Here is a 57,134-nt window from a genome sequence, read left to right on the forward strand (position 1 = left end):
ATCTCGAGGTCGTCGAGCATCCCCTCGTCGCCGTGGTCGTAGCTCTCGTTGCCGACGCTCCAGGCGATCACTGAGGGGTGGTTGCGGTCGCGGCGGATCATCGCCGCGAGATCCTCACGCCACCACTCGTCGAAGAATTGCTCCGTCTTCTCGTGACGCCACTTGTCGAAGGCCTCGTCGATGACCAGAAAGCCCATCCGGTCACAGAGAGCCAGGAGTTCGGGCTGGGGCGGGTTGTGGGCGGTCCGGATGGCGTTGACGCCCATCTCGGCGAGCGTCTCCAGACGACGCTCGAGCGCGCGCTCGGGCACGGCGGCCCCGAGTGCGCCCGCACTGTGATGGAGGTTGACGCCTTTCAGGGTCAACGAGTCGCCGTTGAGCAACACCCCCTCGTCGGCCGAGAACGTGACCGTCCGGATGCCAAACGGCGTCACGTAGTCGTCGACCGGTTCGCCCGTCGCCGCCCCCGTCTCGTCCGGGTCGCGCCGGTGGACGACGCTCCGGACGTGATAGCGCTCGGGCGTCGCCGGCGACCACAGTTCGGGATCCGTGACGACGAGTTCCTGGTCGAAAGTCCCTTTCTCGCCGGCGTCGAGTCGCCGCTCGGTCGCGGTCTCGGCGACGACTTCGCCCGATGGATCGTAGACCGCCGTCGAGAGCGTGCACACGGCCGCCTCCTCGGCGTCGTTGGCTACCTCGGTGTGGACGTCAACCCTGGCACGACGGCCCGTCACGGCCGGCGTGCGGACGTCTGTGCCCCACGGAACCACGTGGAGCGGCGACGTCTCGATCAGGTGGACGTGTCGGTAGATGCCCGAGCCGGAATACCACCGGCAGTTCGGCAGGTCGGTATTGTCGACCCGGACGGCGAGCGTTTCGCCGCCCTCGGCCTGGCTGACGTCGTCGTTGAAACTCGTATAGCCGTTGGGCCGGTTGCCGACGTGGTCGCCGCCGAGGTAGACGTCGCTGTCGCGATAGACGCCGTCGAAACGGAGGTACACCTTCCCCCCGTCGACGTCGGTCGGGAGCGAGCGACGGTACCACCCGACGCCACCAGGCAAGAACGCCCCTGCACTCCCGGCCGGGTGCTCCGGGTCGAACGGCCCCTCGATGCTCCAGTCGTGTGGAATCTCGACCGATTGCCACCCGTCGTCGTCGAACTCGGGGTCGGCCGCTCCGTCGGCCTCGCCCTGGTGAAATCGCCAGCCCTCCTCGAGGCGGCGGGTCCGTCGGTACTGCTCGGTCGGTCCCGGAAAACCGCTCATACCATTCGGCGTACGAAAACGACCGAGTTAAGCGTGGTGGCTGTCCGGCAGACGAAACGCTGTCAAATCGTTGGTCCGCGACGAGAAAACGAAACTGTCGGCAGAACTGTCAGATCGAACTCGACGCCTGTCGTTTCTGCCAGGCGGCGATGAGTCGGAGGACGATGTCGAAAAACAGCCCGAGGAGGATAAACGAAAACCCCCAGACGCCGAACATCCCGGCGAAAACGTTGTTCACTCCCTGCAGGACCGTCGCTCCGATTACCATCATCAGCGCGCCGAAGATGGCGACTGTGAGCGCGATGTGGCTGGCCATCCAGTACCAGACGGCCAGCAATACCATCTGAACGCCGCTTGCGTCCTCTCTGGCCGAATTGACTGCGCGAATCTCCACCATAATTAATAGAATGCGGAATCGGCTATTTGAATCTTGTGGAGTCTCGCTCACCCCAGAGATCACCCGTGGGCGAGCGGATCGCGCGGCCCCGAATTCTGCTTGTGAGTCCTACATTCCGGCCCCGTCGTCTCCGGCCGTCGAGAGGTCGCCGGCGGAGACGACGTCGTCGATCCGGAGGATCGTCCGTGCCGCCTCGATCGCGGCGTCGATCGCCGTTTCCTTCACGCGCCGGGGTTCGACGATGCCGTCGCCGGCAGCGTCGATGAGGTCGCCAGTCTCGGCGTCGATGCCGACCGTCCGCTCGCCGTCGTGATGGCGCGCACGGAGGTCGACGAGTGCGTCGATCGGCGAGTGGCCGGCGTTCTCCGCGAGCGTCCGCGGCGAGACGTCCATGGCCTCGGCGAAGGCCTCGACGGCGAGTTGCTCGCGCCCGCCGATCCCGTCGGCGGCGTCCTCGAGTGCCAGAGCGAGTTCGGTCTCGACGGCCCCTGCGCCAGGCAGGATCTCGTTGTCCTCGATGGCCGCCGCGAGCACGTCGAGACTGTCCTCGAGTGCCCGTTCGACCTCGTCGACGACGTGTTCGGTCCCGCCACGTAGGACGATCGTCCCAGCGACGCGTTCGACGCCGGTGAAGGCAGTGATTCGTTCGGCACGGGCCGACCCACGCCACAGCGGCATCCGGATCCGCTCGCAGTCGACGCTCCCGACCTGTCCCAGATCGTCGGTCGTGGCGGCTTCGAGGTCCGACACACGATTCGCGCCGGTCGCCTCGGCGAGTCGCCGCCGGTCCTCGTCGTCGACCCGTCGCAGTGCCATGACGTCAGCTTCGGCGAGCAATTCCTGGGCCGGATCGTCGATCCCGCCTTCGGTGACTAGGACGTCCGCCCCGGCCTCGAGAACGGCCTCGACGTCCTCCTGGATGGCCGCCTGCTCCTGGTCGAGGTACTCGGTGACCTCCTCGAAGTCCGAGACCCTGGTCTCGGTCGACGTTTCGAGTTCCGGCACCTCGATTTCTCCCTCGTAGACGAGGACGTCGGCGTCCTCGAAGTCCGTCGGCATCGCGTCGTGGGCCGGATTCTTGTCTATCGTGACGCCCTCGACCAGCCGGGAGTCGGCGAGGTTCCCGCCCGGGAACGACGTGATCGACACCGCGTCCCGCTCGACTGTCCCGTCGTCCCGGACTGCCGTTTGGATCGCGTCGACGACCAGTGTCGTCAGGTGTTCTTTCTCCGATTCGGACCCCTTGCCGGTCATCGCTGTCGACGCGATTGCCTCGAGGGTTTCGACGTCGTCGACGTCGAGATCGATCGCGCTCGCGTCGAGGATGTCCGGGACATGCTCGCCCGCCTGCTCGAACCCGGCGGCGATCGTCGTCGGGTGTACGTCACGCTCGAGTAAGTCCTCGGCTGCCTCGAGCAACGCACCCGTGAAGATCACGGCCGAAGTTGTGCCGTCGCCGACCTCCTGTTCCTGGCTCTGGGCGACCTCGACGACCATGTTGGCTGCCGGATGCTCGACCTCCATCTCGTCTAAGATGGTGACGCCGTCGTTCGTGACGACGGTGTCGCCCGTCGAGTCGACGAGCATCTTGTCCATCCCTCTCGGGCCAAGCGTCGTCCGGACGGCCTCACCCATCGCCTGGGCGGCCGTCAGGTTCATCGAACGTGCGTCCCGGCCGTCGATCCGCTGGGACTCCTCGGAAAGCACCGATAGCGTCCGGTCGCCAGCCTGTTGTGCCATATCGTCTAGGAGGCCACTCGACGGCTATAAATCTGTTTTTTCGTCCACAAAACACGGGACAAAAAACGACCGGGGCGGCCTTCAGTCGTCCGCCGTTCGTTTCTCTTCGAGGCTCGAGGAGAAGCCGAGTTCCTCGCGGTCGGTGAGTTCCTCGCTCTGCCAGTACTCGTGGTTGTCTAGTGCCCGGAAACACTTCGCTTTGGTTCCGTCGGCGTCGTAGACGTCCGGTTCCTCGTGTTTGCACACTTCACGAGCGTGCTCACACCGGGTGTGGAACTTACAGCCCTCCGGCGGGTCGGCCGGGTCGGGAATGTCGATCCGCCGGACCGGTGGCTGCATGTGCATGGTCTCGCTGGCGACGTCCGGGTCGGCCGGCGGCGTCGACCACCGCAACACTTTGGTGTAGGGGTGGGTCGGATCAGAGATGAGTTCGTCGGGATCGCCGATCTCGACGATGTCGCCGAGGTACATCACGGCGATGCGGCCGTCGGACTTCTTGGTGAGATAGCGCGCGTTCGCCAGGTCGTGGGAGACGAACACGAAGGAGGTCCCGAACATGTCCTGGAGTTCGAGCAGCAGGTCCATCATCTCGACGCGCAAGGAGACGTCCAGGGCCGAGACCGCCTCGTCGGCCAGCACCAGGTCGGGGTTGGTCAACAGCGCCCGCCCGAGGACGACCCGCTGTTGTTCGCCACCGGAGAGCTGATGCGGGAACCGTTCTGCGTAGTCCTCGACGGGTGTCATCCCGACGTACTCGAGGTAGTGATAGATCGTCTCGAGTCGCTCGTCGGGACCGAGTTCCTTGCGCCACTTCTTGAGTGGGTCGGCCAGCGACGCGCGGACCCGCCGCGAGGAGTTGAGCGCACTTCCCGGGTCCTGGTGGATGATCTGGAGCGCCTGCTGGATCCGGTCTTTGGAAATTTTCACGTCGCTCGACCGATCCTTCGCGTCCCAGATGTCCTGCCCGTAGTACTTGATCGACCCGCCGGTCGGTCGCTGGAGCCCGACGGCAGCTTTCCCGAGCGTGGTCTTCCCACAGCCGCTCTCGCCGACGAGCGCGACGATGTCGTCTTCCTCGATCTCGAGGGAGATGCCGTCGACGGCCCGAACGACTTCATCCGAGAGCGCTTTCTCGATGATGCCACCGGGTTTGAAGTGTACCTCGACGTCTTCCAGTGCGAGTAGTGGTTCGTCGGATTCTGTTTCACTCATATTACATGTCCTCCTCGAGGACGCCTGAATGAAGCGTATACGTGATCGTCTCGCGTGCCTCTTCCGGATAGAAGCACGCAGCCATCTGCTCGTCTTCGACGTCCATCAGCTCGGGATCCTCGACTGTACACTGCTCGTCGGCGATCGGACACCGCGGGTGATACCGACACCCCGACGGGATACTCACCGGGTCGGGTGCCGACCCCTCGATCGGCTGCATCTCCTCGACGACCGAGTCGATGCTCGGCAGCGATCTGAGCAGTGCCCTGGTGTAGGGGTGAGACGCGTTCTTGAGGATCTTATACGCCGTCCCGACCTCGACGAACTCGAAGGCGTACAGCACGGCGAGTCGGTCGGCCAGCCCGGCCACCAGCGGCAAGTCGTGGGTAATAAACAGGATCGTCAGGTCGAACTCCTCTTGCAGTTCTCGGAGCATCGCGATGATCGAGCGCTGCATCAACATGTCGAGGGCTGCCGTTGGCTCGTCCATCACCAGCATCTCCGGTTCGAGGACGAGACTGAGTGCGATCAGCGCCCGCTGTTTCATCCCGCCCGAGAGTTCGTGTGGGTACGAGCCAAGCACCCGATCCGCATCGAGGTGCAACGCGTCGAAGAGATCCCGGGCGTGGGTCATCCGCTCGTCTAGGTCGGCGTTGTGCGCGCGGATGGTCTCCTTGAAGTGGGCCCCGATCTTCATCGTGGGGTTGAACGAACTCATCGCACCCTGGAAGACCATCGCGGCTTCCTCCCATCGGTACCGGCGCTTCTGTTCTTTGTTCAGGTCGAGGATCCGGACCGCGCCGTCGGCGTCAGTCGTGATCCCCTGGGGGAGGTTCGCGGGGTTCTCCGGGTAGTAGGTGATCTCGCCGGTCAACAGCCCCGGCTCCTCGACGACGTCGAGCAGCGACGCGGCGAACATCGACTTCCCGGAACCGGACTCGCCGACGATGCCGATGATCTCGTTGCGGCGGATGTCGAGGCTGGCGTGATCCAGCACCGTCGACTGTCCGCGGTCGAGGTCGAAGCGTACCGTCGCGTCCTCGACTTCGAGGATGATATCCTCGGCCGATGCTTGCCGTCCGTACTGCGTCGATCCTTCGGTTGCCATACTTAGCACCTCCAACTCGCGTTTCTCGTCTCCGGTACGTCCTGGGCCGACTCGAACGGTGTCGTGGTAGTCACTCACATCACCTCACCGCTCGCCTGCGGCTCGCTCTCCTCGTCGGGGGTGGTCTGTGCGTGGCGAGCACGCAGCCGCGGGTTGAACACCCGGTCGAGTCCCTGGGCGAACAACACGAGTACGAACGTCAGTCCCGAGAGGAACAGTGCCGGGAAGAACAGCCAGTGGCCGGCGTGGCCGAGCTGGGAAATCGCGTTGCCGGTGGTGTAGGCGTTGTTCATCATCACGCCCCAGTTGAGCGTCGAGAACGGCAACACGCCCAGGAAATACAGCGCGACCGACGCCTTGATGACCTGCGTGGCCGCACCGGCCATGTTGACCAGGATGTACGGCGCGAGTTTCGGCACCAGATCCTGTCTGATCAGCGTCGCCGAGGACAGCCCCAGTGACCGCCCCGCTTCGATGTAGTCTTCTTCCCGGAGGGTCAACACCTGCGACCGCAGTGCACGCGCAAGCCCCGGCCACGTGTCGATCGCGAGGACGATCCCGACGGCCCAGGGACTTTTCATGTAATCCGCGAAGATCCCCGACAGCACGATGATCAGCGGCAGTCCCGGTAGGACGGCCTGAATGTCGGTCAGCGTCATCATGACCCGATCGACCAGGCCGCCCTTGTACCCGCCGACGAAACCGACGAGGACGCCGAGGCCGACTGTCGTGAGCGCGCCGGCCGAGGCCATCTTGAGCATCGCTGGCGTGGCGTGGACGATCTGTTCGAAGATCGAGCGGCCGAGGTTGTCAGTCCCGAAGGGGACACCCCACTCGATGAACGCGCCGAGGTACCGCGGTCCCTCGTTGAGTTCTGGTTCCTCGACTATCACGACGCCGCCAGTCCCCATGAAGATGTAAAACAGCAACCCGAGCCCACCGACGCGGGTCCGCCAGTCGCTCCATCCGATCCGGAGCGGGGCGAGGATATACCGGTCGACGAACCGCGTGAGTCGTTCACGCGTCGATACCTGGGCCGCTTCGACGTCTTCGCCGGTTCCGAAGATCATCTCCTCGGCCGTGCCACCGTCCGTTCGCAGTTCAGAGTCTGTATCAGTCATGTTAGAAGCTCTCCCGTGTTGCCCCGGTTCCAGCGCGCGGGTCGATCAGTCCGTAGGTCAGGTCGGCGAACAGGATCCCGAGGATCGTGATGAAGGTGAAAAACAGGAACGCCCCCATCATCAGTGGGTAGTCCTGGTTGGTCAGGGCCTCGAACGTGTAGTACCCGAGCCCGATGTACTGGAAGATCTGTTCGGTGATGACGTTCGAACTGAACAGTCGCGCGATCCCCAGCATCATGCCGGTGTAGATCGGCAGGATCGCGTTCCGCGTGAGATACCGCGAGAGGATCCGGTTGACGCTGATCCCCCGGATCTTCGCCGACCGGATGAAGTCCGACCCCATGATCCGGACCGCGTTCCCCCGCATGTTGAGCGATCCGGACGCGAACCCGACCACGAAACTAGAGAGGATTGGCATCGCCCCGTGTTGTAACAACCCTACCATGAACTTGATGTTGAACCCCGGCGTCGCGTCCGACGGGTAGCGCCCACCAGTCGGGAGCAGTTCCCACTGGTAGCCGAGGAACACGAGCATGACGACGGCGATGACGTAGTACGGAATGGAGTTCATCGTCAGCACGTAGGCGACCAGCCCCGAGTCGATCCTGGTCCCCTCGTACCACGCCATAACAGCCCCGATGACAATGGTCGCCGTGTACCCGAGCAGGAGGCCGTAGACGCTGATGAACACAGACCACGGCATCGCCCGAAAGAGGATGTCGAAGACGTCCGTGTTGTAATAGATGGATTGCCCGAAGTCCTGATGGAGGACGATATCGGAGATGTACCCAATGAAGCCCTCGATAACCCCCGAGTCGGGATTGATCCCCGTCATCTGTTCCGCCTGCCGGGCAATCTTCTGTGGGTCCGGCGGCTGCCCCTGTCCCGTTCGCTGTTGAACCAGTGACGCGATAATCGAGTCCAGTGGACTCCCGGGCATTATCCGGTACAGCGCGTACGTCACAAATGTTCCGGCGATCAACGTGATAACCGCCTGTGCGATACGATTGATGTAGTAACCCATACTATGGACGTATATGGTGAATTCGTCCTATTATATTTTCCGTCATCGAATCCCTTTTACTGTGTCCAATTCGTACCAAATATTAAACCACTCTGAGTTATATGACGTACGTTTCCTGGCGGAGATCCTCGATGCGACGATACGAGCGACACCGTTTTTCGGGTGGCCGTCCCAACTCGGTAGTGATGACCGATGATCCACGCGAGCGGGCGACAGCGTTGCTACGGGAGGCCCGTGCGGATCCGGACCCTGACGACGCCCCGGCGTTCGACGAACTGCTCTCGGCCGACGACCCGACGCTCCGTCGCAACGGCCTCGACGGGCTAGCGATCCTCGGGGGTCGGGATCCGTCGTTGCTCACCGATCGCGTGGACCGGTTCGCGGAACTCTTATCGGACCCTGACCGCGAAGTGCGGGCCGGCGCGAGTGCGCTCTACGCGAACTCGCTGTCGGGGGACGCGGTGCTCGAAGCAGCCGACGCCCTCGCCGAGTGTCTCACTGATTCGTACTCGATCGTGCGGTGGAACGCGCTGGAGGGACTCCTCGCGGCCGCCCGGACCGATCCCGCCGCGTGTACGGACTTCGTCGACGATGTCCTGGCGTTTCTCGATGCCGACGCCGACCACGTCCGTGCTCACGCCGTCCAGTTTCTCGCGGTCGTCTCGACTGCCCATCCCGAGGCCGTCCTGCCGGCGACCGACCGTCTCCTCGATGTCTTGCTTTCGAGCGAGGACATCGACGTTCCGATCGACGCGACGGTCCGTCGGCGGGCACCCGACTCGGGTTCTCGCGTCGACGACATGGCCGACGAAGGCCGCAAACGCATCCGTGACACTCGACAGGCTGCCGGCCACGCGATCTACGAGGTCGCGAGGGGTGACCCGGACGCCGTCCGACCAACCGTCGACGACCTCCTTGAGTTGCTCGATGACCCGGACCCGCAGATTCGCGTCGTGGCCCTCGATGTCCTCGTCGCGCTTGCGGAGGACGATCCCGAACCGCTCACCGAGTACACCGAGCAGATCGCCACTTGCCTCGACGACGACGCCGCGATGGTCCGGGCCAGCGCGTCTCAGGCCCTTACAGCAGTCAGTCCCGCAGCCCCGGACGACGTCGCTGGGGCCGCCTTCGAATCCGTCGACCGGATCGCGCCACTACTCGAAGACGACGACCCGGCTGTCCGGGCGAGCGCCGCGTCGCTGCTCGCACTCGCGGCAGAGCGCGATCCCGATGCCGTCGCCGGTCTCTGGGACCGACTCGAGGGCCTCCGATCGGACGACGCCGCGTTCGTCCGGGAGGCCGCCGCCGACGCACTCGACCAGCGCTGATCGATCTTCTCGCGGTGGTCCGGTGTTCGTGGCTGGTGGGCGCTGTCTGTCTGCTGTACGCGATTCGAGTATCGCCGTGGCTCGGGGGTCGAACTTAGAGGAACTGAGACGAAAAAACCGCGTTCGAAATCAGCCGATTACCGTCGGCCGCGACGACCTGTCGTTCAGGCGCGTGCGTCTACGAGCGGTGATCCGCGGGCGGGTCGGGGTAGCTCTCGTCGTACTTGAGCTGGGGCATGCCGGCGATGACGCTGTAGTTGCGCGAGCCGTATTCCTTGGTCGAGCCCCAGATTTCGTGGTCCGCCGGCGGGAAGTTGAAGTCCTTGACGTTGCCGTAGACGCCGTTGTAGTACGAGTGGAACACGAAGTTCGGGAGGTAGTAGTTGAAGTACCTCGCCGGGACTCGTGCGCGCTCGCGGACCTGATCGATACTGACCCCCGGCTCACGAAGGCCCTCGGTGACGTCCAGCATGTCGTAGGTCTCCGCACCGCCCGGGATGCTGTCGGGCACCTTGTAGGCACCCTCCGGGGCCTCGATCGAGCCGACTTCCGAGGGGAGCGGGACGTTCTCGACCGGCCGCCCCAGACCGTCGACCTCGTCGTCGTCTCCCAGCTCGAAGTACGGGGACGTGTTTGGACTGCCCGAGAGCATCGGGTTCGACCACCACGCGCCGTTGTCGTTGTAGGCGCCAGTGATCGTCTGGAAGTTCGCCCACTGCAGCCCGATGTCGTAGTCGTAGTCCGGCGGCTCGAGTCGCGAGGTGTAGGTGTCCCAGGCGTTGCCGTCCAGCGTCACGCCAAGACCGAAGTCCTCTAAGTTCGCCATCACGGTCTGGACGCCGCCGATCCAGGCGGCCTCGCCGGAGTTGAACGTCAGATCCCAGTCCGGGCTGTCGCCGTCCGGACCGACCCACGAACCGCCCTGCTTCTCGTAGCCCGCCTTGCGCATCCATTCGGCGGCGAGTTCCTGGTCGGCCTCGATCGGGTAGGTGTACATCTGATCGAGGAAGTCCTGGGAGAAGTTCCCTTCGGCGACGGACTCGAGTACGCCGATGTGGTGGGGGTTGGCTTCCGAGACTTCGGGCCCCCAGCCGTTGGCCCCGACCTGGTTCCAGTCGATCGCGGCGACTGCTGCACGCCGGACCCACAGGCGACCGAGGTGTTTGTTGTTGAAGTTGAAGATCAGGTTGTCCCCACCGATCTGGAGCCACCGGGCGATCTCCTGGGTGTAGTCCGGAACGGCGTTCCGGTTGACGTTCCCCGTGTCCATCGGTAGGACGCCGTTCTCGAGGTCGACCAGACCACGTGCCCGCATGACCTGTGCACGGTCCTCGGTCGCAAACCGGATGCGGAGCTTGGGGACATCGATGTGGTTGTTGGGGTGGTTATCACGGAGGTGCAACAGGGCGTCGGTCCCGGAGACGTCGTCCCCGGATTCGAGCTTGTACGGGCCACCGCCCCAGCCCTCGTTGGCTAACCGCGGCATGGAGATGCGGTCGCCGTTGAGGTCGTCGGTGATGGTGGTCGTCTCGTCGGTGTTGGCCGCGTCCGCGTATCGCTCGGCGTACGGTGTCGTGTACCCCGGGTGTTCCGGCATGGCCTCGGTCTGGGCGATGCCCTCGACCGTATCGGTCTCCATGACGTAGGCGTTGGTGCCGTTGTCCGGCAACTCGGACTCGCCGCTGGGCGCGTTGGAGTTGCGCGGCGTCAGGCGCCGCGTGCCATCTTCGTACCAGAAGTGATGGCGGTACTGCTCGACGGCCTCGGACTTGAACGACTCGTCCGCGTTGAAGATCAGCCCGTCGTAGCCGTAGTACACGTAGTCGTGCTCGACTCGTGCCTCGGCGTCGATGGGCGTCTCCTCGTCCCAGTAGTACATGTCCTGATTGTAGGTGTTGTACATGTCATACGGCGGCTCCGCCGTATAGTCCGTGATAAACGCCGGGATGGAGACCTCCTCGACGCCGTCGACGTGGGGCATCGAGTAGGTGTGGCCATCGATGATGATGTTGAGCCCCTGGGTGCGGGCCGAGGAGAGCTCCGTCATCCAGTTTTTCCCGGTAGAACGGTCCCCCGTTTGCCAGGTGGACATGTCGGCCTGCTCGGGAACGTTGTTGTCGACGACCGTGAACTCGTCGGTGACCGGCTGTTGGCCCCCGCCGTTCTCGGTCCCGTTCCCGGTCCCGTTTTCGTCACCGTTCCCGGTTCCGTTCTCGTCACCATTCCCCGATGGTTCAGTCGTGTCGTCCCCGTCGCCCGTACAGCCAGCAGCCCCCGCGACGCTGGCCGCGACGATCGCCTGAACGTATTGTCGCCTGGACAGTTCATCCAGCGGATTCTTGGGTCTCCGCATGATACGTTATTCTCCATCAGACATTAATAAAGCTTTCCATTATAATTTCGGTCCGATACTGTGCTAACGAAACTATGCGGCGACGCGATGCCGGCCGAACGTCCCAACGCCAATGCCTCGTTCGTGATTCCCGACGTTAGCGGGTTTCGCCGACAGTCCCTCGCTGAAGTACGTTTCAGACTGATGGATGATTGTCGTACTCTTTCTTCGTCTTTCTCCGTGTGGCACATTCAGAGCAAAGGAAACACTTTTTCACTCGACGCCGGGAGGTGTTAGATATGCGACCCCGTCAGAATGAGCGCGAGTGGGGGACTCCGGCATGAGCGACGAGCCGTCGATGTTCATGGTGGAAATCTGTGATCGACGCATGCAGTTCTTCTATATCTTCGCGTTCTCGCTTTTCTTCCTGTTGCTCACCATTCCGTACCTGTTCGTGATCGATCCGAACTCGGCGCTGTACGTCGTCTCTACGCTTAATGCCGTCGGTCTGGGCATCTTTGCGCTGTTGAGTGGCCTCGCGATCTTCTACTGCAAACGGAACTTCTAGGGCTTCCTGACTCGCCCCGTTCGATTGCGTTACTGTTCTGGATAGCGCTCGGATTCCGGCACCTCGTACGCGGTGATCTCCGCGTACCGATCACCGAAATCCTTGGTGACATCGACGAGCACCTGTGCATCTTCACCGCCGCCCATGTCCGTTGTTATTCACCACAACAGTTTATGCGTTGTCATCCTCACGATACGGCCACGGTCCCGGGAGTCATACTGCCGGCTGTAAGTTCGTAACGATATTCGCCACACCGGGGTGGCGAATTCCGTCAGTCTGTTACAGCCGGCAGTATCAGTGGGCGTCAACCCAGATCCAGTCCGTTGAGTAGACGACGAGAAGACCACAGTTCGCCATCCGAAAACCGTTCGTTCGTCCCCGGTCGGCGGAAACCGGTACGGACACTTTTGTCATCTGGAGCCGATATCGGCGTATGGCCGTCCTCATCTACGGCGCGTACGGCTACTCGGGCGAACTCGTCGCCCGGGAGGCAGCCGACCGCGATCTCGACGTCGTCCTCGCCGGGCGCAACGGGACGAAGACGCGCGGGCTCGCGATCCAGCTCGGCGTCGACGCCCGCGTGTTTCCCGTCGAGGAGGCCGAACGCCATCTCGACGGCGTCGACGTGGTCCTCAACTGCGCGGGCCCATTCGTCGAGACGGCCGAGGCGATGGCCGAGGCCTGTCTGGCGACTGGAACGCACTACCTCGACATCACAGGGGAGATCGCCGTCTTCGAATCACTGGTCGAACGCGACCGGGAGGCCGAAGACGCCGACGTCTGTCTCCTCCCGGGCGTGGGCTTCGACGTCGTCCCGACGGACTGTCTGGCCGCCCACCTCCACGACAGACTGCCGACTGGGACACACCTCCGTCTCGGGATCGACACGCCGGGGTCGGTCTCCGGCGGGACACTGGCGACCGCCCTCGAACAGGCCGGGGCGGGCGGCATGGGTCGGCGGGACGGGCGACTACGGCCGGAAGCACCGGGAGCGAAGACCCGAACGATCGACTTCGGAAGCGGGCCAGAACACGCCGTCAGCGCGCCGATGGGCGACGTCTCGACGGCCTACTACACGACCGGCATCGAGAACGTCGAGGTGTATCTGAGCGCGCCGGAGTACACCGAGCACCTACTGAGAGCGAGTGGCTACGTCACACCGCTGCTGGCCGTCCCTGGCGTCAAGAACGGGTTGCAGGCACTCGTGCGTGCGCTCGTGAGCGGACCATCCGCGGACGCGAGAGAACGTGAACGGGTCAGACTCTGGGGAGAGGCGACCGACGGCGAGACGACCGTCACGTCACGACTCGAGACGCCCGAAACGTATGCGCTGACGGTCGATGCGGCGACGACGGCCCTCGAACGGATCGAGGCGGGTGCCGACATCACTGGCTACCAGACGCCAGCGACGGCGTTCGGTCCCGAATACGTCCTCGAACTCGACGGCGTCGACGGGTTTCTCGACGAGTGAATGCTCGATCTGGATTAGCCGTAGTCGCATCGAAAACTGAACGTAAATCTATCCCTACAGCTGTTCGCTAACCAAAATATTGTTCAGAATATTTTAGTTACGTTGCTTTTACACCCAGTAACGAAGAGACGAGCTACCAGCTGAATCGAGCGAGGCCATCAAGTGTCTCAAGCGACTACGACAGACACGATGAGCGACACCGGCGGCCCCCTTTCGCCCGACCGCCCCGACGCCGAGAGCGAGTTCCGTGTCGACGCGCCGTTCGATCCCGCGGGCGACCAGCCCGACGCCATCGCGCAACTCGCCGAGGGCTATCGCTCGGGCATGGACGAACAGACCCTCCTCGGAGTGACGGGGTCAGGCAAGACCAACACCGTCTCGTGGGTGCTCGAAGAGATCCAGCAGCCGACGCTGGTCATCGCCCACAACAAGACCCTCGCCGCCCAGCTCTACGAGGAGTTTCGGGAGCTGTTCCCCGACAACGCCGTCGAGTACTTCGTCTCCTACTACGACTACTACCAGCCCGAGGCCTACGTCGAACAGACCGACAAGTACATCGAGAAGGACGCCTCGATCAACGACGAGATCGACCGCCTTCGGCACTCTGCAACGCGATCCCTCCTAACTCGCGAGGACGTGATCGTGGTCGCCAGCGTCTCGGCAATCTACGGGCTCGGTGACCCCGCCAACTACGTCGACATGTCCCTCCGCCTCGAAGTCGGCCAGGAGATCGACCGCGACGAGTTACTGGGCCGGCTCGTCGATCTGAACTACGAGCGCAACGACGTCGACTTCACCCACGGCACCTTCCGCGTTCGCGGGGACACCGTCGAGATCTACCCGATGTACGGCCGTTACGCGCTCCGGGTGGAGTTCTGGGGCGAGGAGATCGACCGCATCTCGAAGCTCGACCCCCTGGAGGGCGAACTCAAGAGCGAGGAGCCTGCCGCGCTGATCCACCCCGCCGAGCACTACTCGATCCCCGAGCAGCGCCTGGAAGATGCCATCGCGGAAATCGAGGAATTGATGGACCGACGCGTCGACTACTTCGAGCGCCAGGGCGACCTCGTGGCCGCCCAGCGCATCGAGGAGCGGACGACCTTCGACCTGGAGATGTTAGCGGAGACCGGCTACTGCTCTGGCATCGAGAACTACTCCGTCCACCTCTCCGATCGAGAGTCGGGCGAAGCCCCCTACACACTGCTGGATTACTTCCCCGAGGACTTCCTGACGGTCGTCGACGAGTCCCACCAGACGATCCCACAGATCCGCGGGCAGTACGCGGGCGATAAGTCCCGGAAGGACTCGCTGGTCGAGAACGGCTTTCGCCTCCCGACGGCCTACGACAACCGCCCGCTGACCTTCGAGGAGTTCGAGGAGAAAACGGACCAGACGCTGTACGTCTCGGCGACGCCGGGCGACTACGAGCGCGAGCAGAGTGATCAGGTGGTCGAGCAGATCGTCCGTCCGACCTATCTCGTCGATCCCGAGATCGAGGTCAGCCCCGCCGAATCGCAGGTCGACGACCTGATGGATCGCCTCGATTCCCTGCCCGACGACGAGCGGGCGCTGGTGACGACCCTGACCAAGCGTATGGCCGAGGACCTCACCGAGTACCTCGAGGAGGCGGGCGTCGCCGTCGAGTACATGCACGACGAGACCGACACCCTGGAGCGCCACGAACTCGTCCGGGGATTGCGAGCCGGGGAGTTCGACGTGCTCGTCGGGATCAACCTCCTCCGTGAGGGCCTTGACATCCCGGAAGTGAGTCTCGTCGCCATCCTCGACGCCGACCAGGAGGGATTCCTCCGGAGCGAGACGACGCTGGTCCAGACGATGGGTCGGGCCGCCCGGAACGTCAACGGCAAGGTCGTCCTCTACGCCGACGATCCCAGCGATGCGATGGAGTCGGCCATCGCAGAAACGAAGCGGCGGCGGCGGATCCAGCGGGAGTACAACGCCGAACACGGTCACGAACCCACCACCATCGAGAAGGCCATCGGTGAGACGAACCTGCCGGGAAGCAAGACCGAGACGGGCGGGTCGGCGACGGCCGATCCCGCGGACGAGGAGGCCGCGGCCCGGCTGATCGAAGAGCTGGAGGAGCGCATGGGTGAGGCGGCGGACAACCTGGAGTTCGAACTCGCGGCGGACATCCGCGATCGTATCCGGGAGCTACGCGAGGAGTACGATCTGGACGGGCCGGACGGCCCGGGCGCGGACGGCGTCCCGGCTCCCGGCCCCGGTGAGTCCTGAGCGAGTCGCCTCACCCGTCTTCGAGTCGATAGCCGGTGTTGTCCGGCCCCGTGACGCGGACCGCACCGTCGACGTCGAGATCGGCGAGTGCGTCTGTGGCTGCTTCCCGAACGCGATCGGCGGTCGCCGTATCTGCGATCGCATAGACCGTCGGCCCCCAGGAGGACTGGCCGACGCCGGAGACGCCCGAGACGTTCGAGAACGACTCGATCAGCCGACCGGCCGGCGGGCGGTAGACGCCGCCCTGTTCGTCGGCGTACCACGCGCCGTTGAGTCGGCCGAGTCGGGTGATCGCCTCGCCGAACGTTCGGCGGTCCCCCTCGGCGATCGCGGGCAGGAGCCGCTGGGTCAGAAGCGGGGCGATCTCGTCGGCGATGCCCGGATCGGCCCGCTCGACGGTCGAGCGCATGCTCGCGTCTTCCGTGCTTCCACTCTGGCCGGCGTCGGCGTCCGGGATGACGAGGACGAACCGCCAGGAGTCCGGAATGGGATGACGGGCGATGACTGGTGGTGTCCGCCAGGCCCCCGTTTCCGGCGGACTGTGGGTAAATCGCTCGGTGGGATGGCCGCCGTCGACGACGAAGCCACCGTCGCGGAACGTCGCGATTCCGACGCCGCTGCGACCGCCGCGGCCGAGATCTGGGGCGAGCTCTCGGACGTCGACCTCGCGGCCGTAGACGTCGGCGATCCCCACCAGCGACGCGAGCGCGAGTCGCGTCCCGCTGCCCAACCCGGCGTGGCGGTCGAAGCGCTGCTCGACGGTGATCTCGGCCCCCGGAACGTCCAGCGCCTCGATCGCCCGGCGGGCGTACGGTTCGACGGCCTCGTCCGGGCAGACGAGTTCCTCGGCCCGCTCGACGTCGAGGACGAGCCGCGGTTCGTCGATCGCCCATCCGATCCCGCCGTAGAGCCGATCGCGGGCGAGCGAGAGGTTCTGGAAGCCGGCGTGGAGTCGTGCCCCGATCGAGACGCGCGTCATGGGGTGAGAATACTGCCAGCGGATCCTTGAAGGCTCCCCTCCAGGGACGAACAGGGTTGACCTCCTCTCCGCCCAGAAGGGCGAAGATTCCCACGTTGAGAGTTTCAGGTTTGCAGGCCGGTCGGTATGACCAGACTCCTGGCGTTAACGAGAACTCCGTTCTCGTTCGCACATCAGAAATCAAAGATTTCTGAGGACGGGGCCAAGCCGCCGTTACTCCTATCCTCGGTATGGGGATTCAGAGTTACCTTGTCTCGGAATCCACAGCCAGCGGCCCGAAGGGGATTCCTTCAGATATGGCGTGGTCCGAATCCCGATATTATCCGTTTAATTGGGCGGCGAAGCCGCCTCGGTGTGGTCGTACCTATGTCGTGATTGAATATAAAACTCTGGAAGAGTGTAGTCACATAGATTGGCTCAGAGTTGTCGGCTTCATCCCCGTCCCCAGAAATCAAAGATTTCTGGTGTGCGAACGAGACGCTTCGCGTCTCGTCAACGCCGTAAACGGCGAGGCTTTCGCCTCGACAGCCTGTAAGTATTTGTGGGCCACCGACGTTGTCACACGCAATGACGCTCGCCCAGATCCTCGAGGCGATCGGCGACCACGAGAAGGAACTCGTCGTGTTCAACGACGAGGCCGACGGGTCGATCGTCGACGAGCTTCGCGAGTACTTCCGGACGCAAAACGTCCGTATTCGGGCCGAGACGACCGCCTCGGGGAGACCGACGGGCGTCGCCGTCCTCGCCAAACGCAGGACCGTCCTCTCGGTGGTCTCGGTCGCGACCCTCAGGGAGTTACTCGCGGGCGTCCCGTCCGGGGCGGACGCCATCGGGATCGCGGACGGCGACTACGAACCGATCCTCGGGTATCTCAAGGAGACGACCTTCACCTCCCGCGACACCGAGCAGATGCTCTACACCACCCGCGAGATCGAGGACCGTGCGCGACGTGTTCGCGGGGGGACGATCCACGCCGGGTTCCAGCGCCTCTCGCTGGTGGCCGACCAGCAGCCGATCTACGCCGACCTCGCGGCGCGAGGCGTCGACGTGCACATCTACGGCGTCCCCGACGTGCCCACACCGGAGATCGACGGTGCAGTCCACGCCGTCGGGAACGACGAGATCGCCGAGACCTGGTTCGTCGTCTTCGACGGCGGTGGCGAGGGCGTCCAGAAGTGTGCCCTCCTCGCGGAAGAGCGGGGCGATGGAAGCTTCGACGGTGCCTGGACGTACGACCCGACCATCGTCGACAGCATTCTCGAGCACCTCGAAGAAACGTATCTCGCCGCTGATCGGACCCGGCCACAGTCCGACACGTGACATCCTCCGCGCCCTGCAGGGCGGGGCTTTCTCCTTGATTTCCGTAATTGATCGCTGGCCGTATTCGATGGTCGCGGACTCACTCCGCGACCGGGAGTGTCACGACGAAGACCGAGCCCGTGGGGTCGTTGTCCTCGACCGTGACCGTCCCGCCGTAGCGATCGACCAGCGTCTCGACCAGATAGAGGCCGAGTCCTGTCCCGGTACTGTCGAGGCCGGTCTCGCCCTGGTCGAAGATGGCGTCCCGACGTTCTTCGGGGATTCCTGGACCGTTGTCGGCGACGCTGACCGTGACGTGGCCCTCGGCGCGAGCCGTGACGGTGACCTCAGGGACATCGCTATCGTTGTGCTTGACGGCGTTGGTCAGCAGATTCCGGAAGACGGACGCGAGCATGTCGTCGGCGAGCACCTCGACGTCGGGGAGGGGTTCCTTGACGGTCACGACGGCGCGTTCGTACCGCGAGCGGAGGTCCTCGACCGCTTCGAGGAGGACCGTCGGGAGGTCGACCGGTGTCGGATCGGCGTCAGACTGGAGCATGATCTCGGTCACGTCGCGTGCCGTCTCGATGATGTCGACAGCACCGCGGGCCGCTTCTAGGACGGTCTCGGCGTAGTCGCTTTCGGTCCCATCGGCGTCTCGGCGCAGGAGATCCGCGTAGGCGACGACGAGCTGGAGTTCGTTGCGAATGTCGTGGCGGACGACCTGATTGAGGACTTCGAGGTTGTCCCGCTGGGCCTCGAGTTCCCGCTCGTACTCCATGAGTTCCGTAATGTCCCGGGCGTACCCGAGAACGGCATCCTCGCCGCTGCCCTGGACTTCGTAGGGGATCTTCGTCGTCTCGAGAATGCGGGTTTCGCCGTCAGCAGTCGTCAGCTCTTCCTCAGGCACGACCATCGGCTCACCCGACTCGATCACAGCGAGGTCGTCTTCGCGGAACTGTTCGGCATCCTCGACATCGGGGATGATGGCTGACTCGAGTTTGCCCTCGACTTCCGCGGAGGAGAGTCCGTACGCGTCGGCAGTCGTCTCGTTCGCCAACAGAAAGCGACCATCGCGATCCTTGGCGAAAAGCAGGTCCGGCACGAGGTCGATGACCTGGCGGAGTTGCGCGCGGGCGCGTTCGAGTTCGCGTTCGGCCTCCTTGCGCTGGGTGACGTCCTGGGCGACAGCGACGAACTTCGTCGGGTCGCCGTCCGCGTCGGTGATCGGTGCGATCGACTGTTCGAGGACGATCCGGTCGCCGTCGGCGTCCCGGTCGATCATCTCCGCACGCCATCGCTGGCCGTCGGTGATCGTTTCCCAGAGATCCTCGTAGAACGTCTCGTCGTATTCCCCTGAGTTGAGAATGCTCGGGTCGTTCCCGAGAGCCTCGGTCTCTGTGTAGCCGGTTACCGGCTCGAAAGCGGGATTGACGTACTCGATCGTTCCGTCGACGTCGGTGATGTAGACGGCGTGGGCAGTCTGTTCGACCGCTTGCCGGAACAGCCGGAGTTGCTGTTCCCGTTGCTTGCGGTCGTCGATGTCCAGGTGGATCCCCACGGCACGGCGTGGCTCGCCGTTCTCGTCCCGTTCGACGACACGGCCGATGTCCCGAATCCACTTCCAGTCGCCGTCGGCCGTCTTCATCCGGTGTTCGGTGTCATACAGCGGCGTTTCGTCTTCGATGTGGGCCTCGAGGGCCGCTTCGACCACCGGCAGGTCATCGGGGTGGACGCGACGTTCCCAGGCATCGAGGTGCGGTTCGATCTCTTCGGTGGAGTGGCCAAGCATCGCGGCCCACTGCTCGTTGAATTCGACGTCGTCGGTGGTCATGTCCCAGTCCCAGACGCCCAGGTTCGCCCCCTCGACGGCGAGTTCGAGGCGCTCGGAGAGTCGGGACAACTCCCGCTCTCGTGCCTTCCGGTCGGAAATATCCCGGAACACCCACAGACGCCCATAGCGAGTCCCGTCCGCGCCAACAACTGGCGTCGAATAGCGATCGAACCAGCGACCGTCGGTGAGTTCGATCTCGTCTCTGCTCTCGGCGTTGGGCTGGTCGTAGAGGGATTCGACCAGGGTCCGAAACTCGTCGGGATCGGCCGTTTTCTCGACTACGTGATCGAGCACGGCTTCGTCGTCCCTGCTTTCGATGAGGTTCTCGGGGATGTCCCAGAGCTCGAGGAGTCGGGAGTTGTACGACACGATCGTCCGATCGTCGTCGACGACGAGGTGGCCATCGAGTGTGGCTTCACTCTGTGCGTTGTACAGCGCCCGCTCCCGACATAACCGGGCCTCGACAGCGTTCTCCTCGGAGACATCGGAGAAGACCGTGGCGAACTGGCCCGTCTGCGGAGAGAACACCGAGACGTGAAAGTGTTTGCCCAGCGGTTCGAAGTGAGTCTCGAACTCCATCGACTCACCGGTTTCGGCGACCTGGACGTATCGATCGAAGTACGGCGGTTCTTCGACGTCGTAGACGTCGATCGCTCGCCGCCCGATGGCCGCTTCCGCCGAAATGTCGAGAACCGTCTCGAAGTTCCCATTGACCTCCAGGATCTCGTAGCCGACTGGCTCGCCCCCCTCGTAGACGAGTTGGTGTAACGCCGCCCCCTCGTTCATCTCCTCGAACAGCGTTCGGTAGCGTCGTTCGGCCCGCTCGACGCGCTCGCCCGCCCGATACCGCTCGACCGCGTTCACGATCCGGTTGGCCAGCAACCGGTAGTGGTCGGCCCCGGACTCTTTCTGGAGATAATCCGTTACGCCAGCGCCGATCGCGTCGCTGGCGACTGCCTCTGAGCCCTTCCCAGTATAGAGAATAAAGGGAAGGTCCGGGTACTCCTCGCGGACTGTTTCGAGGAACTCGATGCCGTCCTGGCCGGGCATGTCGTAGTCAGAGACGACGCAGTCGACAGTCTCCTCGGCGAGTTCGTCGAGCCCCTCGCTCGCACTCGCCGCGGTCCCGACCGTGATCCGGTCGTCTTCGCGCTGGAGATACTCGCCGGTGACTGCCGCGAGGTCCGGTTCGTCGTCGACGTGCAGGACACGAATCTCGTCCGGCCGTTCGACCGCCATACGGGCCATACGGCGGCCAACCATAGTACCTTTGTGCCCGGATCGAGCAGCCAGTGCGACTGACGACGGCGGGCGATACCCGAACTCGGAAACAATCGGCCCCACCGGGCCCTTTTTACTCACTCCGGGGCTCCCTTAGGGCATGTCAAAGGACGACCGGTTCTCCGTCGACAAAGACGAGGACCTGCCGAGTACCGACGTCACCGAGGGGCCAGACAAGGCACCCCACCGGGCGATGTTCCGCGCGATGGGCTACGACGACGGCGACTTCGAGTCGCCGCTCGTGGGCATCGCCAACCCCGCCGCCGACATCACGCCCTGTAACGTCCATCTCGACGACGTGGCCGAGGCGGCCTGGGACGCGACCGACCAGGCGGGCGGGATGCCCGTCGAGTTCGGCACGATCACCATAAGCGACGCCATCTCGATGGGCACCGAGGGGATGAAGTCCTCGCTCATCTCCCGTGAGGTCATCGCCGACTCCGTCGAACTCGTGGCCTTCGGCGAGCGCGTCGACGGTCTCGTCACGATCGGCGGGTGTGACAAGAACATGCCCGGGATGATGATGGCGATGATCCGGACGGATCTCCCATCGGTCTTCCTCTATGGCGGGTCGATCATGCCGGGCCAACACGACGGCCGCGACGTCACCATCGTCCAGGTCTTCGAGGGCGTCGGTGCCTACGCCTCCGGGGACATGGACGCCGACGAACTCGATTCCCTCGAGCGAAACGCCTGCCCCGGCGCGGGATCCTGTGGCGGGATGTTCACCGCCAACACGATGGCCTCGATCTCGGAAGTCATCGGCCTCGCGCCGCTGGGGAGCGCCTCCCCGCCTGCCGAAGACGAGTCCCGGTACGACGTCGCCGAGGAGACCGGCGAACTCGTCGTCGAGGTCATCGAGGAGCGCCGTCGCCCGTCGGACATCCTCTCACGGGAGTCCTTCGAGAACGCCATCGCGCTGCAGACGGCGATCGGCGGCTCGACCAACGCCGTGCTCCACCTGCTGGCGATGGCCGCCGAGGCCGGTGTCGACCTCTCGATCGAGGACTTCGACGATATCTCTCGGCGGACGCCCAAAATCGCCGACCTCCAGCCCGGCGGCGAGAAGGTGATGAACGACCTCCACGAGATCGGCGGCGTGCCGGTCGTGCTCCGCAGACTCCTGGAGGCGGACCTCCTGCACGGCGACGCCATGACGATCACCGGCCGGACGCTGGCCGAGGAGATCGAGTATCTGGAGGAGGTGGGTCGGCTCCCGCCCGAGAGCGAGATCGACGCCGACTTCCTCTACTCGATCGACGAGCCCAAGGAACCCGAGGGCGCGATCAAGATCCTCACCGGGAACCTCGCGCCCGACGGCGCGGTGCTGAAAGCGACGGGCAACGACGAGTTCCACCACCAGGGCCCGGCCCGGATCTTCGAGGACGAGGAGGCAGCCATGAAATACGTCCAGGAGGGGTCGATCGAGTCCGGCGACGTGATCGTGATCCGGGGCGAGGGGCCGAAAGGTGGCCCCGGAATGCGGGAGATGCTCGGCGTCACGGCCGCCGTCGTCGGACAGGGTCACGAGGACGACGTTGCACTCCTCACGGACGGTCGCTTCTCCGGCGGAACGCGGGGACCGATGATCGGTCACGTCGCCCCCGAGAGTTTCGTCGGCGGGCCGATCGGAGCCCTGGAGGACGGCGACACCGTCACGGTGGACATTCCCGAGCGGACGCTCGAAGTCGACCTCAGCGACGACGAGATCGACCGGCGGCTCGACGAGCGCGACGAGCCCGAGCCCGCATACGAGTCGGGCGTCCTCGCGAAGTACGGCCGCGACCTGGACTCGGCGGCCAACGGCGCGGTGAGCAATCCGGCCGTCAAGCGAGACTGAGACCATCGGTCGTCCCTCGACGCTGAGGTAATGTCCTGCCCAATCGTCAGTCGGAGCGAATGAGATTTCGGAGTGTCGCTGTCGATCGACTCCGAGAGAGGCTATGAAACGTCGAAATCCAAGGCGCCAGAACGGGAAAAACAGCCCTATCTGTCCGTATGCCGCGAAAATCTACTGTTAAAAAATTATATATTTTAGATATCTGAGTTTCAGCTAGTACTTTTTTAACGAGACAACATAAGGCAAGTAATTGAATAATTTTATTCCAATAGGCAATCCGATAACGGTCAAGCTTACGAGATAAGCTACAGCCGTCAGTATACCACTTGCCCACCAACCAACGAGGACAAAGTAGACCCCGCGAATAACGAGACTCGGGGAACTTCCGCTGCTCGCTCCCATTTCAACAGTTTCAAGTTCTTCATCTGATCCAAGTTTCTTCAATGTTAACGTATACGGAGCTTTGTTAATCAGTTTAATACCGACTGGCAAGCCGATGATTGTTAAGTTGAGGAGCCAGGCTACTGAAAGAACGATACCGGTCAACCACCACCCTACAAAAAGAAACCAAAAGCCGCGGACGACGAATGATGGACTGTCTGACATTGTTATTCGTATTGCCGCTGTTGTTCACGGACAGTGTTTGTCACTTCTTTGTATTCAGGGACACCGTGCCAGATTAGTTTGTTGTTCGCGCCAGATTGAAATTCGATAGTACCATGCCCAACTAACCGTTCGAAGATACTTTGTGAAGATCCGATACTTCGTATATCAGCGATACGATATTCCATTTCCTCTTTTGAAAGAACGCCGATTTTGCCCTTGATCCGTTCGTCAGTGACGATGTATCTCGACTGTGCTCGTGAAAACACGACATAGCCAAAGACCAACCCTGCCCCGACAATTCCACCGATTGCAGCGTCTCCGCCGATCCCTGCCAGTAAAACTAGTACAGCAAGCCCAATTTGTTTCCACCAAAGTGTCCAGCTTGGACGTCTATTTTCGAAGACGGATTCTCCCTCCATTAGGGTTACACCGTCTGTTTCGGCGTGATGTTCTACTTGTCCACCAGTTGCAGTTTCTCCCGACATCGGACAAAGTATCGAAGAGAGAACTCAAAAGTGATATTCAGCATTTTCAGGAGGAGAAGATACTCCAGACTGTATAAGACGGTGGTGCAGAATAGTTCTCAAGGCCTGACTCGGCGAATTTCGATCACCGGAATCGTATAAATCACCCAGATATTCGGAGGGCAATATCGGTTCATATCGGGCGGAAGCCTGTCTCACTCAAAATAGAGATCACGCAGCTCAGGGTGTGTGAAGACTTCTACACCACCGCCGACTGTATAAATCAATTCAGACACTCAATTTTAAATTTTCATGTGCATTATTTGAAAGTATCCAGCTGTGATTAACGACAGTTCATTCGGAATTGAGCACGTTTCAGACAATCCTAGCAATATTGATAAGCTCATTCTAACCAAGGGAACCCCAGCATACAGTCTGGATTTCGTTCACGAGCGGGGCGATATAAGGAAAGAAGACCGACTTTCGTATGCGGAAAATAAAATTCCCATTCCGCGATCGAAGCTTTTAGGTTACAGAAAATACAATAGAGAAACGCAATGGAAGCCGACGAACTCCAGGAGATGCTCGAAGCGAACGGTGAACTGATGGTCGCAGTCGCTGACTTCGACCAGCCGCTCGAACTCCACCTTCACGACGCGGAGATCGACGAGGAGTCGGTCCGACTCGAACTGACGGACGGTGTCCTTACGTTCGAAATCGACGCGGTGACCGGCGCGTGGCAGCACACCCACTCGCTCGCTGATCTCGGCCTCGAGTAGCGACTGGAACAGCCAGTCGTCCGAACCCACGACACCACCGCTCAGCTGGCCGCAACACCCTCTTCAGCATCCGTATTCTTGCCCGCCCCGGGCCGCTGTGCCTCGGCGGCACGTTCGAACAGCCCCCGGCGGCTGGTGTAGGCGAAATAGGCAAGCAGCCAGCCGGCGGCCGCGACGTTCGAGAGCGTCACTGCCCAGAAGACGACGGTCACGTCGAAGGTGAGTACGTAGACGCCGACGACAGCGATTGGGACGCGGACGGCCCAGTACTGGGCCAGTGTCGAGACCATGCTCACCGACGTTTCGCCGGCACCGTTGAAGCCGGCCTCGACGGTGTAGATCGCGCCCAGCGCCCAGTAGCCGTAGGCGAGGATCTGGAGGTACGCGACGGTGTATGCGAGGTCCGTCCCCGCCATGTCCGGGACGAAGACGTGGGCAATGGCTTCGGGGAAGAGCCACTGGACGACGCCGAAGACGCCCAGGCCGACGGCGGCGATGGCGACGCCGATCCAGGTCGCCCGCCGGGCGCGTTCGAGGTGTTCCGCGCCGAGGTTCTGGCCGACAATACTGGTCGCCGCCTGAGCGAGGCCCTGGGCCGGGACGAAAGCCACAGTCGCGACGCGGGAGCCGACGTGGTAGGCTGCAAGGCCCGCAGCGCCGCCGGCGAAGGAGACCACCGTGATCACGACGAGACGGGCGACCTGCCGGCCGACGTTCTGGCCGGCGATCGGCGCGCCGACGGCGACGACCTCGCGAGCGGTCCCGAGGTGCGGGCGGACGGCGTCCCGCGTGAGCCGGAACCCGTCGCGACCGCGGGCCACCAGCGCGACGGCGAACAGCGCGCCGACGCCGTAGCCGATCCCGGTCGCGAGCGCCGCGCCGAAGACCTCCAGGCGCGGGAACGGTCCGTACCCGAGGATGAGCAGTGGATCCACCACGACGTTGACGATGATCGCGACGGCGTTGACGTACAGCGCGACGCGGGTCTGGCCCCAGCCGGTGAAGCCGGCCTCGAGGGTGTCCGACAGCGAGGTGGTCACCAGCGCGAGAATGTAGGCGGTGAGGTAGGCGACGGCGTAAGTGGCGACCTGGGCCTGGTCGGTGAACAACGCGACGACGGGTTCGGCTCCGATCGACACGACGACGCCGACGGCGGCGGCGAGGGGTATCGCGAGGGCGGCGGCGGTGAAGGGCACCCGCCGGGCGGCCGCCTCGTCGTCGGCACCGACGCGCTGGGAGGTGACGACCTGCGTGCCGGTAAAGAGCATCATGAACGGGACCATCAACAGACCCACGAGAACGGCGGCGAGGCCGACCCCGGCGACGGCCGTCCCGCCCAGTCGCCCCACCCAGAACAGGTCGACGACCTCCTGGGCGACCAGGGCGAAGTTCTGTACGACCAGCGGCACCGCGAGCACGACCAGCACGCGCGGGAGGGGGCCGCCGACGATGTCCTCCCGGGAGACATCGAACATGATTGGTAACTCCCGCCCGCTTTTGTTAAAAATCCATTGTTTGTTCGACGATAACACGACCCGGCCCACGAAAACCGATCATTCGCGGTGCTCACCTCGGTTATCCCCGTCTATCTCCTCTTTCGACAGGTGGAGGGGCTGATCGAACAGAGAATCTGAATCGAGCGTTTCAGTCCCGGACCGAGGCGACAGCTACCTGCCCATACGCGATCCCGCCGTCGCCGGGCGGGACGCGGTCGTGGCCGAGGAAGTCTAGCCCGGCCGCCTCGACCCGTTCGCGGATCGTCCGGGTGATCGCGTCGTTGTACGCGACGCCGCCGGTGAATCCCACGGCGTCGACGCCGCGGTCCGCGGCGATTCCCACGGCCACGTCGGCGAGTCCGCGCGCCAGCGCCCACTGGGCCGTCGCAGCGACGTCGCCAGTCGAGTGATCGCCAGCCAGGGCGTCGAGATCGCGGACGAACTGCCGGGTATCGACCACCCGATTCCCGTCTCGCGTCCCGAAGGGGATCTCGTAGTCGAGGACAGCCCCGTCGACCGCTGCGCTTTCGAGTTTCATCGCAGGTTCACCCTCGTAGGAGCGGTCGGTACAGACATCGAGCAGCGCGCTCACCGCGTCGAGCAGTCGGCCGGCACTGGTCGTCGCCGGCGTGTTGACGCCGGCTTGGACCTGTCGGCGGACCGTCGCCGCCTCGCTCTCGGTCGCGAGTGCACCACGGTCGACGAGGAGTTCGTCGATCCGAGCCTCGTCGTCGAGCAGACTTGCGAGACTGCGAGCCGGCTGCTCGATCGCGGCCGTCCCCCCGGGAAGGGAGAACGTCGAGAGACCGCCGACGCGCTCGAAATCAGCCAGCGTCGCGTCGAGAACTTCCCCGCCCCAGATCGATCCGTCCGGTCCGTAGCCCGTCCCGTCGGCAGCGATCACGACCCCGCGCTCGCGCTCGCGTTCGGCCAGCAGCGAGGCGGCGTGGGCGTGGTGGTGCTGGACCTGCACGGGTCCTGCCATGTCCCCCTCGCTGGCGTACTTCTGGGCCTCCCTGGTCGTCAGAAAGTCGGGGTGAAGATCAGACGCCACGACGTCCGGATCAGTGCCGAGCAGGTTCCGGAGGTGTGAGACAGTCTCCCGGAGGTACTCGACCGTCTCGGGGTTGTCCACGTCGCCGAGATACTGCGAGGGGACGACGTCGCCGTCCTGGGTGAGCGCGACGGTCGCGTCGAACTCCGCGCCGAGGGCGAGGACGTCCCGATCAGTCTCGGCCGGTGACGGCAGCGACTCGGGCACCCACCCGCGCGAGCGCCGGACGAACCGCCGATTTCCGCCGGCGTACCGAGCCACGCTGTCGTCACATCGCATCACGATCTCGCGATCGTGGACGAGCGCAGCGTCGATCACGCCATCGAGATCTGCGAGGATCGACGCGCGGTCGGTCGCCATCGGCACGCCGGGCATGTTGGCACTGGTCATCACCAGTGGTCCGTCGACGTGATCGAACAGCAGGTGGTGGAGCCCGGAGTACGGCAGCATGACGCCGACGGTATGCAGTCCCGGCGAGACGGCGTCGAGCCAGCGCGGTCGATCCGTTCGCCGGCCGTCGAGCAGCAGGATGGGGCGGCGGGTGTCACGCAGGGCCGCCCGCTCGTCGTCGGAGACAGCGGCGAACGATTCGACCGTCGCCAGGTCGGGAGCCATCACGGCGAAGGGTTTCTCGGGGCGACCCGTCCGTTCGCGGAGTGCCTCGACGGCGGCTGGGTCGGTCGCGTCACAGGCGAGGTGGGTTCCGCCGATGCCCTTGATCGCGACGAGGTCGCCGTCGGCGAGTCGATCACCAGCCCGTTCGATGGCGTCGTCACCGTCGGCGCGGGCGCTCCCGTCGCCGTCGAGCAGCGAGAGCGTCGGCCCACACCCGGGACAGGCGATCGTCTGGGCGTGATACCGGCGGTCGCTCGGTTCCTCGTAGTCCTCGCGACAGTCCGCACACATCGGAAAGTCGTCCATCGACGTGGTTGGACGGTCATAGGGCAATTCCCGAATGACCGTATAGCGTGGGCCACAGTCGACGCAGGCGGTCGCCCAGTAGTCGTGAAACCGGGACTCGGGATCACGCAGGTCTTCGAGACAGGCGTCACACATCGCCGTGTCGGGCGGGATCGAGCCCGAGCCACCGCTCGAATCCGTCGAATCGACGATCTCGAAGGTGTCGAGGCCCGCCGGCTCGCTGGCTTCGACCACCACGTTCTCGACGCGAGCAAGCGGCGGCGGATCGGTCCGAAGCGCCGACAGAAAACCGTCGACGTCCGCTTGCAGACCATCGAGTACAATCTCGACGCGGCCGTCGCCGGTGTTTTTCACCCGACCGGCGAGGTCGTTTTCGGTCGCAGTCCGGTAGACGAACGGGCGAAACCCCACGCCCTGAACGACCCCCGTCACCGAGACCGTCACGTGCGTCCGTTCGCTCATCACTTCTACGCGGCCGCCCGCGATGTTGAATCTGCCGCCCGAAGTTCAACGCGCTTAACTCGGCGAGCGAGAAACAAAAATTGTGGAAGAAATAGATAATCGTACGTACTGGGTGATCGCGATCTTCCTGTTCGTGGGGATCACCGGTGCGACGATCCAGGCACGTGGCGCGCTCGTCCCGACCTTCGAGACGTTCTTCGGTGTCTCGAAGAGTCAACTGGGGTTGCTCACCCCAGTCGGGACCGTCGGGTACCTGGTGGCGATGCTGACGCTCGGATCGGCGAGCGGACGGGTCGACGTGCGGCGGTTTCTGCTCGCGGGCGTCGCGTTGACCGGTGTGTCGCTGCTCGCGCTCGGGGCAGCACCGGGCTTTCTCGTGTTGCTGGGTCTGGTCGGGATGCGAAGTCTCGCCTCGGGGGTCTTTCGGGCCCTCGATCGGCCGACGTTGAGTCACCTCTACCCGGAGTCACGGGCTCGCATGATCAACCTCCAGGAGATGACGTGGGCGATCGGTGCGACCGCAGGACCGCTCCTGGTGACGGCGATCGTGAGTCAGTACTCCTGGCGGGCGACCTATCTGGTGCTCGCAGCGCTGACCGTGCCCGTCTTCGTGCTAATCTGGCGACTCGACGCGCCGACCGGGACCACGAACGAGCGGTCGTTCGGGCTAAGCGATCTGCGTCCGCTGTTGGCGAAGCCAGGCATCTACGGCATGGTCGTGGCGCTGGTGTTCGTCGGCAGCATCGAGAGCATCTACTTCACCTGGCTGCCGAGCTACGCCGACGCGACCTTTTCGGGCTGGATCACGGGAGTCGTCCTCTCGATTTACCTGGCGGCGTACGTCCCCGGACGGTGGCTGTTCAGCCGACTCAGCGACCGGTTCAGCTTCACGCGCCTGCTCGTGGTGACGACCGTGCTCCTGACCGGGCTGACCTACCTCGCGTTCTCGGGCGCGAACGGCTACGTGTTGCTCGGCTCGATCTTCGGCGTCGGCCTCCTGGTTTCGGGCCTGTTCCCGACGCTCATCTCGATGGGGATCGAGGCGATGCCGTCGTTCTCGGGACCCGTCAACGTCGTCGCCAACGTCGCAACCCAGATCGGGTTCTCCACGGCACCGGTAATCGTCGGCGTCCTCGCCGACGCGACGTCGATCGAGACCGCGATCCTGGTCCAGATCGGGCTGGCCGGCCTGCTCGCGCTCGTGATGGTCGTCCTCGAACTCGGACCGACCGGGACTGCCTCGGCCGTCTCATGATAAATACCCCAGTATGCAAACGGACAGGTCACACCACGTCGACGAGTCAGCAAACCGTTGGATAGCGACGCATTTCAGTACGTTTACCTACGCGCCGTCAGGAGGGTCAACCAGTGAGTGACGAGGACGTCAGGCGAGACTGGATCGTGGTGTTGTTCGCGTTCGTCGCCATCGACGGCGCACTCATTCAGGCCCGCGGTGCGCTGGTCCCGGTCTTTGGAGACGTCTTCACCGTCGGCGAGAGCTACCTCGGGCTGGTGACGCCGGTCGGGACCGTCGGGTTCGTCCTCGCGATGGTCGTCTTCGGGACGGCGAGCGGCCGTATCGACATCAAGCGCTTTCTCGCCATCAGCGTCGCCGCGACGATCGCCAGCGTTCTCGTACTCGGCCTCTCGCCGACGTACCTCCTCCTGCTCGCCTTCATCGGTATCCGAAGTTTCTCGACGGGCATCTTCCGGTCGCTCGACCGGTCGGTCCTGAGTCACCTGTATCCGAACTCGCGAGCCCGCGTGTTGAGCCTGCACACGATGGTCTGGGCCGTCGGCGCGACGCTCGGACCGCTGCTGGTGACGGCCGTGATGTGGGAGTTTCCCTGGCGCGTTACCTACCTGGTACTCGCGATCGCGCTGGTCCCGGTCCTGGTCGCGCTCTGGCGATTGGACCGTCCCGAGTCACTCGACGACGAGCAATCGCTCGCGTTGGATGACGTGAAGATCCTGCTCCGGGAACCCGCGATCTACGGTATGGCGATTGCCCTCGTTTTCGTCGGCAGCATGGAGAGTGTCTTCTTCAACTGGCTGCCCTACTACGCGGAGGGACTGTTCAGCGAAAATATCGCCAACCTCACGCTGTCGATTTACCTCGCAGCGTACGTCCCCGGGCGACTCACCTTCAGCTATCTGGCCGAGCGCTATCGGTTCACCGACCTGCTCGTCGGCGTCGGCGTCGTCCTCGTGGTCACGATGTACGCGGCGCTGGTTCTCGCGTCCGGGACCGGACTGCTCGCGCTCGTGTTCGTGATCGGGTTTTTCATCTCGGGACTGTTCCCGACGCTCATCTCGATGGGCATCGAATCGCGGCCGTCCGTTACCGGCCCGGTCAACGTCGTCGCCAACGTCGCCGCCCAGACCGGGTTCTTCATCGCGCCGGCTACCGTCGGGGTGGTCGCCGACGCGACGACCATCGAAACCGCAATGCTCCTTCAGGTCGGCCTGGCAGTCGCGCTGGTCGTGGTCGTCGTCGGTCTCAAACTCGGCCCGCTGGCCGGGCAAGAGCCGGGAAGCGCCTGAAGAAAGCGACAGTCGGCCGCGATTAGTCCTGGTCGGCGTGGGTGTGGTCGTGAGCGTTCTCGTGGGTGTGTTCGTGCTCGTGAGTCTGCCCGTCGGCGTGGGTATGCTCGTGGGAATGTCCGTGAGCCGTCTCGGCCACGTAGGCCTCGTGATCGCTCGCGTGGACGTGGCCGCGCTCGTCGAGGAATGCCGCCAGTGCGTCCAGGCCGTCGCCGTGCTCGGCGCTGGTCCGGAAAGTCGGCATCTCGGGGGCGATCTCGCTCACGTCGCCCTCCATCGTATCGAGGTCGGCGTTGACTGCCCCGGCGATGTCGACCTTGTTGATCACCGCGCCGTCACACGCCTGGAAGAGCAGCGGGTGCTTGCGCACGACGTCGTCGCCCTCCGTCGCGGAGACGACGAGCACGCGGGCCTGTGCGCCCAGCGGGAAGTCCGCCGGACAGACCATGTTGCCGACGTTCTCGATGTAGAGCGTATCGAGCGCGTCCAGATCCAAGTCCTCGAAAGCACCTTCGACCAGGCCGGGGTCGAGGTGACACTCCTTGCCCGTGTTGACGTTGGCGACGGAAACGCCCAGTTCCCGGAATCGGGTCGCGTCGTCCTCGCCGGCGACGTCACCGACGATCACACCGATCTCCTCGTCGTCGGGCGCTCGTTCGATGAGGCGCTCGATGAGTCGTGTCTTGCCGCTGCCGGTCGCGCCGAGGAACTCCGCGACGAAGACGCCGTGGTCGTGGACGACTCGCTCGTGGAGGTTCTCGGCCTGCTCTTCGAACTGTGCGAGGATGTCCGCTTCGGCGTCACTATCGCCGTGGTCGTGGTCGTCGCCGTGGCCCATCCGATGGGCACCCAGCGGACCGAGAATGCCGGACTCTCCCAGCAGGCGGTCGAGCAGACGGTCGATCGACGGTGCGTCCGTGCGTGGGTGTCGGTGAGTGTGGTACATTGTATGAAATTGAATACGTATTCAGTTGGCCGTGTTCGCGTCCGGCGAATCGTTGGCGTCTCCCCCGTCAGCCGTCTCGGGCAGCGTGACGCTCATGAGGCGACACTCGTTGCCACGCTGGAGTTCCAGGCGTTCGTCACACGCCGGGCAAGTCAAGTTCGGCGCGTAGGCGAGCGCCCGGTCGATCTCGTCGGGTTCGCCGCTCCAGCCACACGCACACTCGGCGTAGGCGGGCTCGGTCCCGAGTTCGATGTCGAGGTCGCCGTCGGTGATCGTCGAATCGGCCGCGGCTTCCAGACAGGTCTCGAGTTGGTCGGGGTTGACGTGACTCGCCTCGCCGACCGAGACCGTGATGCCTTCGAAGGTATCGGCTCCGTGTTCCGCGGCGGCCTCCTGGGCAGCCTCGAGTACCTGCGTCGCGATAGAGAACTCGTGCATGTCAACAGATCCTGGGGAGTTGTTCGCCCTCCGGTGGCGTGAGGTAACGCCGGCCGAAGCCAGTGTCTAAGACGACCTGGCCGGTGTGGTCCTCGACGACGTCACCGACGATCGCGGCGTCCGTGCCTTTCGGGTGCTCCCGAAGCGCCGCGAGCACCGCGTCGGCGTCCGCACTGTCGACGGCCATGACGGCGACGCCCTCCGAAGCCACGTCGTACGGTTCGATCCCGAGCACCTCCCCGGCCGAGGCGACAGCCCCCGAGACCGGGATCGACTGCTCGTCGACGTCTATGCCCACGTCGGCCTTCTCGGCCATCTCGTTGAGCACGGTCGCGAGTCCGCCTCGCGTGGGGTCTTTCATCGCCGTCACGTCGCCGGCATCCATCGCCGCCCGAACCAGGTCGTTGACCGGCTGGACGTCACTCTCGAGATCGCCGCCGAAGTCGAAGCCCTCGCGCTCGGAGAGCAGCGAGATGCCGTGGTCCCCCACCGTCCCCGAGACGATGAGTTTGTCACCGACCGAGAGGCCGGCGTCGGGGACGTGTGTGCCCCGCTCGACGATCGCGACGCCCGTCGTGTTGATCGCGAGCGTGTCGATCTCGTCGCTACCCATGACCTTCGTGTCGCCGGTCGTGATCGTCGCGCCGGCCTCCGCACAGGCCGCCTGCATCGACTCGGTGACGGCCTCGACGGTCGTCTTCGGGGTGCCGGCCTCGATGATCAGCGAGCTACTCAACGCCAGCGGGTCGGTCGCGCCCATCATCGCCAGGTCGTTGACCGTGCCCGAGACCGCCAGCCGCCCGATGTCGCCCCCGCGGAAGAACAGCGGGGAGACGACGTGACTGTCGGTCGTGACGACGACCGAGTGCTCGTCGTCGATGGGCTGGACCGATCCGTCGTCGAGTGCGGCCAACCCGACGTCCGCCTCCGCGTCGGCGAAGCGAGAGACGGCCAGGTTCTCGACGAGGTCGGTCATCTGATCGCCGCCCGCGCCGTGGGCGTACGTGATGACCTCGTCGGCGGTGTAGCCGTCTGTCTCCTCGGCGGTGGAGCCGTCTGTCTCGTCGGCGGTGGAACCGTCTGCCTCGTCGGCGGTGTAGCCGTCTGTCTCCTCGGCGGTGGAACCGTCTGCCTCGTCGGCGGTGGAACCGTCTGTAGTGTCAGTGCCGTTCTCGGCGTCGTCGTTCGCGGCGGTGTCGTCCTCGCCGACGTCGTCTGTATCAGTCATGGGTCACCTCAGAGGTCCGGCTGGCCGCCGTATTCGAGCCAGATCTTGCAGGTCCCCTCGCTGGAGACCATACACGCCCCGACGGGGTCCTGGGGCGTACACTCCTCGCCGAAGAGTTCACACTCGTCGGGGTCGGCCTTCCCGGCCATGATGTCCCCGCAGATGCACTGCTCGGTCAGCGGGTCGGCCGCCCCCGGGTCGACGTCGATGTCGAAGCGCTCGCGGGCGTCGAAGTCGGCGTACTCGTCGCTGAGCACGAGGTTCGCGTCGGGAATCTCGGCGATCCCGCGCCACTCGCCGCTCTCGGCCTCGAAGACGTCCCACATCGCGTCTTTGGCCGGGACGTTGCCCTCCTCGGTGACACACCGCTGGTAGGCGTTGGCGAGACCCGCTTGGTCATCACGGACGAACTCGAGGAGCTGGACGAGCGCGAACAGGACGTCGATCGGCTCGAAGCCGCCGACGACCACCGGCGTGTCGTACTCGGAGACGAAGTCCTCGAAGAGACCGTACCCAGTGATGACAGCGGCGTGACCCGCCGCGAGGAAGCCGTCGACGTCGGTGTCGGGCATCTCGGCGACGATCTCCATCGCAGGCGGGACGTACTTGTGTGCCGACAGGACCGAGAAGTTCTCGGGCGGGTCCGCGGCGAGGACCGCGGCGGTCGGCGCGGCGGTCGTCTCGAAGCCCGTCGCGAAGAAGACGACATCCTCGTCTTCTTCGTCGGCGATCTCTGCGGCCTCGCTGGCGCTGTAAACGACGCGGACGTCCGCACCTTCGTCTCGGGCGTCGGCGAGGCTCTTCTCGGTGCCGGGCACGCGGAACATGTCGCCGTAAGTGGCGACGATGTTCCCGTTCTCGGCTAAGGCGACGGCCTCGTCGACCTCCGGCATGTTGGTCACACAGACCGGACACCCCGGCCCCATCCGCACGGTGAGATCGTCGGGCAGGATCGAACGCAGACCGAACTTCGCGATGGCCTGCTCGTGGGAGCCACAGACGTGCATCACGTTGACCGGCTCGCCGATGTCGTCCATCAGGGCCTGGAGTCGCTCGGTCAACTGTTCGGCCTTCTCGGGGTCACGAAACTGGAGTTCGTCGTCCCCGCTCTCGACGTTCGTCGCCATCTATGGCCCCTCGATGCCGAGTTGCTGGCCCTCGGCGGCCCCGATCTCGTCTAAGGCTTCGTCCTCGTCGCCCTCGAGGAACGACTCGTAGATCTCCATGGTCTCCTCGACCTCTTCGTCGGGGATCTTTCTGATGGCGAAGCCGGCGTGGTTGAGAATGTGATCACCCACCTCGACGTCCTCGTCGACGACGTCGATCCGGACAGTCTTCTCGACGTCCCAGAACTCGGCGCGCGCTTCGTTGCCGTCTATCTCGACGATCTCTCCCGGGATTCCTAGGCACATGTGATATCACCTGATTTCGGGTCGGCCTCGCGGGACGGTCCGCTCGGTACCGAGTGACCCGGCCCGCCGACGGGCGAGACGTCATCCAGTCGACGGGCTGGCGGCGTTCCACCCCGTCGACCACCGACGACAGTCGGCTGGCCGGATCCCATAGCTGATCCCAGAACGTCAGGCTACTTGAGGGTGCGCCCTGTTGTAGCCGGCTGAAAACTGCGATGATCGTCAATTGAGGACTCAGGGCCGAGAGCGACCGTCCCAGGCCAACCCCCCACGCTCTTGTGGCTCGCCCGAGAAGTCCTCCGTGACCATGACAGCCCAGGCACGCTTCGAGGTGTATCGTGATCGCGCCGACGAGTGGCGGTGGCGGCTGGTCGCCTCCAACGGCGAAATCATCGCGGACAGCGCCGAAGGCTACGCCGCCAAACAGGGAGCCCAGCGCGGGATCGAGAGCGTCAAGCGCGTGGCTGGGGACGCACCTGTCGTCGACGTCGAGTGAGCCGACAGGATACCGCCGTATCGACCGTTTTCGGGACCGTTCGGTCTCCTCGAGCACGATCGTCCGAGATGGCGGCTCACGGGTGTTTCTCCCGGTAGCGCGAGTCTGTCCGGCAGATGACGGAGGCTCGGTGGAATTGTGTGTTTTATTAGCCCCTCCGGCGTTGGTGTGGACGATTGTCGCATGTACGGGACGGGACCACCGACGGACCGTGAATCGAGGCGTGTCGTGGCGTCGACGCACAGCCACAGATTGGATGGACGACGGCGAGACTCGTCGCCAGACACCCGGGAGGGACGATGAGCGAGGAGTCCACGGAAACGGCCTGGCACAGCCAGACCACCGAGGCGGTCTTCGACGCCGTGGACTCGGGACCGGACGGCCTCAGCGAGGACGAGGCCGCTCGTCGCCTCGAGGAGTACGGCCCCAACGAGATCCGCGACGACGAGGAGATATCGCCGCTCGCGATCTTCGTCGACCAGTTCCGTGACTTCCTGATCTACCTGCTGATCTTCGCGATGTTGATCTCGCTGGGCGTCGGGTTACTCCCGGGCCACGAGCCCGAGTACGTCGACGCGATATTGATCGCGCTCATCCTGATCGCGAACGGGATCTTCGGGTTCGTCCAGGACTACCAGGCCGAGAAGTCCATCGAGGCGCTGAAAGACCTCTCGACGCCCGACGCGACCGTCATCAGAGAGGCCGAACGTCACGTCGTCGACTCGGCGGAAGTCGTGCCGGGCGACGTGATCGTCGTCGAAGGCGGCGACGCCATCCCCGCGGACGCACGGCTCGTCGAGTCCGCGAGTCTCGAAACCGACGAGTCGGCGCTGACCGGTGAAAGCGCTCAGGTCACGAAGGATACCGAACCCGTCGAGGAAGACACACCGATCGCCGAACGGACCGGCATGGTGTACATGAACACCTCGGCCGTCCGGGGCCGGGGACAGGCCGTCGTGACCGAGACCGGGATGGACACCGAGGTCGGGGCCATCGCCGAGCAACTCAGCGAGACCGAGGATACCCAGACCCCGTTCCAGAAAGAAGTCGATCAGCTCGGTCGGACGATCGGGCTCGGCATCATGGCGATCATCGTCTTCGTCGGGATCATTCAATTGCTGTTTACCAGCGCCGGCCCGATCTCGACGTTGCTTGTCGCGATCACGCTCGCCGTCGCTGCGGTGCCGGAAGGACTCCCCGCCGTCGTGACGCTGACGCTCGCGCTGGGGTCCCGACGGTTGCTCACGAAGAACGCCCTGGTACGTCGGCTGCCGGTCGTCGAGAGTCTGGGGTCGGTCGACGTCATCCTGACGGACAAGACGGGGACGCTGACCGAGGACGAGATGACCGTGCGGCGGATCTTCACCAACGGGCGCGAATACGACGTGACCGGAACGGGGACGACCCCGACCGGCGAGTTCGAGCACGACGACGAAGAGATCGAGCCCGATCCACTCGAAGCGATCCTGCGGTGTGGAACGGTGTGTAACAACGCCGAACGTGCGCCACCGGACGAGGACGACGCCTTCTTCGGCGATCCGACCGAGGTCGCACTCAAGGTCGCCGCGGAGAAGGCCGGCATCGAGCCGACTGTCGAGCGCGTGCGGGAGGTCCCCTTCTCCTCGGCACGCAAGCGGATGACCGTCGTGACCGACGACGCCACCGCCTACATGAAGGGTGCGCCCGAGGTCGTCCTGCAGCGGTGTGACCGGATCCGTGCGGGCGGCGAGGTCGTCGAACTCACCGACGAGCGCCGCCAGGAGATCCTCGATCGCAACCAGTCCTTCGCGAGCGACGCCCTGCGCGTGCTCGGGTTCGCCGAGAAGTCCGGCGTCGACCCCGAGGCAGACGAAGACGAGATCGAGGACGGCATGGTCTTTCTGGGCCTGCAGGGGATGATCGATCCCGCCCGCGAGGAGGTCCCCGACGCCGTCGCCGATTGTCGGACGGCCGGGATCGACGTGGTCATGGTCACCGGGGACAACCGCGAGACGGCGATCGCGATCGGCGAGGAGGTCGGCTTCGATCCCGAGGGTGCGATGACCGGCGCGGAAGTGGAGGCCCTCTCCGACGACGAACTCGCCGAGGCCGTCGAGGAGGTCGAGATCTTCGCGCGGATGTCGCCCGATCAGAAAGTCCGCGTCCTCGAAGCGGTGCTGTCTCACGGCCACAACGTCGCGATGACCGGCGACGGCGTCAACGACGCGCCCGCCCTGAAGCGGGCCGACGTCGGCGTCTCGATGGGCGAACGCGGGACCGACGTCGCCCAGCAGTCAAGCGACATGGTGTTGCTCGACGACAACTTCGCGTCGATCAGAGACGCCGTCGCCGAGGGGCGTGGCGTCTTCGACAACATCCGGAAGTTCGTCAACTTCCTGCTGTCTGCGAACGCCGGCGAGGTGCTCGCGGTGTTCTTCGGCGTGTTGCTCGGCAGCGCCTTCTTCCCCGATCAGTTCGCCAGCGAGTCCCAGGCGCTGATTCTGACGCCCGTCATGCTGCTGTGGATCAACCTGGTGACAGACGGCCTGCCGGCGCTGGCACTCGGCGTCGACCCCAAGACCGACGGGATCATGGAGCGACCGCCCAGAGGTGCGGACGAGCCGGTGATCAACCGTCGCAGTCTGATCATCATCCTGGCGTTCGGGCTGATCTACGCGGCGATCGGCCTGCCGCTGTTCTTCCACGGGCTCTCTGCGAGCGGCGATCTCGTCGTCGCCCAGACGCTGCTGTTCACCTTCATCGTCCTCGGGGAGGTCATCCAGGCCCAGATCCTCCGGTGGCCCTACGGCCTCTCGTTGTTCTCGAATACGTGGTTGGTTGGGGCACTCGCGAGTTCGATCGTCCTTCACCTGGCCGTGCTGTATACGCCCGTGAACACGTTCTTCGGCGTGACGGCGATGACGGCGACCCACTGGCTCTGGATGGCCCTGGCGGTCGGTGCGTTCGTCGTCCTCGGGGCCGGGCTAGTCCTGGGTCTCGATCGGTTCTACGAGGACTGACGGCGACGCGCTGTTTTCCGGGCACACGTGGGCCCACCTACTGACAGGGACAATCAGACAGTCCCGGCGATCGGTAACAGGACGAACGTGGCGTAGGACAGGGCCGTCGCGACCGTCGGGCCGATGATCCAGAAGGCGACGAACCGGACGACGACCGACGGATCGAAGAGGTCGCCAGCCCCCTGGAGGTCCTCGCCGGACTCCTCGCCGATGGCCGGCACCTCGTCGTCGGTCTCGGTCGCGATGGCGTCGACCGACACGTCGGCGTCGATCTCCCCGCGGGCGAGTTCAGTCGCCGTCGCCGGTCGTGTCGCCCGCCCCCACCCCAGGCCGACGATCGTCATGACCGTCGACAGCGCCAGGCTGATCGGGATGCCCATCGCCGACGCGATGGTGGTAATCGTCGCGCCGATGACCATCACGACCATCGCCGCCAGCAGCGGGAGGTCGGTGATCCCGTTGCCGACGGACTCCATCGTCCGGCGGGCGATGGTGAACGACCCGATGCCGATCGTGGCCGTCCCGAGGATGACGGCCATATCGGGCTCGAGCAGCCCGCCACCGACCAGCGGCGCGACGGCGTTTGCCACGTTCGACGCGCCGGCACTGAAGGACATGTAACACGCGATGAGGAAGACGACGACCGTACTCACGAATTCCCGGGTCGTCGTCCCCGGACCGAGTCGGGGGGTGGGAACCCCGCCGGATCGCTCGACAGTGACGAGCGAGCCCTCGGACTGGGTCAGCGCGAAGTACCGATCGAGGTACGGATAGACGTACCGGCCGACGATGGAGCCCAGCCAGAAGCCGACGACCGGAGAGATGAGCCACCAGACGGCGATCTCGCCCAGGACGGCCCACTCCAGAGACTGGGTCGCGAGGCCGAGACCGGCTATTGCACCGACGGCCGTCATCGACGTCGAGACGGGCACGCCGTAGATGTTCGCCACCAGCATGCCCAGCCCGATGAACGTGAGCACGACGATGCTGGCTTCGATCGAGAACGCCGCCTTCGGGACGATCTGCCCGCCGAGCGTGTCGATGACGTTCCGACCGACCGTCCAGCCGCCGAGGAAGACGAAACCGGTCATCAACGCCGCCGCGCCGGTCTTGCTGACGACGTTCGCGCCGACCGAGGGGCCCCAGGCGACACCGGTCGAGGACCCACCGATGTTGAACCCGACGAACCCGGCGGTCGCGAGTCCGACGAGCAAGAGGATAGAGATCATACTCGTCTATTCCCGCGAGACGGGTGTATATGTTCTGGATGCGTGTGATACGTGCGTGAACATACCTCATAGACTTATGTCGCAATCGGCCGTAGTAGCCGTATGATCGAACGCGTCCTCGTGGCGATGGACGACTCCGAGATGGGCGAGAAGGCCCTCAGATACGCTCTCGAGGCACATCCCGACGCCGAGGTGACTGTACTGCACGTCGTCGGCGAGCCCTCGCCGATGATGGGACAGGCAGTCGGACTGGCGCTCGAAGACGACGTCCAGGCGGCGGCAGAGGAACTCGCCGCGGCGGTACTCGACCGGGCTCGCGAGATAGCCGACGAGTACGACGCCGAGGTGGAAACCAAAGTCGGGTGGGGAACGCCGGCGAAGGTGATCGTCTCCCGTGCAGCTGACTTCGATACGGTCGTCATCGGCAGTCACAGCGGGTCGCTGGCCGACCAGCTGTTCGTGGGCAACGTCGCCCAGAAAGTGTTCCGCCGATCGCCCGTCCCCGTCACGACGGTTCGGTGAGTTACGGGAAGGGAACGATGTCGGCGAGAGACCGGACAGTCGAAAGTAGTCACCAGGAGTCATTCCGGCGCTGGCTCGAAGTCTCGATGCTCGACGGAATGGAGTCCGGAAGTCATAGACAGGGAAGTCGACCCATTTAAATGCCGAAGCATTTCGAGGGAAACCCTATACTGAGTTCGTCCCGTAGCTCTCCCTATGGAGAGTGAGCGAGGAGAGACGTTATCGCCAGCGGGCAAGAAATCGGCAGTCACTGTCGAGGACCACCTCCGGAGCGCGCTGAACGCGACCGAGAACGAAAACGTCGAATATCACATCCACACTGCGCTGGAAATGCTAGTCGGCGATTGAGCGGGAGAGTGAGTCGGTCGCTGGAAGGATCTCCGGGTGCGCCTCTGTCGAGGACAGGAAAACAGTTGTGTGGAGACCGGTCGGGAGTGTACACTCATTCCCCGATCGTCCAGCGGGGGTGGATGGGATTGCGCTCGTCTCTGAGCGAAGAACGGGACGTCTCGCCGGCAACCACGACGCCCGAATCCGCGCCCACAACGGGCAGATCTGGCCGGTGTGTAGCCCGCGATGGACGACCGCCAAAACGCGCCTGCGGGTCCGTGAGGCCACCCGCGGGACGCAACCGTTCACGTGGTTGGAAGTATGTGAATCACGTGTTGCAAGCGTCTGAAACGAAACAGACGGCTGGTTTGTAATGCTGCGTCAGTTCGGGGTGATACGCTTGACGATGTGGGTATCGCCGGTGTCCGGGTTCTCCCAGACGAGACGTATCGGTGTGCCACTGAACTCGTTGGAGACACTCCCGGAACCGGTGTAGCTGCTTGCGGAGATCCGGACCTTCCCGCCGGGTTTGAGTTCGGTCTTTAGAGAACTCCCGGTGGGTGTCTCGAAGTCCGCCAGCGCATACTCGGTGCCACCGATGTCGACGACGAACTCGGAGACAGCGACTGCAGCACCGCCATCGTGCATTACGGTGACTCGATCTTCTGTAATGGATCCGGGAGACATGGTGTCCTGGGAATACATCTCCCAGTAGGTCTTCGGCGGGCTATTCGAGTCCGCCCCCATGTTCAGCAGGAACATCCCGATGACCACGGCGAGAATGGCGATGATCCCCACCACGAGGACGACCTCAACTGACGATAGATCACGATCTTCGCCTAAGAATAATTTTTTCAGTGTCATGAACACACTATATAGGATCCGAAAGTATATAACATAGATCAATCGTTCTCACCCGGTGAACACCGGTTTCAGACGGGTTACTGCCTACTCTCTGCGGACATCCCCTCAATGAACGAATATATAGTCAGCCCTCACCGCTTCGCTCTCCGGTTGCACAAGGAGGGGCTGCCGGGCTTTCGTGCTGTTTCCTTCGCTCGTCGGCTGCCTGGGACAATACTGCGCGCGGCTTTCAGGTACTGCCTCCGGCGTTTCGTGCTGTCGGCCCGCTCAGGACCACACGTCAACAATCGGCGGATCGTTCTCTCGATCGATCACGGGCAACTCATCACCATCCTGAGCAGCGTCCTCGACAGCTTCGAGGTCGCGCGGTTGTGGACCGAGCGACCCGCTCGGCATGTCCCAGACGGCGTACGCACCGAGGTAGTCGATCAGACACCGATACGACGGTTCTTTGGGTAATGTCGAGCGATGCCGGGCCGTTCGACCTCTGTAATCGCGCGCTCTATCGCGGCGGCGAGATCGTCACGGATCGGTGTTTCATAGGTGTTCTTTACTGAGAAGAGAGCACCAGCAGACTGGCTCACAATGTTCTGTGATTTTTGTAGAGCATACGCCGAGCGTAGCGAGGCGTTTCACTGCTGGCGAACGCAGTGAGCCAGCAGGTGTTTTTGGTCCAGCTTTTTGCAAGGAGGGGTGCCGACAGGCACCCCTCCGCAGTAAAAAGGTGGTGTAGTGGGGCCACCGACAACTCGCTTCGCTCGTTGTCGAGCACTCAGTTTTCGTCGCTCGCGTTGCTCGCTCCGAAAACTGAGAACGCCGAGATTCGAACGAAGGAAGACGGTCCTGCGCTCGTCGTTTGGTCTCACTCCGTTCGACCTCACGACGAGTCGCGGGCTGCGACTTCCAGGCTCGAATCTCGTCGGATCCAGCAATTGCTGCTCACGTATTTGTTCGCAGCAAATGGATGGGGCCGCCGAGATTCGAACTCGGGTCCGACGCACCCCATGCGCCGAGGATACCGCTACCCTACGGTCCCGTGATTCGATGAATGACTGAGCCGGAGTTAAGGCCTTCGTTTCGTCGCGGGCTCAGACCAGCACGCGCTCGAGATCCACAACGGTCCCCTCATCGGAATCCGGGTCGCCGACGAGGGTCCCCAGACACACCGCCGCGCCGTTCGGAATGTAGCAGGCGACGAGCGGTTCGGCGTCAGAATCGAGCCCGTCGTCGGCGTCGATCACACCCGGCGCGTAGACGGGTGCCCCCTCCGCAACTGACTCCGCGGCGCTCGGTGCGATCGTGACCGACGGGAGATCGACGAGCGCGCGTTCGGCGGGCTGGACGACCTCCCGAAGCGCTTGTGGGTCGTCGTCTTCGCGCCACCACGCGAGCGCGTCGACGAAGTCGTGCATCGTTACCAGATCGCTATCCTCGAAGGGGTCGGTCGCCGCCCGGCGGAGGTCGCCCATGTGCGCGCCGGTGCCCAGCGCCAGCCCCATGTCGTGACAGAGCTTTCGGATGTAGGTGCCACTCTCACACCGGATCGAGAGGAGGACACGGCGGTCCTCGGCTTCCAGTACGTCCAGACTGTGGATCTCCCGAGAGCGCAGCCGACGGACGACGGCGCTTTTCTTCGGCGGCTTCTGGTAGATCTCGCCCTCGAACTCGTCAGCGATGGCCTCCAGTGCGGCGGAATCGGCGAGGCGTTCGTGGAGTTCGAGGACAGCGACGTATTCCTTCCGGCTGTCGTCGAAGACCTGGGCCATCCGGGTGGCGTCGCCGAGCAGCATCGGGAGACAGCCGGTGACCTTCGGATCGAGTGTCCCGGCGTGGGCCGCCCGGTCGACGGTCGCGAGGTCCCGGACCCAGGCGGCGACCTGGTGGGCCGAGGGGCCCGGCGGCTTGTCGAGATTCAACACGCCAAAGGACAGCAGTTCGGCCGGGGATCGGTCCTCGGGGGGTCCTCGGAGTGCCATGTTAGAAGTCGTAGGAGACGCCCTCGATAGGGGCTTTGCCCTCGTCGCCGTTGGCCTCGTAGGACTCGACGGCGTGGAGGACGACGCTCAACATGCCCTGGGGACTCCACCGGGCGGTGTTGATCGCCAGGTCGTAAATCGAGAGGTCCTCGATATCGATGTCGTAGTAGTCCTGGTAGCGATGAGCTTCGCTCTCGGCGCGCTCCTTCGTCTCGGTTCGGGCCTGCTCGACCGGTTTGTTCTCCCGCTGGGAGATCCGCTCGGCGCGAACCCCGAGCGGGGCGTCGAGCCAGAGCTTGAGATCGGCGTACTCGCCGGCCATCCACCCCGCGAGTCGGGATTCAAGCACGAGATCGTCCCGATCGCGAGCGATGTCCCGAAGACGGCGATCTAGGTCACGATCGATCGCGTCGTCTTCTTCGGCCTGCTTGTTGAGTTCCAGCGGCGTCATGCCGCGCTCCTCGGCGAGCGAGCGAAAGATATCGCCGCCGCTGACGTGATCGTAGTCCAGGGCGTCAGCGAGGCTGGCCGCGAGCGTGCTCTTCCCGCTCCCGGCCGGTCCGGAGACGGTTATCAACATACCTGATGTGGGGCAGTGAGGCTAAAAGAGGTTGCGTCTCGTGGGCGAACGAGCGTGTTCGCCGATCGTCCCCTCGAACGTCCCCGAGAGTTACGTCGGCGACGTCTGGACGTTCAGCGCCTTGCGGATGATCTGCGTGAAGCTGAGCGAGCAGATGAAATACCAGAACAGCCAGGCCGGCCACGGGCCGAGCGTCCCGGCACCCCAGCTCTCTTTCGAGCCGAAAAATGGCATGACGATGGCGTTCCCGTCGACGGCGAGTTGCGGAACCCGCCAGTACATCCACAGGAACACCGGGATCGTCAGCAGCATGATCCACACCATCGGGCGGAACTGCTTGGTGAACGCACCCAGCTGATCGCTCATCATATCCATCTGTTCTTGCTGGATCCGATCGAGTTCCTCCTGATCGCCGCGCTCCTGGGCGGCTTCCCGGCGCTCGTTGAGCTCTTCCATCTTCTCTTGATGCTGGCTCATCCCGCTCATGTCCATGAGGTTGTCCTGTAGCAGCGTCGACCACAGGCCGGTGAGCGTCGCGAGCACGAGAATGACCAGGTAGAAGGGCAACAGCGATTCCAGCGGGCCGAGGATGAGATCGATCGACCCGCCGACCAAATTTCGGATGGACGTCATCGAGTAGCCCAAGAAGAGTGCGATAACGCCGACGCCGGCGAGTTTGTCCCAGGTCGACCACCCGCTGTCGTCGTCTTCGGCGTCGGCGTCGGTCTCCTCGAGCGCTTCGTGAACGCCGTCGGGATCGTCGATCACGAACCCGTCGCCGTCGGCGTCGACGAGCAGACCCGTCTCGATGAGGCGACCCCACTGACCGCTGGTCAACTCGTCGCTGACGTCGCCCCACGCGACAGTTCCCTGCTCTTCGGCCGTCGCCAACACTGTCTGGATCGCGGTCTCCATGCTGGCGTCGTCAGCCACGAGCCGATCTATCTTCTCACCGGTACGTGCCATTATATGCCCTCTTTGGACTGGGGGTAAATCAACGTTTTAGTTCGTCTTCGACGGCGGCCTCGAGGTCGGCCCAGACAGCATCGAGGGACTGTTCGCCGTTGATCTCGACGAACGCATCACGATCGCTGTAGTACTCGATGACGGGTTGGGTGTTCTCGGCGAAGACCTCGAGCCTGTTGCGGACGGCCTCTTCGGTGTCGTCCTCACGCTGGATCAACTCCCCGCCACACTCGTCACAGACGCCCGCCTCCTCGGGCTTGTCGAACTCGACGTGGTAGTTCTCGCCACATTCCGCACAGACCCGCCGGCCAGTCAATCGATCGACGAGTTCCTCCTCGCCGACCGACAGCGAGACGATCACGTCCAGATCGGTCATCGATTCGAGTTCCTCGGCCTGTTCTAAGTTGCGGGGATACCCGTCGAGGACGAACCCGTCGGCACTCGTCAACGCTTCCTCGACGATGGCGTTGACGACCTCGTCGGGAACGAGTTCACCCCGGTCCATGTACTCGCCGGGCGTGTCGTACGCCAGACCGAGGTCGGAGATGTCCATCTCCTTGTTCGACCGGAGTGCGTCACCCGTCGTGACGTGTTCGACGCCGAACGTCTCGACGAGGTTCGAACTCTGTGTTCCCTTACCAGCACCTGGCGGACCCAGGAGCAGAATCTTCGGAGTGCGCATGTGGCCGGGTTTGCGACGGGCGGTTAACTAAGTGACGTTCTCGCCGCCGCTCGGCGTCGAGACACTGCCTTCCCGCGCCGACTACCCGTCGAGTTCGTGGACGGTGACGTTCTCGAAACGCGCTTCGGCGGTCAAGTCGTCGGTGTGGCTACAGACGGCCAGCCCGACGTGATAAGGGGCCTCGAGTTCGATCGGCAACTGATCGAGCGCCTGCCAGTCCTCGCCGTCCGTCGAGAACGACAGCGTCACGCCCCGGTCGTCCACCACGAGTTGATACCACTGGAAGGCATCGTAGGGCTCCTCGTACTGGATACTCTCGGCGTTGTCGCCGGTTCGAGTGCGCCAGAGCGTCTCGCTCCCGTAATCCCGGGTCGCACCGATCAGCGCGAGCGCGTCGTCGGCCCCGAGTCCGTCCCGAACCATCAACCCGGCCTTGCTGTACTCCTGGACCCCGTCGAGTTCGGCCAGTCGACCCTGAATGCGGACGGGTTCGTCGGTGGTCGCGTACACGAAGTGGAACTCGTCGATGTCCTGCCAGATGTCCCGGCCGTTCCCGACGACCGTCCAGGCGTCTGTGTCCGGGTCGTAGCTCGCCTCGCCCACGACGGAGACGTCACCGATGTCCTCGTTTGTCGAAAGCGAGAGCGGTTCACCCGTTTTCGTGGTCGAGGGTTCGACGACCGGGCAGTCGGTGATCTCGAAACGCGCGCCGCCCGACTCGCTCTCGGAGACAGCGAGTTCCCAGTCCTGCTGGGTGGCTGTCTCGCTGACGATAGTCAGCCCAGTCCCGCTTCCGTCCTCGGCGGTCGTATACCCCTCCTCGAAGATCCGGTCTCGCTCGTCAGGCGGGATGCCGGGGCCGTCATCAGCCACGAAGAAACCACGACCCATCGTCCCGACGCGGACAGTCACGTCTGGGCCGGCGTGATCGACCGCGTTCTTCAGCAGATTCTCGACCAGCGGCCGGACCGTCTCGGTCTCGGCGACGATCTCGGTCCCATCGGGCACGTCGACCTCGAGGGTCGCCGTCTCGGGGCTGTCGAGTCGCCAGACGCTTTCGAGAAGTGAGGGGAACTCGGTCGTCGAGACGCCGATGTCGAGGGCGTCGAGCACTTCCTCGGAGAAGTTCGTCTCTGACGTATCACCCTTCGAAAGGGCACTCAGGTCGTCGATGATCTCGCTGATGCGATCGGTCGCGCGCTCGATGCGATCGAGCGCCTCCTCGTCCCCCTCACGAGCGCGTTCGAGCGCACCGACGATGATCTGCAACGGCGTCCGAAGGTCGTGTGAGACGTAACTCGCGAACTTGTCGAAGCGGCGGCGCTCTTCCTCGAACCGTTTCTTGTACTGCATTCGCTTGGAGACGTCTTTAGCGTACCCGACCAGGCCGATGATTTCACCGTCTTTTCGCCACGGTATCTTCGTCGACTCAGACCAGTACTCCCCGCCGGTTCCGGTGAACTCTTCTAACTTGTCACGGACCGGCTCGCCCGTCTCGACGACCCGGAGGTCGTCAGCGAGCGCTGCCTCCGAAACCGCTCGCTGAGAGAAGACTTCCGGATCGGTCTTGCCCCTGGCCTCAGCCGGGTCGGCCGTGTAGGGCACGTCGGCAAAGCGAACGTATCGCCCCCGGTCGTCCTTGGCAAACATCGACAGTTTCCCCTCCGCGAGCAGCGTCTCGAGGATCGCACTGTCTGCCCCCTCGTTGCGATCGCTGTCGTACGCGGCGAGGGCGTCTTCGACAACCCCCTCGAGTGCGTGGGCGTCAGCCGACCGCGGAAGGAACCGACACCTCGACCGCTGGCTGACTGCCGTGACCAAGGACTCCTCGACGGTGGCGTAGACGACGATCGGGACGTACTCGTCTGCGTTTCGAGCGGTATCGTAGACGTCGACGAACGTCGACTCGTCGACGTCGACCGCGAGCACACAGCCGATATCGTCTCGGACCCCAACCATCGATCCGACGTCCTCGATGTCCTCGGCTTCGACGACATCTTCGGCGGCTGAATCGACAAGCAGTGACCGAACAGCATCGAGATCTGAAGGGGATCCGCCGACGGCGAGCACCGTTTTCGGATCTGTAAGGAGACAACTCATCCGGTTTAGCTCGATCCTACGCAACGGGAGTAAATAATACCCCGGGCTGTTTTCGAGACAGACGACAGTTTTCGTGACAATCCTTCGCGAAAAGGCAGGCATCAGTGGCGAGACGGGAGCGGCCATGCCGATCGAAGGAATCGCTTAACCACGTCGCCCCCCAACCGAGCGCCGATGAACGACTTACTCGTGCGGGCCGCCCGCGGCGAGCGCACCGAACGCCCACCGGTGTGGCTGATGCGTCAGGCCGGCCGACACCTCCCCGAGTACCGCGAGATACGCGAGGAGTACGACTTCCTCGAAGCTGTCACGACACCCGAGATCGCCGCAGAGATCACACTCCAGCCCTACGAGCGGTATCGAACCGACGGCGTCGTGATGTTCTCGGACATTCTGACGGTTCTCGAACCGCTCGGCTTCGCCTATCACATCGAGTCCGGCACTGGCCCCGTCGTCGACGCACCGATCTCCGGGCCAGACGATGTCCCGCAAACGTACGACGACGTCGGATCGTCACTGGCGTACGTCGGCGACTTGCTCGACCGACTCGACGCCCGGGTCGGCGACGAGACGGGGATCATCGGCTTCGCCGGCGGCCCGTTCACGCTTGCCTCGTACGCGGTCGCGGGACGGGCGACGCGAAATCACTACCCGCTCCGGCAGTTCACGGCCCGCCACCCCGAGGCGTTCGCGGACCTGCTCTCGATCGTGGCCGACGCTGTCCGGGAGTTCCTCCAGTACCAGGTCGCCCACGGCGCGGACGTCGTCCAGCTGTTCGACACCTACGCCGGGGTGTTGCCGCCGGCAGACTATCAGGAACTCATTCTGCCACTCCACCGGAAAATTCTGGCCGACCTCGAGGTCCCGACGATCGTCTTCGTCCGGAACATGGGCGGCCGCCTCGACCAGTTGACTGCGACGGGTGCCGACGTGATCGGTCTCGACTGGACCGTCGAGATGGGTACGGCCCGCGAACAGTTAGGAGATCGCCCTGTCCAGGGGAATCTCGATCCGTCCGTCCTCTTCGCCGATCCCGAGACCGTCCGCGAGCGAACGCGCGAGGTAATCGAGCAGGCGGGACCGCGGGGACACGTTCTCAACCTCGGTCACGGCCTCCATCGGGACACACCCATCGAGGGCGTCGAGGCGTTCGTCGAGACCGCAAAGTCGATCGAGCGCTGAGAGAGCAAAGCGGTCACTCCAGGGGCGCGTTCAGACACATCGTCCCCGGTTCGTCCCGGCACTGACACTGCCGGAACTGATAGACTGCGGGATCGAAGTCGGCGATGAAGGGCTCGACGAGATCTTCCAGGACGCCGACGAACCGCTCGTCGTCGTGGGGGATAGGGACACGGTAGAACTCCAGACCCGCCGCCTCGGCTTCCTCGCGCAACTCGACGTCGAGTTCCGAGAGTGTCTCGCTCTGTTCGTGCATGAAGCTGATCGGCTCGACGACGACGCGCTCGGCGTCAACCCGCTCGATGACGTCCTCGACCTCGGGTTCGGTCCACGGGATCCCGCGGTTCTCGTGGTTCTGATAGCCGAGTTCGTACTCGTCGATCCCGAGCAGCCCCGCGACAGTCTCGACGTATTCGGTAACGTAGATGTCGTACCGGCTGCCCTCCGCGAGGTAGTGCTGTGGCGTGCCGTGGGCCGAGAATACCAGCGCCGTGTCGGGGTCAGTCAGATCGACGTCACGCTCGTCGGCGAAGGCTTCGATGTTGTCAACCCGCAAGCGAGGGTAATCGGGGTGGCGATGCCAGCCCGAGATTTCCTGGAGCGCGTCGAACTCACGCTCGTCGGCCGCCGCGCGGAGTTCTTCGAGGGCGTCGACGGTCGTCGAGGGGCCGCTGAGCGGGTAGATCGGCAGGCCGATGATCTCGTCGTGACCGTCGGCGATGGCTGCCTCGAGCGCCTCGTCGATGAACGGCTCGGTGAACTGCATCCCGAGGTAGGTCTCGACGTCGTGACCACGCTCGCGGAGTCGCTCCTCAAGGGCCTGTGCCTGACCGCGAGCCTGTTCGTTCAGCGGTGAGCCACCGATCTCCTCGTACTCTTCGATGAGTGGGCCGGCGCGGCGCTCGGCCAACTCCCGGGACCGCTCGCGAGCTTCAGCCTCGGTCGTGTCGCCCTCGATCTCGCGATTGTTGAAGAAAATACGTTCGAGATACGAGACGACGGCCTCACGCTCGGGCGTGGCTGGTTCGCCGAAGTTCAACAGCAAGATTCCGGTCGACATGGTCCGTCCTTACGGCTGGATCGGAAAAGAGGTTTGCCTGCCGGCGGATTGATCGAGTAACACTCGCCGTCCGCGAACGAAGTGAGCGTCTCGAATGCGAGCGGTGTAACCGCGAGCGAACTGACCCGTGAGCAGCGAGGACGAGCGAAGCGAGTCCTCGGCACGAGCGAGCGGGGAGTGAAACGACCCGCGAGCCCAGCGATCCGTGGACGACGGGAGCGTCTCAGAAACGCGAACAGCTATAGCGCGGAACGAAGCTCCGCGGACCATTTGATGGGTTTTCGGCCCGCGAGAAGAATTCGTGAGCGGAGCGAGCGATTTACCGACGACGAGCGGTCGAACCGCGAGTCGTCGGCCTTTTTGGTGCAGATTTTTGCGCCGAGAGGTGCGCGTTGCGCACCCGAGGCGGAAAAAGGTGCTAGCCGAACATCTGGCGCATCATGGGATGCATCTCCATGAGTTGCTCCTCGGCGATCTCCTCGTAGAGCTTGTAGGTGATACTCACCGTCAGCAGCAGGCCGGTGCCGGTGACGTTGCCGAGCGTGCCCATCATGTTCGCCATGACGGCGAGTAGCCCGACCAGAGCCCCGCCGATGACCGTCACCTGCGGGATGTAGCGGGCGAGCACCTTCTCTAAGACGCCAGGACTCTGGCGGAACCCGGGGATCTGCATGCCGGAGTTCTGGATCTGTTGGGCGGTCGCCTCCGGGCCCATGTCGGTGGTTTCGACCCAGAAGACGGCGAAGATCGCGCCGCCGAGCAGCATGAACGTCAGGTCCACGCCGATCCGGATCATGATCTGCCAGGTCTCCGCGGAGACGTTGTGGACGAACCACGCCCAGTCCTGGGGGCTCTGGATCGGTGCGAGGTAGTAGAACAGGCCGCTGACTGCCTGTCCGTTGTCGTTGTACGTCCCGAGCCAGGCGGGCAACCCGCCAAGCTGGGAGTTGAGCAGTCGACCCAGGAACTGGATGTTCATCTGCAGGGCCCGGACGAGGATCATCGGCAGGACGCTCGCGTAGATGAGTTTCACCGGGAAACGACCCCGTGCGCCCTTCACGCGAGCGTGACTCAGCGGAATCTCGACGCGGACGGACTCCGCGTAGACGACGATCACGAAGATCAGTACCGTCGTGATCAGCGGGATGATCATCCCCTGGTTGAACAGCAGGTCGATCATCCCGGACCCAGTCAGCACCGACGGGAGTTCACGGTAGCCCAGCGCCATGCCGACCCAGGAGGGGATGAACCCCCAGTTGCCGGAGATCTGGGGGAAACCGATGATCCCGCCGACGAGACTCTGGCTGACGCCGGCGACGATGAACAGGCCGATCCCGCTACCGACGCCCCACTTGCTGATCACCTCGTCCATGTAGAGGATGAGGACACCGCCGGCGAAGATCTGGGCGAACATGAGCCACTTCACGATCCCGGTGCTCAGACCCAAGACGGACTCGGCCGGCAGGAAGTCCGCGGCGAACACCATCGGAAAGCCCGTCAGCACGATCATCACGAGCACCAGCAACTTCTGGAGACCCTGATAGAGCACCTGATCGCGCGGGTTGTTCTGGGTGTCCAGCCCGAGCAAGTCGGCCCCGCCAAGCAACTGCAGGACGATGCTCGCGGTGACGATCGGTCCGATCCCCAGTTGCAGGATCGATCCCTGCTGTGAGGCGAGGATCGACGAGAATCGACCGAACGCGTTCGAGCCCCCGGTACCGAGTCCGTAGATGTTGATGTTGGTCAGGAAGAAAAACAGGACCAACACGCCGGCCGTCCAGCCCAGCTTGCGCTTGAAGGGCACGTGGCCCTCCGGGCGGGCGACCGACGGCATCCGCGTGAGTAGTGGTTCGGCGGTGTCCTTCCAGCTCATCCTTACTCTGTGTCGGCGTCGGCGTCCTCTTTATCTTGTCGTTGTTCGCCGCGGTCGCTCAACTCCGTACTGCCGCCAGCGGCGTCGATCTTCTCGCGGGCCGCATCGGAGAAGGCGTCGGCGACGACGGTCAGCTCGTTGCGAACCTGCCCGCCGCCGAGAACCTTCACGACGTCGGCCTCGTAGCCGTCCTCGACGACGTCACGGGCGTCGATCTCGTAGCCGCCGTCGGTCTCCTCGGCGAGTCCGTCGGCAGCCAGCAGGACGGCGTCCTCGTCGAGCGTCTGGACGTCGACAGTCGCGACGTCGTCCTGGGTCTTCTCCGGTCGCGTGAACCCGCTCTTGCCGATCGGCGGGTAGTTGTGCATCTCGTGTTTGTCGCGACCGGCGTCACCACGACCACCGCGGTGACCGGCACCGCGCCGGTTCTTGTGCGTGCCACCGCCGTGCGTTCGCGAGCCGCGCTGGCGTTTGCTCTTGTCTGTCATTATCGCATCGCCTCCAGCAGTGCGTCGATCTCTTCGGTCGAGTGATCGCCGAGTTGGCCACCCTCTTTGGTGGGGTGTTTGATGCCGTCGTGACCCTTCCGGGGCGGGTGCAGACGCAGCGTCGGCGAGAGACCGACCGCCTGCAGCGTCGTCTCCTCGTCGACCAGCGCCTCGGCCAGCGCCGAGATGTCGTCGTAGTTAGTGTTCCAGCCGACCCAGTCGTCGTCGATCTCCTCGTCGCCCTCAACGGGCTCGGCCCGCTTTTCGAGGAGGAGTTCGACGGTCTCGACCGACGGTTCGCCGTGGGCGACCACGTCGTGGACCTTCGTTATCATACCCCGGTAGGGGTCGGTCTCGGGGACGAGTGTGGCGTGGTTGACGCGGCCGAGGTTGAGCATCGTCAGGGTGTCGACGACGTCGCCGCTGACGTCGACCTCGCCGCGAAGCTGAACGAGCGCTTCCATCACTCGATCACCTCACGTTCGTCGAAAGCGTGCTCGGGGACGCGCGCCTCGGCCGTGTTCCGGAGGGCGTTGAACGTCGCCTTCGCGAAGTTGACCGTCGTGCGCGTGTTCCCGCTACTGCGCGTCCAGATGTCTTCGATGCCGGCCAGTTCCAGCACGTGCCGGACGGTCTCACCGCCGGCCAGTCCGAGCCCACGCGGGGCGGGCTGGAGTTCGACCTCGACGCTGCCGGCCTTGCCCGTGGTGCGGAGTGCGACCGTGTGGGGTCGTCCGCAGCCACACTCCCACGAGCCGCATCCGCGGGAGACGTCGATCATGTTGAGCTTGGCGACCTCGATGGCCTTCTGGATCGCGCCGCCGACCTGGTCGTCACGCCCCTCGGCGTAGCCGACGAGGCCGTCGCGGTTGCCCACGACGACGACACACCGGAACTTCACCCGGCGGCCAGAGTCGGTCATGCGCTGGACCATGTTGATGTCCAGTACTTCGTCTTCGAGCCCGGGGACGAGCTGGTCGACGATCTCCGGTTCCTTCAGTGGCAACCCGGCGTTCAGCGCATCCGACATCGAGTCGATCTCGCCGTCGGCGACCTGTCGGCCGAGCCGCGTTCGTGGTTCCCATCCGTCTGCGCTCATAGTTCGATGTCACCTTCGAGTAACTGCTCTCGCAACTCGGTGAAGTGTGCGGGCAGTTCTGTCGCGTCGAAATCCCCGCTGTAGAGGTCCTCGTCGAGGCCCTCGGCATACTCGGCGATGTGTTCGCCGCTGGTCCGCTCCCAGTCGGCGAGCACGTCGTCGTTGTGGGGAATCTCCAGGCCCGCGTCGATCGCGCCCTCCTGGATCGCGAATACTTTACTTCCTGGCGTCGGCGTGTTGAGTCCGATATCCAGCACGGCCTCTTCGAAGCCGGCGTCGATCGCCCGAAGCCCAGCGAGCAGGCCAGTGAGGTACGCGGCGGGCAAGTTGCCCGTCGGTGCCTCCCAGCCGTACTCGGCGAGGTCGTTCGACTGTGCGGCTGCAACTGTCTCGTCGCCGTCGGGCCCGGTCGTCACCAGCTGCGCCCTGGCCTGGCTGTTCGAGAGCCGCGCCACGAGGCGGGGCTTGCCGGATTTCAGCAGGCGCAACCGCTGATGGTAATCCGTCCGGGATTCGCGGCGCCGACGCATCGGCACCTTGTATCGTGGTCCTGTCGCCATTCACTGATCACCGTATTGGTCGTCGATATACCGATCCAGGTCACCGACGTCGTCGAATTCGCCGCCGCTGGCCTGGTCGTACAGTTCGCGGTACTCCGTCGGCGAGAGTTCGCCGGAATCACGGAGTTCGCGCAGGCGCTCGCGCTGTGCACGGATGCGCGAGACCCAGTCGTCCTTCTCGTTCTGTCGGGCACCCGCGGCACCCTTCCGGGACCCGTGTCCCTTCTGGTGGCCGTAGGCGCGTTTCTCGGCGCGCTCTCTGGCCTGACCCCGGGAGTTGCCCTGCTTGTCCTTCTCGCGGACGACGCCTTGCTCGATCAAATCGCGAACGTCCTCGCGCGTGATCGCGTCGGCGATCTCGCCCTGGGCCTCGGGATCGAACCAGACACGGTTCTTCCCGACGTCCAGGACGTCGGCCGCGAGTCGCTTCTGTGCGCTCAAGTCAGTCATCGTTCACCTCGACTTCGACGTAGGTGGGGTTGAGGACGCGAACCCCCTCGCTCTCGGCTCGTTCCTCGATACGCTCGCGTTTGCGCGCACCGACTTTCGAGGCGATCCGTACCGCCTGGGAGTCGCCGTCCACGCCCTCGAGATCGTCGACGTTGTGGACGCGAACTTCCTCGAAGCCAGATGGATGCAGGCCCCGAATCGCTTTCGGGGTCCGGAATCCGGCCTCGACGGTGTCGCCTTTGCCCTTGACGCCGCGGCGCTGCTTCGAGAGGCCGCCGCGCGGGCGTCGCCAGGACGTCTTCACGCGCTTTTTCTTGTGGTGGTCCTGCCGGTTGAACTGGGGTTTGCCCTCGCGTCGGCGCTGGACGAGCAGGCGTGCCGCCTCGTCGCTCAGTTCGGGCGTCTTTGCGGCGTGACCGCGCGCCTGCAGTTCGGTTTCGGCCGCTTCTTCCTCGGCCGCTTCACCGGCTTCCTCGACCTCGGCCGTCTCGGCTTCCGAGACGTCGAGTTCGCCGACGTCCGCCTGAATCCGAGCGGCCAGCGCGTTGCCGATGCCCTCGACCTCGGTCAGGTCGGACTGCTCGGCGCGAGCGACGTCCTCGACCGTCTCGAAGCCGGCATCGCGGAGGTTCTCGGCCGTCCCCTTGCCGACGCCGCTGATGTCCGTGAGGTCGTCGTAGGACGAGGCGTCGTCTGCGTCTGCCTCGTCCTCGTCAGCATCCGCGTCGTCAGCCGACGACTCGCTCTCTTCGATGTCGGCGTCCCCGGTCTCCTCGACCTCGACGCCGCCGACGTCGGCCTTGATGCGAGCGGCCAGCGCGTTGCCGATGCCCGCCACGTCGGTGAGGGCGTCCTCGTCGGCTTCACGCAGGTCCTCGATCGTCTCGAAGCCACTCTCTCGCAGGGCTCCGGCCGTCTCCTCGCCGATTCCGCTGACTTCTGTCAGTTCCGTCGGTTCCTCGTCGGCCATCAGGCCTCACCTCGGTTCGGCTTTTCCGTGATGTAGACGCCGTCCTGGAAGACCCGGACGTCCTTGCCCGGGACACGGGTGAGTTGCTCGATGTCGGCCGCCGTCTGGCCGACGTCCTCGATACTTGGCCCGCGCAGCGTGATGAGTTCCTCGTCGATCTCGACCTCGGTGTCCCCGTGGACCGGGGTCGTCCGCGGCGCTCGCTCGCCGAGGAAGTTCTCGATGACGATCTCGCTATCCTCGGCGCGCACCTGCATGGGGAAGTGAGAGTAGAAGACTTCCATCTCGTACTCCCAGCCCTCGGTGACGCCGTGGAACATGTTCTGCACGTGGCTCTCGAAGGTCCCGATCGTCGACATCGTCTTCGCATCGTCCTCCGCGGACTCGATGACGACGGCGTCGTCGGTCACCTCGACGGTGATGTCCGGATACCACAACCGGCGCGTGACGCTGCCTTCGGGCCCTTCGACGGTGAGCTCGAGATGGTCCATCTCGGCGCTCGCGTCTTCCGGTAGCTGTAGTTCTGTTCGTGGCATTGTCAGTAGACGTACGCGATCACCTGGCCACCGACGCCCGCCTCGCGGGCCTCGTAGTGGCTCATGATGCCGTGGCTGGTCGTGACGACGAGCGTCCCGTAGTCACGGGCGGGGAGGAATCGCTTCTCCCACTGCTCGAACTCGTCGGCCCCGACTGAATACCGGGGCTTGACCGAGCCACATTCGTTGATCGCACCGCTCAATTCGACCTCGAACCGACCGGCTTTGCCGTCCTCGACGCGCTCGAAGCCGTCGATGTAGCCGCGATCGTACAGCACTTCGAGGACGCTGCCGATCTCGTTCGAGGCGGGCTCGACTGTGTGTGTCAGCTGACCGACGCTCTCGGCGTTGTCGAGCCCCGAGAGCGCGGCGCTGAGTGGATCGTTACCCGTCATGTTATCGATACTTCCTGAATCCCATGTCGCGGGAGATCTCCCGGAAACACTGCCGGCAGAGCCAGATGTCGTACTTCCCGACCAGACCCTGCTCGCGGCCACACCGCTGGCAGGCTTCGCGCCCGCCGGTCCGCTTTGCGGCCTGCTCGCCGGTCGCTTCCGCGCCCGCATCGTCAGTTGTCTCACTCTCGCTCATTGGCTCACCTCCGCGTCGAAGGTCGACTCGACGAACGCGATGGCGTCCGCGGGGTCGAGTCGATGGTTCGAGGGAATCGGCCGGGCGGCCTTGTCGCGCTTTGCCACGCGATAGCCCGGCCGCGTCAGGTTCACCGTCACGTCCAGCCCGTAGATCCCGATCGTCGGGTCGTACTCCTG

The 57,134-nt window shown here is 64.2% G+C and carries 52 protein-coding genes and 1 tRNA gene (2 of these 53 cut by a window edge); 14 read left to right on the plus strand and 39 right to left on the minus strand.

Annotation, left to right across the window (positions count from 1 at the left end; all coding sequences use genetic code 11):
- The 7 genes from HTIA_RS09375 to HTIA_RS09405 all read right to left on the minus strand — a co-directional run.
- On the minus strand, positions 1-1,265 hold the 5' portion of the coding sequence (locus HTIA_RS09375; protein ID WP_020936282.1) for a glycoside hydrolase family 2 TIM barrel-domain containing protein. The gene continues 1,099 nt to the left of window position 1, outside the view; 1,265 of the gene's 2,364 nt are visible here — the first part of the coding sequence; the start codon lies at positions 1,263-1,265; the stop codon falls past the left edge of the window.
- Between the two features lie 109 nt (positions 1,266-1,374).
- On the minus strand, positions 1,375-1,662 hold the full coding sequence (locus HTIA_RS09380; RefSeq protein ID WP_008526425.1) for a hypothetical protein: 288 nt from the start codon (positions 1,660-1,662) through the stop codon (positions 1,375-1,377).
- Between the two features lie 108 nt (positions 1,663-1,770).
- Entirely contained in the window at positions 1,771-3,402 is a 1,632-nt protein-coding gene (gene thsA / locus HTIA_RS09385) for a thermosome subunit alpha (protein ID WP_020936283.1), read from the minus strand.
- Positions 3,403-3,483: 81 nt separating this feature from the next.
- Positions 3,484-4,614, minus strand: coding sequence for an ABC transporter ATP-binding protein (locus HTIA_RS09390; RefSeq protein ID WP_008526427.1), 1,131 nt, complete (start codon positions 4,612-4,614; stop codon positions 3,484-3,486).
- Position 4,615: 1 nt separating this feature from the next.
- Complete coding sequence (locus HTIA_RS09395) at positions 4,616-5,722, minus strand: ABC transporter ATP-binding protein (protein ID WP_020936284.1); 1,107 nt, start codon at positions 5,720-5,722, stop codon at positions 4,616-4,618.
- Positions 5,723-5,796: 74 nt separating this feature from the next.
- Positions 5,797-6,843, minus strand: coding sequence for an ABC transporter permease (locus HTIA_RS09400; RefSeq protein WP_008526431.1), 1,047 nt, complete (start codon positions 6,841-6,843; stop codon positions 5,797-5,799).
- 1 nt (position 6,844) lies between these two features.
- Positions 6,845-7,867 (minus strand): ABC transporter permease, encoded by a 1,023-nt coding sequence (locus tag HTIA_RS09405; RefSeq protein ID WP_008526432.1) that lies wholly within the window; start codon positions 7,865-7,867, stop codon positions 6,845-6,847.
- A 185-nt stretch (positions 7,868-8,052) separates the two neighbouring features.
- Here HTIA_RS09405 and HTIA_RS09410 point away from each other — a divergent pair, with 185 nt between their 5' ends.
- Positions 8,053-9,195 (plus strand): hypothetical protein, encoded by a 1,143-nt coding sequence (locus HTIA_RS09410; protein WP_008526433.1) that lies wholly within the window; start codon positions 8,053-8,055, stop codon positions 9,193-9,195.
- Positions 9,196-9,373: 178 nt separating this feature from the next.
- Here HTIA_RS09410 and HTIA_RS09415 read toward each other — a convergent pair whose 3' ends face one another.
- A complete protein-coding gene (locus HTIA_RS09415) occupies positions 9,374-11,548 on the minus strand; it encodes a periplasmic substrate-binding domain-containing protein (RefSeq protein WP_008526434.1) in 2,175 nt (724 codons plus the stop codon).
- Between the two features lie 319 nt (positions 11,549-11,867).
- On the opposite strand from HTIA_RS09415, the gene HTIA_RS09420 reads away from it, so the two are divergent.
- The 3 genes from HTIA_RS09420 (at position 11,868) to uvrB (ending at position 15,822) form a co-directional block, all read left to right on the plus strand.
- Positions 11,868-12,095 carry a hypothetical protein gene (locus tag HTIA_RS09420; RefSeq protein ID WP_008526435.1) on the plus strand — a complete coding sequence of 76 codons (228 nt, stop codon included), beginning with the start codon at positions 11,868-11,870 and terminating at the stop codon, positions 12,093-12,095.
- Positions 12,096-12,528: 433 nt separating this feature from the next.
- Positions 12,529-13,566, plus strand: a complete 1,038-nt coding sequence (locus HTIA_RS09425) for a saccharopine dehydrogenase family protein (protein WP_008526437.1) — start codon at positions 12,529-12,531, stop codon at positions 13,564-13,566.
- Positions 13,567-13,755: 189 nt separating this feature from the next.
- Positions 13,756-15,822 carry an excinuclease ABC subunit UvrB gene (uvrB, locus tag HTIA_RS09430; protein ID WP_008526438.1) on the plus strand — a complete coding sequence of 689 codons (2,067 nt, stop codon included), beginning with the start codon at positions 13,756-13,758 and terminating at the stop codon, positions 15,820-15,822.
- Positions 15,823-15,832: 10 nt separating this feature from the next.
- On the opposite strand, the gene HTIA_RS09435 is transcribed toward uvrB, so the two are convergent.
- On the minus strand, positions 15,833-16,801 hold the full coding sequence (locus tag HTIA_RS09435) for a beta-ribofuranosylaminobenzene 5'-phosphate synthase family protein (RefSeq protein WP_008526440.1): 969 nt from the start codon (positions 16,799-16,801) through the stop codon (positions 15,833-15,835).
- 567 nt (positions 16,802-17,368) lie between these two features.
- Between HTIA_RS09435 and HTIA_RS09440 the strand changes: the two genes are divergently transcribed.
- A complete protein-coding gene (locus HTIA_RS09440) occupies positions 17,369-18,121 on the plus strand; it encodes a DICT sensory domain-containing protein (protein ID WP_008526443.1) in 753 nt (250 codons plus the stop codon).
- 79 nt (positions 18,122-18,200) lie between these two features.
- Here HTIA_RS09440 and HTIA_RS09445 read toward each other — a convergent pair whose 3' ends face one another.
- Entirely contained in the window at positions 18,201-21,173 is a 2,973-nt protein-coding gene (locus HTIA_RS09445; protein ID WP_008526444.1) for a PAS domain S-box protein, read from the minus strand.
- 142 nt (positions 21,174-21,315) lie between these two features.
- Between HTIA_RS09445 and ilvD the strand changes: the two genes are divergently transcribed.
- Positions 21,316-23,055 (plus strand): dihydroxy-acid dehydratase, encoded by a 1,740-nt coding sequence (ilvD, locus tag HTIA_RS09450; protein WP_008526445.1) that lies wholly within the window; start codon positions 21,316-21,318, stop codon positions 23,053-23,055.
- A gap of 213 nt (positions 23,056-23,268) precedes the next feature.
- Here ilvD and HTIA_RS15895 read toward each other — a convergent pair whose 3' ends face one another.
- Together HTIA_RS15895 and HTIA_RS15900 are read right to left on the minus strand one after the other, a co-directional pair.
- Entirely contained in the window at positions 23,269-23,661 is a 393-nt protein-coding gene (locus HTIA_RS15895) for a YccF domain-containing protein (RefSeq protein ID WP_008526447.1), read from the minus strand.
- A 2-nt stretch (positions 23,662-23,663) separates the two neighbouring features.
- Positions 23,664-24,146 carry a PH domain-containing protein gene (locus tag HTIA_RS15900; RefSeq protein ID WP_079980322.1) on the minus strand — a complete coding sequence of 161 codons (483 nt, stop codon included), beginning with the start codon at positions 24,144-24,146 and terminating at the stop codon, positions 23,664-23,666.
- A gap of 536 nt (positions 24,147-24,682) precedes the next feature.
- Between HTIA_RS15900 and HTIA_RS09455 the strand changes: the two genes are divergently transcribed.
- The gene (locus HTIA_RS09455) at positions 24,683-24,904 is read left to right on the plus strand and encodes a hypothetical protein (RefSeq protein ID WP_008526449.1); all 222 of its coding nucleotides are present in this window, start codon (positions 24,683-24,685) and stop codon (positions 24,902-24,904) included.
- A gap of 41 nt (positions 24,905-24,945) precedes the next feature.
- Here HTIA_RS09455 and HTIA_RS09460 read toward each other — a convergent pair whose 3' ends face one another.
- Complete coding sequence (locus tag HTIA_RS09460) at positions 24,946-26,379, minus strand: MATE family efflux transporter (RefSeq protein ID WP_008526451.1); 1,434 nt, start codon at positions 26,377-26,379, stop codon at positions 24,946-24,948.
- Positions 26,380-26,548: 169 nt separating this feature from the next.
- Positions 26,549-28,837, minus strand: coding sequence for a carbamoyltransferase HypF (gene hypF / locus HTIA_RS09465; protein WP_008526453.1), 2,289 nt, complete (start codon positions 28,835-28,837; stop codon positions 26,549-26,551).
- 82 nt (positions 28,838-28,919) lie between these two features.
- On the opposite strand from hypF, the gene HTIA_RS09470 reads away from it, so the two are divergent.
- Both HTIA_RS09470 and HTIA_RS09475 read left to right on the plus strand, forming a co-directional pair.
- Positions 28,920-30,092, plus strand: a complete 1,173-nt coding sequence (locus HTIA_RS09470) for an MFS transporter (RefSeq protein ID WP_021029537.1) — start codon at positions 28,920-28,922, stop codon at positions 30,090-30,092.
- A gap of 113 nt (positions 30,093-30,205) precedes the next feature.
- Positions 30,206-31,381: an MFS transporter gene (locus HTIA_RS09475; protein WP_008526456.1), complete on the plus strand. Its 1,176-nt coding sequence runs from the start codon at positions 30,206-30,208 to the stop codon at positions 31,379-31,381.
- Positions 31,382-31,403: 22 nt separating this feature from the next.
- Here the strand turns inward: HTIA_RS09475 and hypB are convergent, their stop codons facing one another.
- From hypB to HTIA_RS09500, 5 genes are read right to left on the minus strand one after another with little or no spacing between them, the layout of a single operon-like run.
- Positions 31,404-32,327, minus strand: a complete 924-nt coding sequence (gene hypB, locus HTIA_RS09480; RefSeq protein ID WP_008526457.1) for a hydrogenase nickel incorporation protein HypB — start codon at positions 32,325-32,327, stop codon at positions 31,404-31,406.
- 21 nt (positions 32,328-32,348) lie between these two features.
- A complete protein-coding gene (locus tag HTIA_RS09485) occupies positions 32,349-32,765 on the minus strand; it encodes a hydrogenase maturation nickel metallochaperone HypA/HybF (RefSeq protein WP_008526458.1) in 417 nt (138 codons plus the stop codon).
- Between the two features lies 1 nt (position 32,766).
- Positions 32,767-33,993: a hydrogenase expression/formation protein HypE gene (gene hypE, locus HTIA_RS09490; RefSeq protein ID WP_008528089.1), complete on the minus strand. Its 1,227-nt coding sequence runs from the start codon at positions 33,991-33,993 to the stop codon at positions 32,767-32,769.
- Positions 33,994-34,001: 8 nt separating this feature from the next.
- Positions 34,002-35,120, minus strand: coding sequence for a hydrogenase formation protein HypD (hypD, locus tag HTIA_RS09495; protein WP_008526466.1), 1,119 nt, complete (start codon positions 35,118-35,120; stop codon positions 34,002-34,004).
- A complete protein-coding gene (locus tag HTIA_RS09500; protein ID WP_008526467.1) occupies positions 35,121-35,405 on the minus strand; it encodes a HypC/HybG/HupF family hydrogenase formation chaperone in 285 nt (94 codons plus the stop codon).
- 307 nt (positions 35,406-35,712) lie between these two features.
- Between HTIA_RS09500 and HTIA_RS09505 the strand changes: the two genes are divergently transcribed.
- Both HTIA_RS09505 and HTIA_RS09510 read left to right on the plus strand, forming a co-directional pair.
- Positions 35,713-35,901: an HVO_2922 family protein gene (locus HTIA_RS09505; RefSeq protein ID WP_008526469.1), complete on the plus strand. Its 189-nt coding sequence runs from the start codon at positions 35,713-35,715 to the stop codon at positions 35,899-35,901.
- 299 nt (positions 35,902-36,200) lie between these two features.
- The gene (locus HTIA_RS09510; protein WP_008526470.1) at positions 36,201-38,900 is read left to right on the plus strand and encodes a cation-translocating P-type ATPase; all 2,700 of its coding nucleotides are present in this window, start codon (positions 36,201-36,203) and stop codon (positions 38,898-38,900) included.
- A 53-nt stretch (positions 38,901-38,953) separates the two neighbouring features.
- On the opposite strand, the gene HTIA_RS09515 is transcribed toward HTIA_RS09510, so the two are convergent.
- The gene (locus HTIA_RS09515; protein ID WP_008526472.1) at positions 38,954-40,129 is read right to left on the minus strand and encodes an inorganic phosphate transporter; all 1,176 of its coding nucleotides are present in this window, start codon (positions 40,127-40,129) and stop codon (positions 38,954-38,956) included.
- A 102-nt stretch (positions 40,130-40,231) separates the two neighbouring features.
- Here HTIA_RS09515 and HTIA_RS09520 point away from each other — a divergent pair, with 102 nt between their 5' ends.
- Complete coding sequence (locus HTIA_RS09520) at positions 40,232-40,651, plus strand: universal stress protein (RefSeq protein ID WP_008526474.1); 420 nt, start codon at positions 40,232-40,234, stop codon at positions 40,649-40,651.
- A gap of 195 nt (positions 40,652-40,846) precedes the next feature.
- A complete protein-coding gene (locus tag HTIA_RS16850) occupies positions 40,847-40,999 on the plus strand; it encodes a hypothetical protein (RefSeq protein ID WP_008526476.1) in 153 nt (50 codons plus the stop codon).
- A 363-nt stretch (positions 41,000-41,362) separates the two neighbouring features.
- Here HTIA_RS16850 and HTIA_RS09525 read toward each other — a convergent pair whose 3' ends face one another.
- The 7 genes from HTIA_RS09525 to HTIA_RS09560 all read right to left on the minus strand — a co-directional run bounded on the left by HTIA_RS09525 (position 41,363) and on the right by HTIA_RS09560 (position 48,149).
- The gene (locus tag HTIA_RS09525; RefSeq protein WP_008526477.1) at positions 41,363-41,845 is read right to left on the minus strand and encodes a type IV pilin; all 483 of its coding nucleotides are present in this window, start codon (positions 41,843-41,845) and stop codon (positions 41,363-41,365) included.
- A gap of 965 nt (positions 41,846-42,810) precedes the next feature.
- A tRNA-Pro gene (locus tag HTIA_RS09535) sits at positions 42,811-42,881 on the minus strand.
- Positions 42,882-42,933: 52 nt separating this feature from the next.
- Entirely contained in the window at positions 42,934-43,821 is an 888-nt protein-coding gene (locus HTIA_RS09540) for an RNA-guided pseudouridylation complex pseudouridine synthase subunit Cbf5 (protein WP_008526480.1), read from the minus strand.
- Between the two features lies 1 nt (position 43,822).
- Complete coding sequence (cmk, locus tag HTIA_RS09545; protein WP_008526481.1) at positions 43,823-44,401, minus strand: (d)CMP kinase; 579 nt, start codon at positions 44,399-44,401, stop codon at positions 43,823-43,825.
- Positions 44,402-44,491: 90 nt separating this feature from the next.
- Positions 44,492-45,367, minus strand: coding sequence for a DUF106 domain-containing protein (locus HTIA_RS09550; protein WP_008526482.1), 876 nt, complete (start codon positions 45,365-45,367; stop codon positions 44,492-44,494).
- Between the two features lie 28 nt (positions 45,368-45,395).
- A complete protein-coding gene (locus HTIA_RS09555) occupies positions 45,396-46,049 on the minus strand; it encodes an adenylate kinase (RefSeq protein ID WP_008526484.1) in 654 nt (217 codons plus the stop codon).
- 81 nt (positions 46,050-46,130) lie between these two features.
- The gene (locus HTIA_RS09560; RefSeq protein WP_044950782.1) at positions 46,131-48,149 is read right to left on the minus strand and encodes an ATP-binding protein; all 2,019 of its coding nucleotides are present in this window, start codon (positions 48,147-48,149) and stop codon (positions 46,131-46,133) included.
- Between the two features lie 174 nt (positions 48,150-48,323).
- On the opposite strand from HTIA_RS09560, the gene hemE reads away from it, so the two are divergent.
- Positions 48,324-49,331 carry a uroporphyrinogen decarboxylase gene (gene hemE / locus HTIA_RS09565; RefSeq protein WP_008526487.1) on the plus strand — a complete coding sequence of 336 codons (1,008 nt, stop codon included), beginning with the start codon at positions 48,324-48,326 and terminating at the stop codon, positions 49,329-49,331.
- A 13-nt stretch (positions 49,332-49,344) separates the two neighbouring features.
- Here the strand turns inward: hemE and hemH are convergent, their stop codons facing one another.
- From hemH to HTIA_RS09625, 12 genes are all read right to left on the minus strand, one after another.
- Positions 49,345-50,388: a ferrochelatase gene (hemH, locus tag HTIA_RS09570; RefSeq protein WP_008526489.1), complete on the minus strand. Its 1,044-nt coding sequence runs from the start codon at positions 50,386-50,388 to the stop codon at positions 49,345-49,347.
- Positions 50,389-50,806: 418 nt separating this feature from the next.
- Entirely contained in the window at positions 50,807-52,261 is a 1,455-nt protein-coding gene (gene secY, locus HTIA_RS09575) for a preprotein translocase subunit SecY (protein WP_008526491.1), read from the minus strand.
- Between the two features lie 2 nt (positions 52,262-52,263).
- On the minus strand, positions 52,264-52,749 hold the full coding sequence (locus tag HTIA_RS09580; protein WP_008526493.1) for an uL15m family ribosomal protein: 486 nt from the start codon (positions 52,747-52,749) through the stop codon (positions 52,264-52,266).
- On the minus strand, positions 52,749-53,213 hold the full coding sequence (locus HTIA_RS09585; RefSeq protein ID WP_008526494.1) for a 50S ribosomal protein L30: 465 nt from the start codon (positions 53,211-53,213) through the stop codon (positions 52,749-52,751). Before HTIA_RS09585 ends, HTIA_RS09580 begins: the two co-directional genes overlap by 1 nt.
- Positions 53,213-53,848 (minus strand): 30S ribosomal protein S5, encoded by a 636-nt coding sequence (locus HTIA_RS09590; protein WP_008526496.1) that lies wholly within the window; start codon positions 53,846-53,848, stop codon positions 53,213-53,215. The genes HTIA_RS09585 and HTIA_RS09590 overlap by 1 nt, the downstream gene beginning before the upstream one ends.
- A complete protein-coding gene (locus HTIA_RS09595) occupies positions 53,845-54,408 on the minus strand; it encodes a 50S ribosomal protein L18 (protein WP_008526497.1) in 564 nt (187 codons plus the stop codon). The genes HTIA_RS09590 and HTIA_RS09595 overlap by 4 nt, the downstream gene beginning before the upstream one ends.
- Positions 54,409-54,858: a 50S ribosomal protein L19e gene (locus HTIA_RS09600; protein WP_008526498.1), complete on the minus strand. Its 450-nt coding sequence runs from the start codon at positions 54,856-54,858 to the stop codon at positions 54,409-54,411. It lies immediately after the preceding gene.
- Entirely contained in the window at positions 54,851-55,828 is a 978-nt protein-coding gene (locus HTIA_RS09605; protein ID WP_008526499.1) for a 50S ribosomal protein L32e, read from the minus strand. Before HTIA_RS09605 ends, HTIA_RS09600 begins: the two co-directional genes overlap by 8 nt.
- Complete coding sequence (locus HTIA_RS09610; RefSeq protein ID WP_008526500.1) at positions 55,828-56,364, minus strand: 50S ribosomal protein L6; 537 nt, start codon at positions 56,362-56,364, stop codon at positions 55,828-55,830. The genes HTIA_RS09605 and HTIA_RS09610 overlap by 1 nt, the downstream gene beginning before the upstream one ends.
- A gap of 2 nt (positions 56,365-56,366) precedes the next feature.
- Complete coding sequence (locus tag HTIA_RS09615; protein ID WP_008526501.1) at positions 56,367-56,759, minus strand: 30S ribosomal protein S8; 393 nt, start codon at positions 56,757-56,759, stop codon at positions 56,367-56,369.
- Between the two features lies 1 nt (position 56,760).
- Positions 56,761-56,955 carry a 30S ribosomal protein S14 gene (locus tag HTIA_RS09620; protein ID WP_008526502.1) on the minus strand — a complete coding sequence of 65 codons (195 nt, stop codon included), beginning with the start codon at positions 56,953-56,955 and terminating at the stop codon, positions 56,761-56,763.
- Positions 56,952-57,134, minus strand: the 3' end of a protein-coding gene (locus HTIA_RS09625; protein WP_008526503.1) for a 50S ribosomal protein L5. Its footprint extends 348 nt past the window's final position; the window shows 183 of its 531 coding nt (coding positions 349-531); the start codon falls outside the window, past its right edge; its stop codon occupies positions 56,952-56,954. Before HTIA_RS09625 ends, HTIA_RS09620 begins: the two co-directional genes overlap by 4 nt.

It is taken from the genome of Halorhabdus tiamatea SARL4B, from assembly GCF_000470655.1.
Classification (GTDB): Archaea; Halobacteriota; Halobacteria; order Halobacteriales; family Haloarculaceae; genus Halorhabdus; species Halorhabdus tiamatea.

Excerpts from the sequence above, each read along its gene's own strand:
- HTIA_RS09485 (WP_008526458.1), bottom strand. The coding sequence starts at position 32,765 with ATGCACGAGTTCTCTATCGCGACGCAGGTACTCGAGGCTGCCCAGGAG.
- HTIA_RS09615 (WP_008526501.1), bottom strand. The coding sequence starts at position 56,759 with ATGACGGGTAACGATCCACTCAGCGCCGCGCTCTCGGGGCTCGACAAC.
- HTIA_RS09415 (WP_008526434.1), bottom strand. The coding sequence starts at position 11,548 with ATGCGGAGACCCAAGAATCCGCTGGATGAACTGTCCAGGCGACAATAC.
- uvrB (WP_008526438.1), top strand. The coding sequence starts at position 13,756 with ATGAGCGACACCGGCGGCCCCCTTTCGCCCGACCGCCCCGACGCCGAG.
- HTIA_RS09440 (WP_008526443.1), top strand. The coding sequence starts at position 17,369 with ATGACGCTCGCCCAGATCCTCGAGGCGATCGGCGACCACGAGAAGGAA.
- HTIA_RS09410 (WP_008526433.1), top strand. The coding sequence starts at position 8,053 with ATGACCGATGATCCACGCGAGCGGGCGACAGCGTTGCTACGGGAGGCC.
- HTIA_RS15895 (WP_008526447.1), bottom strand. The coding sequence starts at position 23,661 with ATGTCAGACAGTCCATCATTCGTCGTCCGCGGCTTTTGGTTTCTTTTT.
- HTIA_RS09620 (WP_008526502.1), bottom strand. The coding sequence starts at position 56,955 with ATGAGCGAGAGTGAGACAACTGACGATGCGGGCGCGGAAGCGACCGGC.
- hemH (WP_008526489.1), bottom strand. The coding sequence starts at position 50,388 with ATGTCGACCGGAATCTTGCTGTTGAACTTCGGCGAACCAGCCACGCCC.
- HTIA_RS09505 (WP_008526469.1), top strand. The coding sequence starts at position 35,713 with ATGACAGCCCAGGCACGCTTCGAGGTGTATCGTGATCGCGCCGACGAG.
- HTIA_RS09595 (WP_008526497.1), bottom strand. The coding sequence starts at position 54,408 with ATGGCGACAGGACCACGATACAAGGTGCCGATGCGTCGGCGCCGCGAA.
- HTIA_RS09425 (WP_008526437.1), top strand. The coding sequence starts at position 12,529 with ATGGCCGTCCTCATCTACGGCGCGTACGGCTACTCGGGCGAACTCGTC.
- HTIA_RS09395 (WP_020936284.1), bottom strand. The coding sequence starts at position 5,722 with ATGGCAACCGAAGGATCGACGCAGTACGGACGGCAAGCATCGGCCGAG.
- HTIA_RS15900 (WP_079980322.1), bottom strand. The coding sequence starts at position 24,146 with ATGTCGGGAGAAACTGCAACTGGTGGACAAGTAGAACATCACGCCGAA.
- HTIA_RS09585 (WP_008526494.1), bottom strand. The coding sequence starts at position 53,213 with ATGGAAGCGCTCGTTCAGCTTCGCGGCGAGGTCGACGTCAGCGGCGAC.
- HTIA_RS09540 (WP_008526480.1), bottom strand. The coding sequence starts at position 43,821 with ATGGCACTCCGAGGACCCCCCGAGGACCGATCCCCGGCCGAACTGCTG.
- HTIA_RS09400 (WP_008526431.1), bottom strand. The coding sequence starts at position 6,843 with ATGACTGATACAGACTCTGAACTGCGAACGGACGGTGGCACGGCCGAG.
- HTIA_RS09435 (WP_008526440.1), bottom strand. The coding sequence starts at position 16,801 with ATGACGCGCGTCTCGATCGGGGCACGACTCCACGCCGGCTTCCAGAAC.
- HTIA_RS09525 (WP_008526477.1), bottom strand. The coding sequence starts at position 41,845 with ATGACACTGAAAAAATTATTCTTAGGCGAAGATCGTGATCTATCGTCA.
- HTIA_RS09510 (WP_008526470.1), top strand. The coding sequence starts at position 36,201 with ATGAGCGAGGAGTCCACGGAAACGGCCTGGCACAGCCAGACCACCGAG.
- HTIA_RS09420 (WP_008526435.1), top strand. The coding sequence starts at position 11,868 with ATGAGCGACGAGCCGTCGATGTTCATGGTGGAAATCTGTGATCGACGC.
- cmk (WP_008526481.1), bottom strand. The coding sequence starts at position 44,401 with ATGTTGATAACCGTCTCCGGACCGGCCGGGAGCGGGAAGAGCACGCTC.
- ilvD (WP_008526445.1), top strand. The coding sequence starts at position 21,316 with ATGTCAAAGGACGACCGGTTCTCCGTCGACAAAGACGAGGACCTGCCG.
- HTIA_RS09590 (WP_008526496.1), bottom strand. The coding sequence starts at position 53,848 with ATGAGCGCAGACGGATGGGAACCACGAACGCGGCTCGGCCGACAGGTC.
- HTIA_RS09580 (WP_008526493.1), bottom strand. The coding sequence starts at position 52,749 with ATGACAGACAAGAGCAAACGCCAGCGCGGCTCGCGAACGCACGGCGGT.
- HTIA_RS09515 (WP_008526472.1), bottom strand. The coding sequence starts at position 40,129 with ATGATCTCTATCCTCTTGCTCGTCGGACTCGCGACCGCCGGGTTCGTC.
- HTIA_RS09500 (WP_008526467.1), bottom strand. The coding sequence starts at position 35,405 with ATGTGCCTAGGAATCCCGGGAGAGATCGTCGAGATAGACGGCAACGAA.
- HTIA_RS09455 (WP_008526449.1), top strand. The coding sequence starts at position 24,683 with ATGGAAGCCGACGAACTCCAGGAGATGCTCGAAGCGAACGGTGAACTG.
- HTIA_RS09560 (WP_044950782.1), bottom strand. The coding sequence starts at position 48,149 with ATGAGTTGTCTCCTTACAGATCCGAAAACGGTGCTCGCCGTCGGCGGA.
- HTIA_RS09390 (WP_008526427.1), bottom strand. The coding sequence starts at position 4,614 with ATGAGTGAAACAGAATCCGACGAACCACTACTCGCACTGGAAGACGTC.
- hypE (WP_008528089.1), bottom strand. The coding sequence starts at position 33,993 with ATGACTGATACAGACGACGTCGGCGAGGACGACACCGCCGCGAACGAC.
- HTIA_RS09555 (WP_008526484.1), bottom strand. The coding sequence starts at position 46,049 with ATGCGCACTCCGAAGATTCTGCTCCTGGGTCCGCCAGGTGCTGGTAAG.
- HTIA_RS16850 (WP_008526476.1), top strand. The coding sequence starts at position 40,847 with ATGGAGAGTGAGCGAGGAGAGACGTTATCGCCAGCGGGCAAGAAATCG.
- HTIA_RS09600 (WP_008526498.1), bottom strand. The coding sequence starts at position 54,858 with ATGACTGACTTGAGCGCACAGAAGCGACTCGCGGCCGACGTCCTGGAC.
- HTIA_RS09380 (WP_008526425.1), bottom strand. The coding sequence starts at position 1,662 with ATGGTGGAGATTCGCGCAGTCAATTCGGCCAGAGAGGACGCAAGCGGC.
- HTIA_RS09520 (WP_008526474.1), top strand. The coding sequence starts at position 40,232 with ATGATCGAACGCGTCCTCGTGGCGATGGACGACTCCGAGATGGGCGAG.
- HTIA_RS09605 (WP_008526499.1), bottom strand. The coding sequence starts at position 55,828 with ATGGCCGACGAGGAACCGACGGAACTGACAGAAGTCAGCGGAATCGGC.
- hypB (WP_008526457.1), bottom strand. The coding sequence starts at position 32,327 with ATGTACCACACTCACCGACACCCACGCACGGACGCACCGTCGATCGAC.
- thsA (WP_020936283.1), bottom strand. The coding sequence starts at position 3,402 with ATGGCACAACAGGCTGGCGACCGGACGCTATCGGTGCTTTCCGAGGAG.
- HTIA_RS09445 (WP_008526444.1), bottom strand. The coding sequence starts at position 21,173 with ATGGCGGTCGAACGGCCGGACGAGATTCGTGTCCTGCACGTCGACGAC.
- hypD (WP_008526466.1), bottom strand. The coding sequence starts at position 35,120 with ATGGCGACGAACGTCGAGAGCGGGGACGACGAACTCCAGTTTCGTGAC.
- hypF (WP_008526453.1), bottom strand. The coding sequence starts at position 28,837 with ATGAGCGAACGGACGCACGTGACGGTCTCGGTGACGGGGGTCGTTCAG.
- hemE (WP_008526487.1), top strand. The coding sequence starts at position 48,324 with ATGAACGACTTACTCGTGCGGGCCGCCCGCGGCGAGCGCACCGAACGC.
- HTIA_RS09460 (WP_008526451.1), bottom strand. The coding sequence starts at position 26,379 with ATGTTCGATGTCTCCCGGGAGGACATCGTCGGCGGCCCCCTCCCGCGC.
- secY (WP_008526491.1), bottom strand. The coding sequence starts at position 52,261 with ATGAGCTGGAAGGACACCGCCGAACCACTACTCACGCGGATGCCGTCG.
- HTIA_RS09405 (WP_008526432.1), bottom strand. The coding sequence starts at position 7,867 with ATGGGTTACTACATCAATCGTATCGCACAGGCGGTTATCACGTTGATC.
- HTIA_RS09550 (WP_008526482.1), bottom strand. The coding sequence starts at position 45,367 with ATGGCACGTACCGGTGAGAAGATAGATCGGCTCGTGGCTGACGACGCC.
- HTIA_RS09610 (WP_008526500.1), bottom strand. The coding sequence starts at position 56,364 with ATGCCACGAACAGAACTACAGCTACCGGAAGACGCGAGCGCCGAGATG.